The organism is Roseomonas sp. USHLN139 (assembly GCF_037145735.1).
Lineage (GTDB): Bacteria > Pseudomonadota > Alphaproteobacteria > Acetobacterales > Acetobacteraceae > Pseudoroseomonas.
On the sequence record NZ_JBBCWY010000003.1, the window covers coordinates 221282 to 277548 of the forward strand.

Below are 56267 nucleotides of genomic sequence, written 5' to 3' on the forward strand. Positions count from 1 at the left end.
CCCTGAAATACGGCCGCAAGCTGGAGGCCGCCTTCGCCCGGCCCGATGGCGAGCATCTGCGCCGCTGGATCGACGACTGCCCGAACAGCCTCTATTCGGCGCTGACCTTCCAGGGGGGCGCCGCCTGGCGCGCCGCCCTGCTGGCCGAGCTCGGCCGCATTCCCGGCATCCGCGCCATCATCGACCCGCTCGACGATGCCGAGCTGGGCGCGCTGATGACCAATCTTGGCGGCCATGACATCGAGACGCTGACCGAGCAGTTCCGCGCCCAGGAGGCCGCCGGCGACCAGCCGACCTGCTTCATCGCCTATACGGTCAAGGGCATGGGCCTGCCCTTCGCCGGCCACAAGGACAACCATGCCGGGCTGATGACCCGCGAGCAGATGGATTCCTTCCGGATCGAGCAGAACATCCGCGAGGGCCATGAATGGGACCTGTTCGAGGGGCTGGACATCCCCGAGGCCGAGCTGCGCGACTTCCTGCAGAACGTCCCCTTCGCCCGGAAGCTGACGCCGGAGGGCCGCTGCCTCTCGGCCGAGCCGGTGCCGGTGCCCGCCACCCTGCCGGCGCCGCGGCTGGCGCCGAACCGCATGGCCTCCACCCAGTCCGGCTTCGGCGAGATGCTGGCCGAGATCGGCCGCGGCAACCGCGAGCTGGCGCCGCTCGCCAGCCGCATCGTCACCACCAGCCCGGACGTCACCGTCTCGACCAGCCTCGGCCCCTGGGTGAACCGGCGCGGCATTTTCGACCGCCACCTGAAGAACGACGTGTTCCGCGATGCCAAGCTGGCCAGCGCCCAGCGCTGGGGCATGTCGCCCAAGGGCCAGCATGTGGAACTCGGCATCGCCGAGCAGAATCTTTTCCTCGTCCTCGGCGCGCTGGGGCTGGCGGACCGGATGCATGGGGCGCGGCTGCTGCCGGTGGGGACTGTCTATGATCCCTTCGTCAACCGCGGCCTCGATGCGCTGATCTATGCCTGCTACCAGGATGCGCGCTTCCTGCTGGTCTCGACGCCCTCCGGCCTGACCCTGGCCCCCGAGGGCGGCCAGCACCAGAGCAGCAACACGCCGCTGCTCGGCATCGCCCAGGACCGGCTGGTGGCCTATGAGCCGGCGCATCTGGACGAGCTGGCCATCCTGCTGCGCCACGCCTTCCACCACATGCAGCAGCCGGATGGCTCGGCGGTCTGGCTGCGGCTGTCGACCCGCAGCATCGCCCAGCCCGAGCGGCAGCTCGACCCGGCGGCGGTGATCGAGGGCGGCTACTGGGCCGTGCCGCCGGCGGAGGGCGCCCGCATCGCCATCGCCTATCAGGGACCGGTGGCGCCCGAAGCCATGGCCGCCTTCGCGATGCTGCAGGAAGAGGAGCCCGGCGCCGGGCTGCTGGCCATCACCAGCCCCGACCGCCTGCAGGCCGGCTGGCTGGCCTCGCGCCGCACCGCGCGGCGTGGCCCCGGCGTGGCGCCCTCGGCGATCGAGCGGCTGCTGGCGCCGCTGGCCACGGACGCGGCCATCGTCTCCATCCTCGACGGCCATCCGGCGGCACATGGCTGGATCGGCGGCGTGCGCGGGCATCGCATGGTGCCGCTCGGCGTCGACCGCTTCGGCCAGGCCGGCGACATCCCCGATCTCTACCGCGAATACGGGCTGGATGCGGATGCCATCCTGGATGCCTGCGCCCAGGCGCTGCTGGGCTGAGGCAAAAACGAGACGGTTTTCCAGTTATTCAGCGTTAACACTGCTGCGGCATCACCGGGCGGCCCATGCTTGCCGCCCTGCATTTCACGCCGCCCGAAAGCCGCGCCATCGCCGCTGCCCTGGCGCCGCTGCGCCTGCCGCCGCCGCCCGAGCTGCTGGCGCGCCGCCGCCGCGGCCAGGCCGGGCTGCTGGTGGCCGCCAGCCTGGAAGGGCAGGGGGCGGCCTGCCTGGTGCTCGATCTCCATGAATTCGGGCCGGCCCTGGCCTCGGCCGATCCCGAGTCGCTGGGCGGGCTCTGCCTGGCCACGGGGCACCGGCTCCTGCTGCGCGACCTGCTGCGCGCCACCCTGGCCGCCGAGGGCGGGGCCGAGCGGGTGCTGCTGGCGCTGCGCCGGGCCGCCCGCGCCGGCGAGGCGCCGCCCTCGAAGAAACTGGCAGCCCTCCTGCCGGAAGGGCGGCTGCGCATCGCGCTGCTCGCCCTGCCCGGCCGGGGGCTGCTGAACCTGCTCGCCTGAGGGCGCGGCGCCGCCGGTCAGACGGCCGCCGGCGCCTGGCCGGCGCGCGCGTGGAAGAAGGCCGAGAGGCGGCGCATCGCCTCCTCGGCCAGCGGCACGTCGATGGCGAAGCAGAGTCGCAGCTGCCCCTGGCCGGCCGGGCCGAAGGCGGTGCCGGGCGCCAGCCCGACCTTGGCCTCGCGCAGGATGCGCACCGCGAGCGCCTTGGCATCCGCCTCGCCCTCGACGCCGAACATCACGTAGAAGCTGCCCTCCGGCGGCTGCACCTTCACCCCCGGCAGCGCGGCCAGCCCTTCCGAGAAGATCCGCCGGCTCTCGCGGCAGCGCGCCACCATGGTGCGGATGAAGTCGTCGCCCTGTTCCAGCGCGGCCACGCAGGCGTGCTGGATGAAGGTCGGGATCGAGGTGGTGTTGTACTGGCTGAGATTGTCGAAGACCGGCGCCAGCCCCTCGGGGAAGACCAGCCAGCCGGCGCGCCAGCCGGTCATCGCCCAGTTCTTGGAAAAAGTGTTGGAGATCAGGAGCTTGTCCTGGGCGTCACAGACTTCCAGGAAGGAGGGGGCGATGGCGTTGCCATAGGTGAAGTGGTTGTAGACCTCGTCGGAGAGGATCCACAGCCCGTGCTGGCGGGCGAGGTCGCGCAGCGCCACCATCTCGGCCTTGCTCATCACCCAGCCGGTCGGGTTGGAGGGCGAGTTGATGGCGATCACCCGGGTCTTCGGCGTGATCGCCGCCTCGATATCGGCGAGATCCAGGCGGAAGGCGCCGGGGCGGTCCTGGCGCAGCGCCACGGGGACCGGGGTGCCACCCAGCACCTTCACCGTCTCGGCCAGGTTCGGCCAGTGTGGCGCCGGGAAGATCACCTCGTCGCCCGGGCTGAGCACCGCCTGCAGCCCCTGCATGATGGCGTTCATGCCGCCGGTGGTGATGGTGAAGCGGCTGGCCGGCACCTCCACCCCCCAGTGGCGGCGGTGGTAGTCGGACAGCGCCTGGCGCAGCGCCGGCAGGCCCAGCGCATAGGTGTAGCGGGTGTGGCCGGCGCGCATCGCGGCGGCGGCGGCCTCGACCACGAAGGGCGGCGTCGGCAGGTCGCCCTCGCCGATCCACAGCTTGATCACCGCCGGGTCCTCGCGCGCCAGGTCGGCGATCTCGGCGATCTGGTTGACCCCGAGGGCGCGGATGCGCTCGTCCAGGGTGTCGAAGGGGGCGAGGGGCAGGGGGGTGGCGGTGATGGCGGTGCTCATGGCAGGACCTTCGGGCGTCGTTCCGCCTGTGTGGAGGGGCGCGCGGCCGAGCGCAAGCGGGGCGCGGAAGGTGGCGGCATTGCGGTCCACCCTTTCATTGCCGGCCCCCTTGCGCTAAACGCGCCGGCTTATGGAAGCGCCGGGACTGCGTTCGCGGGCGTGGTGGAACTGGCAGACACGCTGGATTTAGGTTCCAGTGGCGCAAGCCGTGGGGGTTCAAATCCCTCCGCCCGCACCACCGGCCGTCCGGCACGAGACTGATTCTTCAGGAGCATGGTGTGGCGATGCAGGTGACCGAGCTGGCAGCCGAGGGGCTGAAGCGGGGCTTTACCGTGGTGGTTCCGGCGGCGGACATCGCCGCGGCGCGCGATCAGCGTCTGGCGTCGCTGGCGAAGGAGATCCGGCTGCCGGGCTTCCGCCCCGGCAAGGTGCCGGCCGCGGTGGTCAAGCAGCGCTACGGCGCCTCGATCATGGGCGAGGTGCTCGAGGAGCAGGTGCAGTCCATCACCAAGACCGTGGTCGATGAGCGCGGCCTGCGCCCGGCCACGCAGCCGAAGATCGAGCTGGTGAAGTTCGAGGATGGCAGCGACCTCGAGTTCAAGATCGAGCTGGAGCAGCTGCCCGAGATCCCGCTGCCCGACTTCTCGGCGATCGAGCTGGAGAAGCCGGTCGCCAAGGTCGGTGACGACGAGGTGATGAAGGCGCTGGAGGGCATCGCGTCCCGCAACCGCGCCATGGAGGACGTCACCGAGGACCGCGCCGCGGCCGAGGGCGACGTGGTCGTCACCGACTTCACCGGCCGCCTCGTGGTCGATGGCGTGGTCGGCGAGGCCTTCCAGGGCGGCACCGGCACCGACATGCCGGTCGAGATCGGCGGCGCCGGCTTCATCCCCGGCTTCGCCGAGGGCCTGGTCGGCATCAAGGTCGGTGAGACCCGCCATGTCGACGTGACCTTCCCGGCCGAGTACGGCGCCGCCGAGCTGGCCGGCAAGCCGGCCCAGTTCGAGCTGACCGCCAAGAAGCTGCAGACCCCGGTCGCCGCCTCGGTGGACGAGGACTTCGCCAAGAAGCTCGGCCTGGAGAGCCTGGACGAGCTGAAGAAGCGGATCGCCGAGTCCCTGCAGGGCGAGTACGACCAGCTGTCGCGGCTGAACGTCAAGCGCAAGCTGCTCGACGCCCTGGCCGCGCAGGCCAGCTTCGAGGTGCCCCCCTCGATGGTCGAGAGCGAGTTCGCCCAGATCTGGCAGCGCGTCGAGGCCGACCTGAAGGCCGGCCGCCTGGATGACGAGGACAAGGGCAAGGACGAGGAGACGCTGAAGGGCGACTACCGCGCCATTGCCGAGCGTCGCATTCGCCTGGGCCTGCTGCTGTCGGAGATCGGCCGCAGCAACAACATCCAGGTGACCAACGAGGAACTGACCCAGGCGATGCGGACCGAGGCCAGCCGCTATCCGGGTCAGGAGCGCCAGGTCCTCGACTTCTTCCAGAAGAACCCGCAGGCAATCGACAACCTGCGCGCGCCGATCTTCGAGGAGAAGGTGGTCGACTTCATGCTCGAGCTGGCCAAGGTCAGCGAGAAGGAAGTCCCGGCCGGCGATCTCTCGGCCGAGCCCGCGGCCTGACCTCTCTCCCCCTGGCTTCGGCCGGGGGGGATGCCATCGCGGCGCGGCGGGGTTGGTCCCGCCCGCCGGAGGGAAGCCGGCCCCGGACTCGCGCCGGGACCGGCTGCCGGAAAGGCCCAGAAGGGCGCGCCACGGTCCGCCCGGAACAGCCCGGCGCCCGGCGCCGGGCAGGGAAGGCGCTTCTGCCGGGGGGTTTGCCCCCGCATTGTCGCGCCCCCCTCTTTCGCGCCGCCGCCGGCTGCCCCATGTTAATCCCGAAGCGTTAGGGTGACGGCGGCAGGCCGGTGCCGGAAGGCCGTGGGCAAAGGGCCCGCGGCGGATCCGGCCCCCCTGCCACCGCGAGAGGATGCACAATGCGGGACCGCGATCCGGTCGAACTGTACAACAACCTCGTCCCCATGGTGATCGAGCAGACCGCCCGGGGCGAGCGGGCCTTCGATATCTATTCGCGCCTGCTGAAGGAGCGGATCATCTTCCTGACGGGTCCGGTCTACGACCAGATGTCGTCGCTGATCTGCGCCCAGCTGCTGTTCCTGGAGAGCGAGAATCCGAACAAGGATATCGCCTTCTACATCAACAGCCCGGGCGGCGTGGTCTCGGCCGGCCTCGCGATGTACGACACGATGCAGTACATCCGCGCCCCGGTCAGCACGGTCTGCCTCGGCATGGCCGCCTCGATGGGCAGCCTGCTGCTGACCGCGGGCGAGAAGGGCAAGCGGTTCGCCCTGCCGAACAGCCGGATCATGGTGCACCAGCCCTCCGGCGGCGCCCAGGGCCAGGCGACCGATATCGAGATCCAGGCGCGCGAGATCCTGTCGCTGCGCAAGCGGCTGAACCAGATCTACGTGAAGCATACCGGCCAGCCGATCGAGGAGATCGAGAAGAAGCTGGAGCGGGACAGCTACATGTCCGCCGAGGAGGCGCGGGATTTCGGGCTGATCGACCAGGTGGTCGAGGAGCGCCCGGCCACCCCCGCCGAGCTGGCCAAGGGGTGAGGCCGGCGGAAGCCCTGCGCCGGGCGAGAAACCCGGCCGGGCTTCCACGGTCTGCCCGCCTGGCGGGAGCGGGGCTGGCGCGGGCCGCCCTGTTTCCGTTCCACTTCCCCCCGGATGACAGGGGGGCTACAGTCCCGCAAGATCGCCCGGCCCTTCGCCGGGGGGTCCAGGAGCGCGCATGAGCAAGTCCGGCGACTCAAAGAACACCCTGTATTGCTCGTTCTGCGGCAAGTCGCAGCACGAGGTACGCAAACTCATCGCCGGCCCGACGGTCTTCATCTGCGACGAGTGCGTCGAGCTCTGCATGGATATCATCCGTGAGGAGCACAAGACGCATCTGGTGAAGTCGCGCGACGGGGTGCCGACCCCGCGCGAGATCTGCAAGGTGCTGGATGACTACGTGATCGGGCAGGAGCACGCCAAGAAGGTGCTCTCCGTCGCGGTGCACAATCATTACAAGCGCCTGGCCCATGGCGCGAAGACCGGCGAAGTCGAGATCGCCAAGTCGAACATCATGCTGGTCGGCCCCACCGGCTCGGGCAAGACGCTGCTGGCGCAGACCCTGGCGCGCATCCTCGACGTGCCCTTCACCATGGCCGACGCGACGACGCTGACCGAGGCCGGCTATGTAGGCGAGGATGTCGAGAACATCATCCTCAAGCTGCTGCAGGCGGCCGACTACAATGTCGAGCGGGCGCAGCGCGGCATCGTCTATATCGACGAGGTCGACAAGATCAGCCGCAAGTCCGACAACCCCTCCATCACCCGTGATGTGAGCGGCGAGGGCGTGCAGCAGGCCCTGCTGAAGATCATGGAGGGCACCGTCGCCTCGGTGCCGCCGCAGGGCGGGCGCAAGCATCCGCAGCAGGAATTCCTGCAGGTCGACACCTCGAACATCCTCTTCATCGTCGGCGGCGCCTTCGCCGGGCTGGAGAAGATCATCGCCGGCCGCGGCAAGGGCTCGGGCATCGGCTACGGCGCCGAGGTGCGCGGCCCCGACGAGCGGCGCACCGGCCAGATCCTGCGCGAGGTGGAGCCCGAGGACCTGCTGAAGTTCGGCCTGATCCCGGAATTCATCGGCCGTCTGCCGGTCATCGCCACGCTCGACGATCTGGACGAGAAGGCGCTGATCGAGATCCTGACCAAGCCGAAGAACGCCCTGGTCAAGCAGTACCAGCGCCTGTTCGAGATGGAGGCCACCAAGCTGACCTTCACCGAGGACGCGATGCGCTCGGTCGCCGCCCGCGCCATCCAGCGCAAGACCGGCGCCCGTGGCCTGCGCTCGATCATGGAGGGCATCCTGCTCGGCACCATGTTCGATCTGCCGGGTCTGGAAGATGTCGAGGAAGTGGTGGTGAACAAGGAGGTGGCCGAAGGCCGTGCCGCCCCGCTGTTCATCTATGGTGAACGGGCGGCGGAGCAGTCTTCCGCGTGAGCCGTACCCGGCAGCGGTGTCCGGGGGGTCCGTCGGCTTTCGCCGCGCGGCTTGCCCCGGCCCCTTGCCGGCCCCATTTCATGGGAATGACGCCCGTGGTGCGGAGCCGTGCCGATGACCGGGCGGACCTGCACCGACTGTCCTGAGTGAGGTCCCCAATGGCGGAACAGAAACCCGAATTGACGAGCGGTGAGCTGCTGCCGGTGTTGCCGCTGCGCGACATCGTCGTCTTCCCGCACATGATCGTGCCGCTCTTCGTCGGCCGCGAGAAAAGCGTCCGCGCCCTGGAAGCGGTGATGCGGGAGGACAAGCAGATCCTGCTGGTCGCCCAGCGCAATGCCGCCCAGGACGACCCCGGCTCCGCCGATCTCTACGATGTGGGCACCGTCTCCACCGTGCTGCAGCTGCTGAAGCTGCCGGACGGCACCGTCAAGGTGCTGGTCGAAGGGGGCAAGCGCGCCCGCGTGCTCGGCTTCAAGGAGACCGACCAGTATTTCGAGGCCTATACGGCCGCCCTCGACGAGGAGCAGCCCGAGGCGCCCGAGATCGAGGCGCTGGCCCGCACGGTCGTGTCCCAGTTCGAGCAGTATATCAAGCTCAACAAGAAGATCGCGCCCGAGGTGCTGGTCTCGATCAACCAGATCGAGGATTCGGCCAAGCTGGCCGACACCGTCGCCAGCCACCTCAACCTGAAGATCTCCGAGAAGCAGGAGCTGCTCGAGATCGCCTCCGTCGCGCAGCGGCTGGAGCGGGTCTTCGCCCATATGGAGAACGAGATCGGCGTTCTTCAGGTGGAGAAGCGCATCCGCAACCGCGTCAAGCGGCAGATGGAGAAGACCCAGCGCGAGTACTATCTGAACGAGCAGCTGAAGGCGATCCAGAAGGAGCTGGGCGAGGGCGAGGACGGCAAGGACGAGTCCGCCGAGCTCGAGGCCAAGATCAAGGCTACCAAGCTCTCCCCCGAGGCGCGCGACAAGGCGATGGCGGAGCTGAAGAAGCTGCGCTCGATGTCGCCGATGAGCGCCGAGGCGACGGTGGTGCGCAACTACCTCGACTGGATCCTGTCGATCCCCTGGAAGAAGAAGTCGAAGGTCCGCAACGACCTGGCCAAGGCCGAGGCGGTGCTGGACGCCGACCACTACGGCCTCGACAAGATCAAGGAGCGGATCCTCGAATACCTGGCGGTGCAGTCGCGCAGCCCGAAGATCCGCGGCCCGATCCTCTGCCTGGTCGGCCCGCCGGGCGTCGGCAAGACCTCGCTGGGCAAGTCGATCGCCAAGGCGACCAACCGCAACTTCGTGCGCATGAGCCTCGGCGGCGTGCGCGACGAGGCGGAGGTGCGCGGCCACCGGCGGACCTATATCGGCTCGATGCCGGGCAAGGTCATCCAGGGGATGAAGAAGGCCAAGACCTCCAACCCGCTCTTCCTGCTGGACGAGATCGACAAGCTCGGTGCCGACTGGCGCGGCGATCCGTCGAGCGCCCTGCTCGAGGTGCTGGATCCGGAGCAGAACGCGACCTTCGCCGACCACTATCTGGAGGTCGATTACGACCTCTCGGACGTGATGTTCGTGACGACCGCCAACAGCCTGCGCATGCCGCAGCCGCTGCTGGACCGCATGGAGATCATCCGCATCCCCGGCTATACCGAGGATGAGAAGGTGCAGATCTGCCGCCGCCACCTGATCCCCAAGGTCACTGAGGCCAACGGGCTGAAGGACGGCGAGTGGAGCGTCACCGACGACGCGCTGCTCGACCTGGTGCGCTACTACACGCGCGAGGCCGGCGTCCGGAACCTGGAGCGCGAGGTCGGCGGCCTGGCCCGCAAGGCGGTCAAGGAGATCGTCTCGAAGAAGGCCAAGAAGGTCGCGATCAACCGCAAGAACCTGGACAAGTATGCCGGGGTGAAGAAGTTCACCTATGGCGAGACCGAGTCCGAGGACATGGTGGGCGTGGTCACCGGCCTGGCCTGGACCGAGGTCGGCGGCGAGATCCTGACGATCGAATCCGTCATGGTCCCGGGCAAGGGCAAGGTGCAGACCACCGGCAAGCTCGGCGACGTGATGCAGGAGAGCGTCTCGGCGGCGCTGTCCTATGTCCGCTCGCGGGCGATCAGCTTCGGCATCAAGCCGACGACCTTCGACCGCCGCGACATCCATGTGCACGTCCCGGAAGGGGCGACGCCCAAGGACGGCCCCTCGGCCGGCATCGCCATGGCGACATCGATCGTCTCGATCCTGACCGGCATCCCGGTGCGCAAGGATGTCGCCATGACCGGCGAGATCACCCTGCGCGGTCGCGTGCTGCCGATCGGCGGATTGAAGGAAAAACTGCTGGCGGCGCTGCGGGCCGGCATCAAGACGGTCTTCATCCCGAAGGACAATGAGAAGGACCTGGCCGAGATCCCCGACAACGTGAAGAAGGGGCTGACCATCAACCCCGTGGCGCATGTCGACGAGGTGATCAACAAGGCACTGGTCCGTCCGCCCGAGGCGATCGACTGGAGCGAGCCGGAGGAGCCTGCGCCGCAGGCCGCCGACGGCAAGGCCACCGCGCCGGCCAGCCTGCCGCATTGAGCGATCCGGCCGGGCCTTGAGCCCATGCCGGTGAAGAAAGGGCCAGGAATTATCCTGGCCCTTTTTTTATGCGCCGCGCAGCGGTTTTCCGGCGGCGGCCCGGGGTCGGACGTTGCGGATATGCACCAAGCGGTTGAGACTGAGGGCGCCGGGGGAGGCGACCCCGCGCCGCCGCCGGCCCGCCGAATTTTGCCGGACGGCGCGATGCGGTAGTCTTGGCCAGGGGGATGATACCTGCGGGGACGATACCCACCGGCGAGGCCCGGCCAGAAGGCGGGCGACGCCATCCAGAGTCAGTGATCGAGAGAGTCGGGGGACAGGACCACGTGAACAAGCAGGATCTCGTCGCGGTCGTCGCAGAGACCGGCGAGCTCTCCAAGGCCAAGGCCGGCGAGGTGCTCGATGCGGTGTTCGATGCCATCAGCGAGTCGTTGAAGAACAAGCAGGAGGTGCGGCTGGTCGGCTTCGGCACCTTCTCCACCTCGCGCCGCAAGGCCGGCAAGGGCCGCAATCCGCGCACCGGGGAGGAGATCGAGATCGCCGCCTCCGCCACCGTGCGCTTCAAGGCCGGCAAGGCGCTGAAGGACGGGCTGGATTGACCGGGCTGGATTGACTGTGTGGGGCGGCGTCGCCGCCCCTGATGGGCCGATCGGCGCGGGGTCCCGGATAAGAGCCAGGACACCGCGCCGCCCGATCCGGCCTCTGGAAGGCGCCGGCCCGGCGGCAGAAGCCGCTGGCCGGTACCCCCCGCGGCCCCGCTTGGCCTGCGGTGGTTTTTCCCGCTAAACAGCGGCGACGCTGAGGGCGCTTAGCTCAGCGGTAGAGCGCCTCGTTTACACCGAGGATGCCGGCGGTTCGAATCCGTCAGCGCCCATTCCCTGATGATGGTCGTGACAGGCGGGAGAAGCGGGATGCTTCTCCGGGCGATGTCGTGCGCCCTGTCGCCGCGGGTCCTGCGCGTCTCCTCCTTTGCCGGGCGCCTGGCCCCGCCTTCCCGGGCCGGGACTCGGGGCCGTCAGGCCGCTCCGGGAGCGAAGCCACGGCTCAGCCATTTCTCTGTCATATCAATCCCCGAAAAGGTGATTTTGGGTCGTTGACAGCAGGGGCGCCGGGCCGTATTTCCCCCTCCACGACGGAAGCGGGTGTAGCTCAGTTGGTTAGAGCGCCGGCCTGTCACGCCGGAGGTCGCGGGTTCGAGCCCCGTCACTCGCGCCAGTCGTAACGCAAAAACGCCGCCCTGGATTTTCCAGGGCGGCGTTTTTGTCTTGGCGGCTATCCATCTTTCAATGTTCCGCAAGGGGCTGGGGGCTATGGCGATCCGGGCGCTTGGGAGGTAATGTCCGCCCAGCGTTGCGCTGCGGCATGCCCCGCGGCGTGACTGGCCGTGTGCTCCCCTGTGCACGGCCCTGTTGGGCCCCGGGCCCGAGGACGGACGCACCATGACCCAGCCCCTGCTGGCGAACTATTTCCCGATCCTGGTCTTCCTGGCCATTGCCGGCGGCATCGCCATTGCGATGGTGGGCGGCAGCGTGCTGGCGGCCCGGCAGAAGCCCTATGCGGAGAAGGTCTCCGCCTATGAATGCGGCTTCGAGCCTTTCGACGACACCCGCCGCCGCTTCGATGTGCGATTCTACCTGGTCGCCATCCTGTTCATCATCTTCGACCTCGAGGTCGCCTTCCTCTTCCCCTGGGCCGTCTCGCTTGGGCAGATCGGCTGGCTGGGCTTCCTGTCGATGATGGCGTTCCTGGGCGTGCTGACCGTCGGCTTCATCTACGAGTGGCGCAAAGGCGCCCTGGACTGGGAGTGACCGGCTCATGAGCGCGAGCAATCAGCTGGCCTGGAACCAGCAGGCCTTGCCGCCGGGGGCTGAGCAGGACGCCGTGCTCAACGGCGTCTCCGGCGAGATCGAGGAGAAGGGCTTTGTCGTCGCCAACCTGGACAAGGTGGTGAACTGGGCCCGGACCGGCAGCCTCTGGCCGATGACCTTCGGCCTGGCCTGCTGCGCGGTGCCGATGATCCACGCCTATATGCCCCGCTACGACCTCGACCGCTTCGGCGTCATCCCGCGCGGCTCGCCGCGCCAGTCGGATGTGATGATCGTCGCCGGCACGCTGACCAACAAGATGGCCCCGGCGCTGCGCAAGGTCTACGACCAGATGGCCGAGCCGCGCTGGGTCATCTCGATGGGCAGCTGCGCCAATGGCGGCGGCTACTACCACTACAGCTACAGCGTGGTGCGCGGCTGCGACCGCGTGGTGCCGGTCGATGTCTATGTGCCCGGCTGCCCGCCGACGGCCGAGGCGCTGGTCTATGGCATCCTGCAGCTGCAGAAGAAGATCCGCCGGACGGGGAGCATCCTGCGTGGCTGAGAACGAAACCGCCGTCGCCCCGGCCGAGCCGCCGCCGCCGCCGACGCCCGAGCAGGCGCTGCTGGCCGCCGTCCTCGCCTCCCTGCCCGGGGGCGTGGCGCTGGAAAGCCAGATCGCCCGCGGCGCCGAGGTGGAGATCCGCATCCGCCGCGAGGCGCTGCACGCGACCATGATGATGCTGCGCGACGATCCGCGCTTCGCCTTCGAGCTCTGCATCGATGTCTGCGGCGTCGACTGGCCGACGCGGGCCGAGCGCTTCGACGTGGTCTATCACCTGCTGTCGATGGCGCATAACCACCGCATCCGGGTGATCGTCGCGACCGATGCGGCGACGCCGGTGGCCAGCATCTGCGACATCTGGCCCTCCGCCACCTGGTTCGAGCGCGAGACCTGGGACATGTACGGCGTGGTCTTCGACGGCCAGCCGGACCTGCGCCGGATCCTCACGGATTACGGCTTCGAAGGCCATCCGCTGCGCAAGGACTTCCCGCTCACCGGCTTCGTCGAGGTCCGCTACGACCCCGAGCGCCAGGCCGTGGTCTATGAGCCGGTGAAGCTCACCCAGGACTTCCGCAATTTCGATTTCCTCTCGCCCTGGGAAGGCATGACGACGCTGCCCGGCGACGAGAAGGTGCATCTCAACCGGATCACCCGCGAATGAGCCTCAGCACCGACGACACCCCGGCCTCGGGCGGCACCCGCACCGTCGAGATCGACAGCCACACCATCAATTTCGGCCCGCAGCATCCGGCGGCGCATGGCGTGCTGCGCCTGATCCTGGAGATGCAGGGCGAGGTGGTGGAGCGTGCCGACCCGCATATCGGCCTGCTGCATCGCGGCACCGAGAAGCTGATCGAGCACAAGACCTATCTGCAGGCGCTGCCCTATTTCGACCGCCTCGACTACGTGGCGCCGATGGCGCAGGAGCATTGCTTCGCGCTGGCCGTGGAGAAGCTGCTGGGCATCGAGGCGCCGATCCGCGCCCAGTATATCCGCGTGCTCTTCGCCGAGATCAGCCGCGTCCTGAACCACATCCTGAACATCACCACCTATGCGCTGGATGTGGGCGCGACGACGCCGAGCCTCTGGGGCTTCGAGCAGCGCGAGGTGCTGCTGGAATTCTATGACGCCACCTCGGGCTCGCATTACCACGCCAACTACTTCCGCCCCGGCGGGGTGGCGAAGGACCTGCCGGCCGGGCTGACCGAGCGGATCAGCGCCTGGGCCGAGCAGTTCCCGACCTTCGTCGACGACATCGAGCGGCTGCTGACCGGCAACCGCATCTTCAAGCAGCGCACCGTCGACATCGGCATCATGACCGCCGAGGAAGCGATGGCCTGGGGCTTCACCGGGCCGTGCATCCGCGCCTCGGGCTGCGCCTGGGATCTGCGCCGCAGTCAGCCCTACGAGATCTACGACCAGCTCGATTTCGAGATCCCGGTGGGCAGCCATGGCGACTGCTACGAGCGCTACCTGGTGCGCATCGCCGAGATGCGTGAGAGCCACAAGATCATCAAGCAGTGCCTGGCGCAGATGCCGGGCGGCCCGATCAAGGTGGCGGACAGCAAGATCGCGCCGCCGAAGCGGGCCGAGATGAAGCGCTCGATGGAAGCGCTGATCCACCACTTCAAGCTGTATTCCGAGGGCTATCACGTGCCCGAGGGGTCGACCTACACCGCCGTCGAGGCGCCGAAGGGCGAGTTCGGCGTCTTCCTGGTCGCCGACGGCACCAACAAGCCCTATCGCTGCAAGATTCGCGCGCCCGGCTTCGCGCATCTGCAGGCGATGGAGAAACTGTCCAAGGGCCACATGCTGGCCGACGCCGTCTCTGTCATCGGCAGCCTGGACATCGTCTTCGGAGAGATCGACCGGTGAGCGCCCCGCATTCCCATTCTCACCAGGCCCATCAGCACGAGGAGCCGGCGAGCTTCGCCTTCGACGCCGACAGCGAGGCGCAGATCGCCAAGATCCTGGCGCGCTATCCCGAGGGCAAGCAGGCCAGCGGCGTGATCCCGCTGCTCTATGTGGCGCAGAAGCAGATGGGCCGGCTGACCGGCAGCGCCTGGGTGCCGCGCATCGCCATGGACACCATCGCGGAGCGGCTCGGCATGGCGCCGATCCGCGTCTATGAGGTGGCCACCTTCTACTTCATGTTCAACACCAAGCCGATCGGCCGCTTCCACCTGCAGGTCTGCGGCACGACGCCCTGCTGGCTGCGCGGCTCGGACGAGGTGCTGCGCGCCTGCAAGGAGCACGGCCACCTCAAGGGCTATGGCGACACCAGCGAGGACGGCCTCTTCACCATGACCGAGGTGGAGTGCCTGGGCGGCTGCGTCAACGCGCCGATCCTGCAGGTGGATGACGACTACTACGAGGACATGGACTACGAGACGACGGTCCAGCTGCTCGAGGCGCTGAAGCGCGGCGAGCGGCCGGTGCCGGGCAGCATGAAGGGCCGCCAGGGCAGCGCGCCGATCGGCGGGCCGGAGACCGTGCTCGACATCCCGATGGATGACGCCGCCCGGACCCTGGGGAAGGAGTGAGACCATGGCGCTGAGCGACAAGGACCGCATCTTCACCAACCTCTACGGCCTGCATCCGTGGAACCTGAAGGATGCCCGGCGCCGCGGCAGCTGGGACGGCACCGCGGCGATCATCGCCAAGGGCCGTGACTGGATCATCGAGGAGATGAAGCAGTCCGGCCTGCGCGGCCGCGGCGGCGCCGGCTTCCCGACCGGCATGAAGTGGTCCTTCATGCCGAAGTCGAACCCGGACGGGCGCCCCTCCTACCTGGTCGTCAATGGCGACGAGTCGGAGCCGGGCACCTGCAAGGACCGCGACATCATCCGCAACGATCCGCACCTGCTGATCGAGGGCTGCCTCTATGCCGGCGTCGGCATGGGCGCGCATGCGGGCTACATCTATGTCCGCGGCGAGTACTACAACGAGATCCAGGTCCTGCAGGCCGCGATCGACGAGTGCTATGAGGCAGGCCTGCTCGGCAAGAACGCCGCCGGTTCGGGCTGGGATTTCGACCTCTACGTGCATCGCGGCGCCGGCGCCTATATCTGCGGCGAGGAGACGGCGCTGATCGAGAGCCTCGAGGGCAAGAAGGGGATGCCGCGGCTGAAGCCGCCTTTCCCGGCCGCCGTCGGCCTCTATGGCTGCCCGACCACCGTGAACAACGTGGAGACCATCGCCGTCGTTCCCGCCATCCTGAAGCGCGGTGCCAGCTGGTTCTCCAGCTTCGGCCGCCCGAAGAATGTCGGGACGAAAATCTTCTGCATCCAGGGCCATGTGAACAAGCCCTGCAACGTGGAAGCCGAGATGAGCATCCCGATGCGGGAGCTGATCGACCGCTATGCTGGCGGCGTGCGCGGCGGCTGGGACAATCTGCTGGCGGTGATCCCCGGCGGCTCGTCCACCCCGCTGCTGCCCAAGCATATCTGCGACGACGTGCTGATGGATTTCGACGCGCTGCGCGAGCACAAGTCGGGCCTGGGCACCGCCGGCGTGATCGTCATGGACAAGTCCACCGACATCATCAAGGCGATCGCGCGCCTCGCGCATTTCTACAAGCATGAGAGCTGCGGCCAGTGCACCCCCTGCCGCGAGGGCATGGGCTGGCAGAAGCGCCTGATGGACCGCATGGTCGAGGGCCGCGCCGAGCTCGCCGAGATCGACGTGCTGGAAAGCGTCACGCGGCAGATCGAGGGCCACACCATCTGCGCGCTGGCCGATGGCGGCGTCTGGCCGGTGCAGGGCCTGATCCGGCACTTCCGGCCGCTGATGGAAGAGCGCATCCGGGACTATCACGCCAGGAAACACAGCGGCGCGATGCCGCTGGCGGCGGAGTAAGCGAGCATGGCCAAGGTCACAGTCGACGGGATCGAGATCGAGGTCCCGAACGGCGCCACCGTGCTGCAGGCCTGCGAGGCCGCTGGCAAGGAAATCCCGCGCTTCTGCTACCATGAGCGCCTGTCGGTCGCCGGCAATTGCCGCATGTGCCTGGTCGAGGTGGAGAAGGCGCCGAAGCCGGTGGCTTCCTGCGCCTATCCGGTCGCCGATGGCATGAAGGTCTTCACCGACTCTGCGATGGTGCGCAACGCCCGTCGCAACGTCATGGAATTCCTGCTGATCAACCACCCGCTCGACTGCCCGATCTGCGACCAGGGCGGCGAGTGCGACCTGCAGGACCAGGCGACCGCCTATGGCGGGCAGGGCGGCCGTTACCGCGAGCAGAAGCGCGCGGTGAAGGACAAGTATATGGGTCCGCTGGTCAAGACGATCATGACCCGCTGCATCCAGTGCACCCGCTGCATCCGCTTCGCCACCGAGGTCGCCGGCGTCCCCGAGCTGGGCGCGACGGGCCGCGGCGAGGACATGCAGATCGGCACCTATGTCGAGAAGGCGCTGTCCACCGAGCTCTCGGGCAACCTGATCGACATCTGCCCGGTCGGCGCGCTGACCAGCCGCCCCTATGCCTTCGTCGCGCGGCCCTGGGAGCTGCGCAAGACCGACAGCATCGACGTCCTCGACGCGGTGGGCGCTGCCATCCGCATCGACACGCGGGGCCCGGAAGTGGTGCGCATCCTGCCGCGCACCAATGAGGACGTGAACGAGGAGTGGATGGCCGATCGCGGCCGCTTCTCCTTCGACGGGTTGAAGCGGAAGCGGCTGGACCGCCCGTGGATCCGGGTGGACGGCAAGCTGCGCCCGGCCAGCTGGGAAGAGGCCTTCGCGGCCATCGCCGACCGCTTCCAGGGCCTGAAGCCCGAGCGCGTCGGCGCCGTCGCCGGCGACCTGGTCGATGCCGAGAGCGCCTTCGCGCTGCGCGAGCTGATGGCGGGCCTCGGCTCGGCCAATCTCGACTGCCGGCAGGACGGCGCGGCGATCGACGCCTCGCGCCGCGACTTCTACCTGTTCAACAGCGGCATCGCCGGCATCGACGAGGCCGATGCGCTGCTGATCATCGGCAGCAACCCGCGCCAGGAAGCGCCGGTGCTCAACGCGCGCATCCGCAAGCGCTGGGCCTCGGGCGCGCTGAAGGTCGGTTATGTCGGGCCGCAGGGTCTGAACCTGACCTACAAGGCGCAGCATCTGGGTGAGGGGCCTGCCGCGCTGGCAGCCCTGCAGGCCGGTGAGGGCTTCGCCGAGGTGCTGAAGGGCGCCTCCAAGCCGATGATCATCCTGGGCCGTGCGGCGATCGCGCGGGCCGATGGCGCGGCGGTGCTGGCCGCGGCCTGGGCGCTGGCCGAGTCCGTCGGCGCGCTGACCCCGGAATGGCACGGCTTCAACCTGCTGCACCTGTTCGGCGGCCAGGTCGGCGCGCTGGATGCCGGCTTCCTGCCGGGTCCGGGGGGCAAGGACCTGCCGGCGATGCTGTCGGGCGGCATGGACGCGCTCTGGCTGCTCGGCGCCGACGGCTTCGACCCGGCGCTGATCCCGGCCGGGACCTTCGTGGTCTATCAAGGCCATCACGGCGACCGCGCGGCCAGCCGCGCCGACGTGATCCTGCCGGGCGCCGCCTATCCGGAGAAGGAAGGCACCTACGTCAACACCGAGGGCCGCGCCCAGCGCGGCCGCCTGGCGCTGCACCCGCCGGGCGAGGCGCGGGAGGACTGGCGCATCGTCCGCGCCGCCGGCGCCGCCCTCGGCGTGCCGCTGGCCTTCGACACGCTGGACGCGCTGCGCGCCCGGCTGGTCGCCGCCAACCCGGTCTTCGGCATGATCGATGGCCGCGTCGCCGGCGGCTGCCTGGACACCACCGGCCCGGCGGCCGGCGGCGCCCCGCTCGGTCATGACAATTTCACCCTGCCGGTCACCGATTACTGGCAGGCGGATGCGATCAGCCGCGCCTCGGAGACGATGGCCGAGTGCAGCCGCATCTACAACGACGCCTCGCCCAAGCTGGCGGCGGAGTAACGGGCCATGGACGCTTTCCTCGCTTCCCCGATCGGGATCCTGGCCATCACCGTGGCGCAGACCCTGGCGCTGCTGGTGCCGCTGCTGATCGGCGTCGCCTACATGACCTATGCCGAGCGCAAGGTGATGGCGGCGATGCAGATGCGCGTCGGCCCGAATGTGGTCGGCCCCTTCGGCCTGCTGCAGCCCTTCGCCGACGCGCTGAAGATGCTGCTGAAGGAGACCATCATCCCGGCCGGCGCCAGCCGGGCGCTGTTCATCCTGGGCCCGATGCTGACCCTGGTGCTGGCGCTGATCGCCTGGGCGGTGATCCCGGTGAATGACGGCTGGGCGATCGCCGACATCAATGTCGGCGTGCTCTATTTGCTGGCGATCTCCTCGCTCGGCGTCTACGGCATCGTCATCGCCGGCTGGGCCTCGAACTCGAAATACGCCTTCCTGGGCGCGCTGCGCTCGGCGGCGCAGATGGTCTCCTATGAAGTCTCGATGGGCCTGGTCATCGTCACGGTGCTGCTCTGCGTGGGCAGCCTGAACCTGACGGAGATCGTGCGGGCGCAGAGCACGGTGTGGTTCGCCATCCCGCTCTTCCCGATGTTCATCATCTTCTTCATCTCGACCCTGGCGGAGACCAACCGTCCGCCCTTCGACCTGGCGGAAGGCGAGTCGGAACTGGTGGCGGGCTTCATGGTGGAATATTCCTCCATGACCTACGCGCTGTTCTTCCTCGGCGAATACGCCAACATGATCCTGATGTCGGCAATGACCACCATCCTGTTCCTGGGTGGCTGGCTGCCGCCGATGGACATCGCGCCCTTCAACTGGGTGCCGGGGCCGATCTGGTTCATCCTGAAGATCTGCCTCTGCCTGTTCACCTTCGTCTGGGTGCGCGCGACCTTCCCGCGCTACCGTTACGACCAGCTGATGCGGCTGGGCTGGAAGATCTTCCTGCCCTTCAGCCTGGGCTGGCTGATCCTGACGGCCTTCGTGCTGAAGATCATGGGCTGGCTGCCGGCATGACCTGGTCCAACCCCCTGCTGGTCATGATGACGGACCTTGTCCAAATGGAGAGCGCGGGCTACCCCCGCGCCGCGAGGTGAGTGATGGCAAGTCTTGACCGGATGGCGCGCAGCCTGCTGCTGGCCGAGCTGGCCTCGGGCATGGCGCTGACGCTGAAGTATTTCTTCAAGCCGAAGAGCACCATCAGCTACCCCTTCGAGAAGACGGCGCTGTCGCCGCGCTTCAAGGGCGAGCATGCGCTGCGCCGCTACGCCAATGGCGAGGAACGCTGCATCGCCTGCAAGCTCTGCGAGGCGGTCTGCCCGGCGCTGGCCATCACCATCGAGGCCGAGCCGCGCGAGGACGGCTCGCGCCGCACCACGCGCTACGACATCGACATGACGAAGTGCATCTATTGCGGCCTGTGCGAGGAAGCCTGCCCGGTGGATGCCATCGTCGAGGGGCCGAATTTCGAGTTCGCGACCGAGACCCGGGCGGAGCTGATCTATGACAAGGATCGGCTGCTCTCGAATGGCGACCGGTGGGAGCCGGAAATCGCCAAGCGCCTCGAGCTCGACGCGCCCTACCGCTGAGTTCTGCGGCGGGGGTGGGTCCGGTCGTGCCATCCCCGCGGCTTTCCTTCACGGCCCCGTCCTCCTGCCAGGACGGCTTTCTCGGAACGGTGCCATGATGCTGCATCTGCACGCGGGCGGGCTGCGATGATCGCCGCACTCGCCTTCTATGTCTTCGCGGCCATCTTGATCGCTTCCGCGGTCATGGTCGTGACCAGCCGCAACCCCGTGCACAGCGTGCTGTTCCTGATCCTGGCGTTCTTCAACGCCTCGGCGCTGTTCCTGCTCGCAGGGGCCGAGTTCCTGGCGATGATCCTGGTCATCGTCTATGTGGGCGCGGTCGCGGTCCTGTTCCTGTTCATCGTCATGATGCTGGACATCGACTTCAGCCGGCTGCGGGAAGGCTTCCAGCGCTACGCGCCGATCGGCGCGGTGATCGGGGCGATCCTCTTCCTCGAGCTGCTCTTCGTCTTCGGCTCCTGGCAGTTCGCGCCGGAGGCCAACAGCCTGCGCATGAACGCGGCGCCGGAGAGCGGGATCAGCAACACGGCCGCTCTGGGCCAGCTGATCTACACGGATTACATCTTCCTGTTCCAGCTGGCCGGGCTGATCCTGCTGGTCGCCATGATCGGCGCCATCGTGCTGACGCTGCGCGACAAGCCGGCGAACAGCCGCCGCCAGGACATCGCGACCCAGGTCGCCCGCGGCGAGGCGGTGACGCTGACCTCGGTGCCCTCGCGCAAGGGCCTGGCCGAGCTCGGCATCGTCCGCCGGCCGCTGCCGGCGCCGCCCAAGCCCAAGGCGATCCATGGCCACGGCCATGGTCACGACGATCATGGGCACGGGCCTGGGCACGGGCATGACGACCACGGCCATGGTGGCCATGGCCATGACGACAAGCATGGCGGGGGGCATCACTGATGCTGACCATCGGCCTCGGCCACTACCTGACGGTCAGCGCGATCCTCTTCGTGCTGGGCATCTTCGGCATCTTCATGAACCGCAAGAATGTCATCGTCATCCTGATGTCGCTGGAGCTCATCCTGCTCTCGGTGAACCTGAACATGGTGGCCTTCTCCTCGGCCCTGCAGGACCTCACCGGGCAGATCTTCGCGCTCTTCGTGCTGACCGTCGCGGCCGCGGAAGCCGCCATCGGCCTGGCCATCCTCGTCATCTACTTCCGCAACCGCGGCAGCATCGAGGTGGAGGACGTCTCCACCCTGAAGGGTTAGCCCAATGTTCGTCGGTGCTGTCTTCCTGCCGCTGCTGGGTTCGATCATCGCCGGTCTTTTCGGCCGGCTGATCGGCGACCGCGCGGCGCAATGGGCGACCGTGATCTGCATGGCGCTGGCCGCCTTCTGCGGATTGTCCTCCTTCGCCCAGGTGGCCTGGGGCCATGCCCCGGCCACGGTCGATATCGTGACCTGGCTGGATGTCGGCGGGCTGCAGTTCTCCTGGGCGCTGCGCTACGACACGCTGTCGGTCGTCATGGTCGGCATGGTCACGCTCGCCTCGACCATGATCCACCTCTACAGCGTGGGCTACATGTCGCATGACGCGACGATCCCGCGCTTCTTCAGCTACCTGTCGCTCTTCACCTTCATGATGCTCATGCTGGTGACCGCCGATAACCTGGTCCAGCTGTTCTTCGGCTGGGAAGGCATCGGCCTCGCGAGCTACCTGCTGATCGGCTACTGGTACGAGAAGGAAAGCGCCAACCGCGCGGCGATGAAGGCCTTCATCGTCAACCGCGTCGGCGACCTGTTCTTCATGCTCGGCATGGCGCTGACCTTCTGGACCTTCGGCTCCGTCGAGTTCGCGACCATCTTCCAGGGCATCGAGGCCGCCCAGCAGGTGACCTTCGCCGGCTATCCGGCGCTCGAGGTGATCGCGCTGCTGCTGTTCCTGGGCGCCATGGGCAAGTCGGCGCAGATCGGCCTGCACACCTGGCTGCCGGACGCGATGGAAGGCCCGACGCCGGTCTCCGCGCTGATCCATGCGGCGACGCTGGTGACGGCGGGCGTGTTCCTGATGGCGCGCATGTCGCCGGTCATCGAATACGCGCCGAACGTGCTGGGCTTCATCACCGTGATCGGCGCCACCACGGCGCTGTTCGCCGCCTCCGTCGGCATGGTGCAGAACGACATCAAGCGGGTCATCGCCTATTCGACCTGCTCGCAGCTCGGCTACATGTTCTTCGCCATCGGCGTCGGCGCCTATCAGGCGGCGGTGTTCCACCTGTTCACGCATGCCTTCTTCAAGGCGCTGCTGTTCCTCTCGGCCGGCTCGGTGATCCACGCCATGTCGGACGAGCAGGACATCCGCAAGATGGGCGGGATCTGGAAGAAGATCCCGATCACCTACGCGATGTTCTGGATCGGCAGCCTGGCGCTGGCCGGCGTGCCCTTCTTCGCCGGCTACTACTCGAAGGACTTCGTCCTCGAGGCGGCCTTCGCCGGCCATGGCTGGACCGCCAAGTATGCCTTCGTCTGCGGCATCCTGGCCGCCTTCCTGACCGCCTTCTACTCCTGGCGGCTGATCATCATGACCTTCCACGGCACGCCGCGGGCCGACCATCACACGATGGAGCACGTGCATGAGAGCCCGGCGGTCATGCTGATCCCGCTCTTCGTGCTGGCGCTGGGCGCGCTGTTCACCGGCGCCTATTTCGCCGAGGATTTCGTCGGCCATCACTGGCAGGCCTTCTGGAACGGCTCGATCGTCAACGCGCCGCACAACCACATCATGCACGACGCGCATGAGGTGCCGGGCTGGGTGCCGGTGGCGCCGACCATCGTCGGCGCGCTGGGCATCGCGCTCGCCTATCTCTGCTACATGTTCGTCCCCTCCATCCCGGGGAAGGTGGCGGCGGCCGTGCCCGGCCTGTACCGCTTCCTGCTGAACAAGTGGTATTTCGACGAGCTCTATGACCGGATCTTCGTCCAGCCCGCGCGTCGCCTGGCGCAGGTGCTGTGGAAGACCGGCGACGTGAAGATCATCGACGGCATGCCGAACGGCGCCGCCCGGCTGACGGTCCAGGCCTCCGGCCGGATGGTGCGGCTGCAGTCGGGGCGGGTGGCGAACTACGCCTTCGCGATGATCATCGGGCTCGTCCTCTTCGTCAGCATCTTCCTGTTTGGGGTCGGTCGATGAACGCCGCGGGTTTCCCCCTGCTCTCGCTGCTCACCTTCCTGCCGCTGCTGGGCGCGGGCATCCTGCTCTTCGTCCGCGGCGACGAGCAGGCGGTGGCGGCCAATGCGCGCTGGACGGCGCTCTGGACCAGCCTGATCACCTTCGGCCTGTCGCTGATCCTGTGGTTCCAGTTCGACAAGACGACCGCGGACTTCCAGTTCGTCGAGCGGCTGGACTGGATGCCGGAATTCGGCCTGGGCTATCACATGGGGGTGGACGGCATTTCCGTCCTCTTCGTGCTGCTGTCGACCGCGCTGACGCCGCTCTGCATCCTCTCCTCCTGGGAGGCGATCCAGAGCCGGGTGCGCGAGTACATGATCGCCTTCCTGGTGCTCGAGACGATGATGATCGGCATGTTCAGCTCGCTGGACATGGTGATGTTCTACATCTTCTTCGAGGGCGTCCTGATCCCGATGTTCCTGATCATCGGCGTCTGGGGCGGGGCGCGCCGGGTCTATGCGGCCTACAAGCTGTTCCTCTACACGCTGCTCGGCTCGCTGCTGATGCTGCTGGCGCTGCTGGCGCTCTGGTATGCCGCCGGCACCACCTACATCCCGGCGCTGTTCGAGCTGCGCATCGCGCCGCATGTCCAGGTCTGGCTGTTCCTGGCCTTCTTCGCCTCCTTCGCGGTGAAGGTGCCGATGTGGCCGGTGCACACCTGGCTGCCGGACGCGCATGTCGAGGCGCCGACGGCGGGCTCGGTCATCCTGGCCGGCGTGCTGCTGAAGATGGGCGCCTATGGCTTCCTGCGCTTCTCGCTGCCGCTGCTGCCGCAGGCGGTGGAGTGGTTCGCGCCGCTGATCTTCGCGCTCTCCGTCATCGCCGTGGTCTATACCTCGCTGGTGGCGCTGGCCCAGGAGGACATGAAGAAGCTGATCGCCTATTCCTCGGTCGCCCATATGGGCATCGTGACGATCGGCATCTTCACCATGAACCACCAGGGCATCTCGGGCGCGATCTTCCAGATGCTGAGCCATGGCGTGGTCTCGGGCGCGCTGTTCCTCTGCGTCGGCGTGCTCTACGACCGCGTCCATAGCCGCGAGATCCTGCGCTATGGCGGCGTCGCCAAGATCATGCCGGTCTATGCCGCGGTGTTCATGCTGTTCACCATGGGCTCGGTGGCACTCCCCGGCACCGCCGGCTTCCCCGGCGAGTTCCTGGTGATCGTCGGCGCCTGGCATGCCAACCCCTGGGTCGCCTTCGGCGCGGCGCTGGGGATGATCCTGGGCGCTGCCTACATGCTGTGGCTGTACCGTCGGGTGATCTTCTCGCGCATCACGCGGGATGACCTGCGGGTGCTGCTCGACCTCAGCCCGCGCGAGGTGGTCACCTTCGCGCCGCTGATCGTGCTGACGCTGTGGATGGGCCTCTATCCCTCGTCCTTCTTCTCCTTCTTCGAGGTCAGCGTCGCGGCGCTCGTCTCGCGGCATGAAGCCGCGATGGCGCTGCCGCGCCTGGCCGGGATGTGACCGGCATGAACTGGACCCTCATCCTCCCCGAGCTGGCGCTGGCGCTGGTCGGGCTGGTCGCCATGGTCGCCGGCGTGCTGCCGAAGCGCGACACCACCTTCGGCGTCAGCATGGGCGTGCTGGGCGGGCTGCTGCTGGCCGGTGTGCTGGTGCTGGCGCAGCCCGAGGGCAATGCCTTCGGCGGCCAGTATGTCGCCGACGCCTTCACCCGCTTCATGAAGCTGCTGGTGGTCGCGGGCGCGGCGCTGGGCCTGCTGCTGGCGATCGACTGGAACGCCAAGGAAGGCCTGTCGAAGTTCGAGTTCCCGCTGCTGGTGCTGTTCAGCACCATCGGCATGATGGTGATGGTCTCGGCCAACGACCTGATCGCCCTCTATATGGGCATCGAGCTGCTGTCGCTCTCGCTCTATGTCATCGCCGCCTTCAACCGTGACAGCGAGCGGTCCTCGGAAGCCGGCCTCAAGTACTTCGTGCTGGGCGCGCTGGCCTCGGGCCTGCTGCTCTACGGGTCCAGCCTGATCTACGGCTTCTCCGGCACCACCAATTTCGACCGGATCGCCGATGCGATCTCCTCGGCCGAGGGTGCGCCCTTTGGCCTGGTGGTCGGCCTGGTCTTCGTGCTGGCGGCGCTGGCCTTTAAGGTCTCGGCCGTGCCCTTCCACATGTGGACGCCCGACGTCTATGAGGGCGCGCCGACCCCGGTGACCGCCTTCTTCGCCTCGGCGCCGAAGGTCGCGGCGATCGCGCTGCTGGTCCGCGTGGCCGCCGGCCCCTTTGGCGACCTGGTGGCGCAGTGGCAGCAGGTGATCGTGCTCTGCTCGCTGGGCTCGATGATCCTGGGCGCCCTGGCGGCGATCGGCCAGAAGAACATCAAGCGGCTGATGGCCTATTCGTCGATCGGCCATGTCGGCTATGCGCTGATGGGTCTGGCGGTGGGCAGCGAGCTCGGCGTTCGCGGCCTGCTGCTCTACATGGCGATCTATCTCTTCACCAATGTCGGCGCCTTCGCGGTGCTGATCGCCATGCGCCGCAAGGGCCGGGCGCTGGAGGGGATCGACGACCTGGCCGGGCTGGGCAAGACCGATCCGGCGATGGCGCTGGCCATGACGCTGTTCATGCTGTCCATGGCGGGCATCCCGCCCTTGGCCGGCTTCTTCGGCAAGCTCTACGTCTTCCTGGCGGCGGTGCAGGGTGGGTTCTGGACGCTGGCGGTGGTCGGCGTGCTGAGCTCCGCGGTCTCGGCCTACTACTATCTGCGCGTCATCAAGGTGATGTTCTTCGACAGTGGCGAGGCGCTGGACCGGCGTCCCGCGAGCCTGTCGATGGTGCTGGCCGGCACCGGGTTGTTCACCACCTTCTTCTTCCTGTTCCCCGCGCCGTTCATGGCTGCGGCGCAGGCGGCGGTCGCGGCCCTGCTGGGCTGACTTTCTTTCTCGACAGAAAGAAGATGGGGGGTCCGGGGGGAATTCTTTCCCCCCGGCCTTTTGCTTTTAGGGCTGATGGATGACCTGGCGCCTGAGTGTCCACGAGGAATTGCCGAGCACGCAGGACACCGTCCTGGCGGCGGCGGCGGCTGGCGAGCCCGACGGCCTGGCCGTGCTGGCCCTGGCGCAGACTGCCGGCCGCGGCACCCAGGGCCGTCCCTGGCGATCGCCGCGGGGCAATCTCTTCCTGTCCGTCCTGCTGCGCCCGCCCGGCGCCGCGCGGGAACTGCCGCAATGGTCGCTGCTGGTGGCGGTGGCCCTGGCCGAGGCCGTGTCTCACTATCTGCCGGAGGCGGGCCTGCTCCGGCTGAAATGGCCGAATGACCTGCTGCTGGGCGGCGCCAAGGCGGCCGGCATCCTGACCCAGGCGGCGCCGGACGGGGCAGGGGGCATCGCCTGGCTGACCTTCGGCATCGGCGTCAACCTGGCCGAGGCGCCGCCGCTGCCCGACCGTCCGACCGCCAGCCTGGCCGGGCAGGGGATCTCCCCGCCGAGGCCGGTGGACTTCGCCTGGACGCTGCTGGGCGCGCTGGACCGCTGGCGCGACGCCCAGGCGGCGGAAGGCTTTGCCCCCATCCGGGCGGCCTGGATGGCGCGCGGCCCGGCGCTCGGCACGCCGCTGACCGTGCGCCAGACGGGTGAGGCGCTGCAGGGCAGCTATGCCGGCCTCGCCGAGGATGGCCGATTGCTGCTATGCGGCGAGGCAGGGCGCATCGCCGTATCCTCTGGCGAGATCAACGGCTAGACCCGCCGCTTCCACCTTCCCGACCCGCCAGGACCAGGCTCCGCATGCTGCTCGCCATCGATGCCGGCAACACCAATGTCGTCTTCGCCATCCATGACGGCACCGAGTGGCGCGGCCGCTGGCGGATCCGCACCGACGCGGCGCGGACCAGCGACGAATATGCCGTCTGGCTGCTGGCGCTGCTCGGCCATGTCGGGCTGACAGCGGGGCAGATCGAGCGCTGCGTGCTGGGCACGGTGGTGCCGGCGGCGCTCTACAACCTGCGCCGGCTGTGCCGCGAATGGTTCGATTGCGAGCCGCTGGTGGCGCGGGCCCCGCTCGACTGGGGCTTCCCGATCCGGGTCGAGCAGCCGGAGGAGGTGGGCGCCGACCGGCTGCTGAATGCGCTGGCGGCGCACCATCATTACCGCGGCCCACTGATCGTCATCGATTTTGGCACCGCCACCACCTTCGACGTGGTGGATGAGGATGGCGGGTATCGCGGCGGCGTGATCGCCCCGGGGATCAACCTGTCGATCGAGGCGCTGCACAAGGCGGCGGCCCGGCTGCCGCGCATCGGCATCGGCCGTCCGCAATCCGTGATCGGCACGGCCACCGTTCCGGCGATGCAATCCGGCATCTTCTGGGGCTATGTGGGTCTGGTGGAAGGTATCGTTGCCCGAATCCGCGCCGAGCACGGGGGCGCGTTGAAAGTGATCGGCACCGGCGGGCTGGCCCCGCTGTTCGCCGAGGGCACGCCGGTGCTGGAAATCACCGATCCCGACATCACGCTGGAAGGGCTCCGCCTGTTGGCGGAACGCAATCCCGTCCCCATTTTCCAGCGTACGAGTTTGCCTGACGCGCTCCGCCCGGAGGGTGATTGAGCATGCGAAGGCCAAGGAATCTGCCCCGAGGGGCAATGACGACCCATCAAAATTCCCTGTCAAACGACTATCCATTGGCGAGTATCGATGCAATTTCATCAAGAAGACCTGGCCTTCATCCCGCTCGGCGGGACGGGGGAGATCGGACTCAACCTCAATGTCTATCGCTGCGACGGCAAGCTGCTGGCGGTTGACTGCGGCCTGGGCTTCGGCGGCGCCGAGCAGCCCGAGGCCGAGGTCATGGTGCCCGATCCCGCCTGGCTCGCCGACCGCAAGGACAAGCTGCTCGGCCTGGTGATCACCCATGCGCATGAGGACCATATCGGCGCCGTCGCGCCGCTCTGGCCGCAGCTGCGCTGCCCGATCTATTGCAGCCCCTTCACCGCCTCGGTGCTGCGCCGCAAGCTGGGCGAGGCCGGGCTGCTCGGCCAGGTGAAGCTGGTCACCATCCCGCTCGGCGGCCGCTTCGAGCTCGGCCCCTTCGCGCTGCAGTTCATCCGCGTCACCCATTCGGTGCCGGAGCCGCAGTCGATCGCCATCCGCACCCGCCACGGCACCGTGCTGCACACCGGCGACTGGAAGCTGGACCCCGACCCGCTGGTCGGCGAGCCGGCCGATGAGGAGGCCTTCGCCGCGCTCGGCCGCGAAGGCGTGCTCGCCATGGTCTGCGACAGCACCAATGCCCTGGTGGAAGGCCATTCCGGCAGCGAGGCCGAGGTCCGGCGCAACATGACGGCGCTGATCCGCCAGTTGAAGGGCCGTGTCGCCGTCACCTGCTTCGCCACCAACATCGCCCGCATCGAGAGCATCGCGCTGGCCGCCCAGGCCGCCGGCCGGCAGGTGGCGCTGTTCGGCCGCAGCCTGCGCAATGCCGAGGCCTCGGCGCGCGAATGCGGCTATCTGCAGCAGGTGCAGCCGTTCCTGCATGAGGACGACGCCGACGACGTCCCCGATGACCAGCTGCTGATCGTCTGCACCGGCAGCCAGGGCGAGCCGCGCTCGGCCATGGCCAAGATCGCCGCCGACACGCATCCGCGCATCTCGCTGGGCGAGGGCGACACGGTGATCTTCTCCTCGCGCATGATCCCGGGCAATGAGCGTGCCATCCTGCGCATGCAGGACGAGCTGGCCCGCGGCGGCTGCAAGGTGATGACCGCCGACGACCACATGGTGCACGTCTCCGGCCATCCGGCGCGCGACGAGCTGAAGAAGCTCTACAGCCTGGTCAAGCCGCGCTTCGCCGTGCCGGTGCATGGCGAGTGGCGCCACCTGCAGGAACACGCCGCCCTGGCCCGCGAGATGGGCTCGACCCCGGTGCTGGTGGAGGATGGCGACGTGCTCCGCCTGGCTTCGCACGGCAGCAACGAGGCGCCCGACGTGGTGGAAGGCGTCCCCACCGGCCAGCTGGTGCTGGATGGCGACCGCCTGCTGCCGCTGGAAGGCGGCGTGCTCGGCGCCCGCCGGCGGATGCTGTTCAACGGCGTGGTGGTGGCCTCGCTGGCGGTGGACCGCCAGGGCCGCGTGCTGGGCACCCCGCAGGTTTCGGCCCCCGGCCTGTTCGACATGGCCGATGCCGAGCCCGGGCAGATCGCTGACGAACTGGCCCGCGTGGTGGGCGACCTGCCCCCGGCGCTGAAGCAGGAAGACGACCTGCTGCGCGACGCCGCGCGCACGGCGCTGCGCAAGGCGCTGGGGCGGCGGCTGCGGAAGCGGCCGAGCGTGGAAATCCATCTGCTGCGGGTTTGACGGCAGGGAAGACAGGGGAAAGGCCAGGGGAATGAATTCCCCTGGACCCCTTCTTCTTTCTGTCAGACTGCCGTGTCCACGAGGCGACGGGACGCGCTGTTCTTGTAGGCGGCGTCCCGCCGTGAGGCCGGTGCGACGGTTCCGTTGCCGTGCAGGTCGTTGAACGGCCGGTGAGCAGAAAAAAGATGGGCGCAAACCTGTAGGTTTGCGGGGGGAATTCATTCCCCCAACCTTCTCCCTAGGCTGCCTGAATCCTCCCCTGGCGCGCGCGCAGCACCGGCAGGCGCCGCGCCAGGCGATGGGCGGGCTTTTCCACCAGCGCATGGGCGGCGGCGGCGACCGGCAGGGAGATCCCCACCGCCAGAGCGGCGATGGCCTCGGGCGAGGCCTGGCCGAACAGCGCATGGGTCAGCGCCAGCAGCACCGGCAGGTGGATCAAATAGAGGCTGAAGGACACCTTCCCCAGCCAGAGCAGCGCCGGGTGGCGCAGCGCCGTGGCGAAGCGGCCGCCGCGCTGGGCCAGCAGGATCAGCAGCACCGAGCCGGCGATGACGCCGTAGTCATGGGCGACCATGGCCATCACCGCGATGGCGGCGCCGGCGGCGATGGCCTGGATGCGGTCGAGGCGGGGCAGGGGCCGCAGGGCGAGCGCCGCACCGGCGGCGAAGGCGGGCAGGAAGCCGGCGCTGGCGGCGAAGGTCTCGGCCAGGCTGCCGCCCAGCGAGACCTGGCCTTCGGGCATGCCGGCCAGGCGGGCGATGGCGGCGCCGAGCAGGGCGATGGCCAGCAGCAGCTCCGGCCGCCGGCGCAGCAGCAGGGCGAAGGGCAGCAGCAGGGCGATGCGCCATTCATGCACCAGCGACCACAGCACCGGGTTCAGCTGGAAGCCGTCGCCATAGCGCAGCAGCAGGGCCTGGGAGGCGATGTCCGACCAGGTCCAGGGCGTGCTCCAACTGGCGCCGCGCAGGATATGCGGCTGGCCGAGCGGCAGCAGCCCCTGCCAGGTCAGCGATTGCAGCGCCGCCGAGAACAGCACCGCCGCCAGCACCGGCAGGCCCAGGCGGATGGCGCGCTGGGCGGCGTAATGCCCCCAGCCGAGCGGCGACAGCACGCTGCCGGGGCTGCGCGCCTCCTGCCGCAGCAGCGCGCGGGTCAGGACGAAGCCGCTGAGGACGAAGAAGAAGATAACGGCCTGGCGGCCCATGGCGATGGGGCGCAGCGGGGTTTCCGTCAGCGCCCAGTCCAGCCAGGGCGGCGTGCCGTCCAGCGTCAGCCAGGCGTGGTGCAGGACGACGATCAGCGCGGCGATGCCGCGCAGCGAGTCGAGCTCGACGAGGCGGGAAGGAGAGGCAGCCGTCATGGTCTCCCGGTATCCGGACGGGCGCTGCCGGAAACCGGCGCAGGGGCGGTGCCGGGGCAGGGCCAGTGGGGCGCCTTTCCCGAGGGGCGGGCGCGGGCGGGCCGCGCGGGCGCGACCAGGGACGGCAAGGCAACCAGGAGCGCCGCCGCGGGTTGCGCGGCGCTCAGCCGCTCGTGATCGCGCGCCTCGGCCGGGCCACGCTCTGGCCGGAACAAGGGGAAGCGCCTAAGTCCCTGCGCAGGCCGTGGCGGCAGGGGACGGGGGCGATGAACTGGTTCACGGGTTTGATGGTCTATTTCCTGGTCTGGTGGACGGTGCTCTTCGCCATCCTGCCGATCGGGGTGCGGCCGGATGTGGAAGGCGAGGCGACCGGCGGCTGGCGTGGCGCGCCGCGGGCCCCGCAGCTGGGGCGCAAGGCGCTGCTCACCACGCTGGTGGCGACCGTGGTGTTCCTCGGGATCTATGCCGTGGTGCAGAGCGACTGGCTGAGCTTTCGCGACGGCTGGCTGGCAATGCCCAGAAATTAAGCTGTTTGACCGACCTTGCGGCGATTTCTGCACGGAATCGCGCAGAGAGGGCGCCGAAGCCCATTTTTTCGGCGAATCCGGGATGTTTTTGCGTTGCAGCGTAGGGGGCGGCCGGGCACCATCATCGACAGGAAGAGAGCTGGTTCTCTTCCTGCCGTGTGACTGGCGTTTCCTCCCTAAACTCGGGCCGCACCCTTTACGGGAGCGGCCCTTTTTTCTTGGCTTTCCGCCAGCTTAATGGTTTCGGTCCCGGTGCGACAAGGGCCATGTGCCGTGTTGTCGCCGATTTCCGCATGAAAATTGCGCTTTCCGGCCTTCGGGCGCATTTTTGCTGCGCTGCACGCGGATGGCCTGGGGGGCGGCGGCGGGCGGCGGCGCGCCCCTTGGCGCACCCCCTGGCACAAAGCCCCGCGCCCCTCTACCTTCCGCCCGCCGTTTCTGACCGGAGCACCTCCCTTGCGCCTCTCCCGCGCCTTCCTGCCGACGCTCAAAGAAGTTCCCGCCGAGGCCGCCATCGCCTCGCACAAGCTGATGCTGCGGGCGGGGATGATCCGCCAGACCAGCGCCGGCATCTATGCCTGGCTGCCGCTGGGCCTGCGCGTGCTGCAGAAGGTGGCGCAGATCGTCCGCGAAGAGCAGGACGCCGCCGGCGCCCAGGAGATCCTGATGCCGACCATCCAGAGCGCCGAGCTCTGGAAGCAGTCCGGCCGCTACGACGACTACGGCAAGGAGATGCTGCGCATCACCGACCGGCATGAGCGCGAGATGCTGTTCGGCCCGACCAACGAGGAGATGATCACCGACATCTTCAAGGGCTATGCCAAGTCGTATCGCGACCTGCCGCGCAACCTCTACCACATCCAGTGGAAGTTCCGGGACGAGATCCGTCCGCGCTTCGGCGTGATGCGCGGCCGCGAATTCCTGATGAAGGATGCCTATTCCTTCGATCTGGACGCGGAAGCGGCGCGGCTCTCCTACAAGAAGATGTTCGTCGCCTATCTGCGCACCTTCGCGCGGATGGGGCTGAAGGCCATCCCGATGCGCGCCGACACCGGCCCGATCGGCGGCGACCTCAGCCACGAGTTCATCATCCTGGCCGAGACCGGCGAGAGCCAGGTCTATCTGCACAAGGACCTGCTGGATTTCGACGTGCTGGCGCAGACGCCGGATTACGAGGGCGACCTGAACCCGACGGTCGACTTCTGGACCAGCCGCTACGCCGCCACCGACGAGATGCATGACGAGGCCGCCTGGAACGCGCTCGGCGCCGAGTCCCAGGTCTCCGCCCGCGGCATCGAGGTCGGCCACATCTTCTTCTTCGGCACCAAGTACAGCGCGGCGATGGGGCTGCAGGTCGCCGGCCCCGACGGCCAGCCGGTGACGCCGCAGATGGGCAGCTACGGCATCGGCGTCTCCCGCCTGCTGGGCGCCATCATCGAGGCCAACCACGACGAGGCCGGCATCAAGTGGCCGGAGGCGGTGGCCCCCTTCCGCTGCGCCATCCTCAACCTGAAGCCGGGCGATCTCGGCTGCGACACGCTCTGCGAGAAGCTCTATGCCTCGCTGCCGGGCGATGCCGTGCTGGACGACCGCGGCGAGCGCGCCGGGGTGAAGTTCGCCGATGCCGACCTGGCCGGCTATCCCTGGCAGGCCATCATCGGCCCGCGCGGGGCGGCCAATGGCGTCATCGAGCTGAAGCGCCGCGCCACGGGCGAGCGCGAGGAGGTCTCGCTCGAGGTCGCCCTCGCCAAGATCCTCGGGCGCTGAGCCGACCATGTTCGGTGCCTTCGAGCGGAAGGTCGCGTTCCGCTACCTGCGGGCGCGCAAGGGCGAACGCTTCGTCTCGGTGATCGCGACCTTCTCGCTGGTGGGCATCGCGCTGGGCGTCGCCACGCTGATCATCGTGATGAGCGTGATGAACGGCTTCCGCCAGGAGCTGCTGGGCCGCATCCTCGGCCTGAACGGCCATCTGGCGGTCAGCGCCCCCGGCCCCGGCGGCGTGCGCGACTACGACCAGATCGCCGCCAGCATCCGGCAGCTGGCCGGCGTCGCCAGCGCCACGCCGCTGGTCGAGGGCCAGGTGCTGCTGACCAGCGAGGCGGGGGGTGCGACCGGCGGCATCGCCCGCGGCATCAAGCCCGAGGATCTGCGCGCCCGGCCGCTGCTGGCCGGCAATATCCGCGCCGGCAGCCTGGACCGCTTCGAGGGCGACGACGCCATCCTGATCGGCACCCGCCTGGCGCAGAAGCTGGGCATCGGGGTGGGCGGCAAGATCACGGTGGTCTCGCCGCAGGGGCGCAACACGGTGATCGGCACGGTGCCGCGGCTGCGCGCCTATACGGTGGTGGCGCTCTTCGAAGCCGGCATGAACGAATACGACAGTTCCTACGTGTTCCTGCCGCTGCCGGCCGCGCAGGTCTATTTCCAGATGAAGGAATCGGTCTCGCAGATCGAGGTTTTTGTTCATAACCCGGACAATGTTCGCGCCGTGACGCGGGAGATTCTGAACGCGCCGCTGCCTTTCCCCGTCCGGGTGCTGGACTGGCAGAACGCCAACTCTTCTTTCTTTGCCGCGGTGCAGGTCGAGCGGAACGTGATGTTCCTGATCCTGACCCTGATCATCGTGGTGGCGGCCTTCAACATCGTCTCCTCGCTGATCATGCTGGTGAAGGACAAGGGCCGCGACATCGCCATCCTGCGCACCATGGGCGCCACGCGCGGCGCGGTGATGCGCATCTTCCTGATCTGTGGCACCTCGATCGGCGTGCTGGGCACCGCCATCGGCTTCGCGCTCGGCCTGGTCTTCTGCCTGAACATCGAGAGCATCCGCCAGGCGCTGCAGTCGCTGACCGGCACCCAGCTGTTCAGCCCGGAGGTCTATTTCCTGACCAGGCTGCCAGCCGTGGTGAACCCGCATGAGGTGGTGCAGGTGGTGCTGATGGGCCTCGGCCTGTCGCTGCTGGCCACCCTCTACCCCTCCTGGCGGGCGGCGAAGACCGATCCGGTGGAAGCGCTGCGCAATGAGTGAAATCCGCCTGCGCCTGGACAATGTCCAGCGCCACTTCCGCACCGAGGCCGGCGAGCTGCCGGTCCTGACCGGCGCCGAGCTGACCATTGCCGCCGGCGAGATCGTGGCCCTGGTCGCGCCCTCGGGCACCGGTAAGTCGACGCTGCTGCACCTGGCCGGCCTGCTGGAGCGGCCGGATTCCGGCGAGGTGCATGTCGGTGGCCAGCCCACCGTCGGGCTGAAGGACGAGGCCCGCAGCGCGCTGCGCGGCCGCGCCATCGGCTTCGTCTATCAGTTCCACCATCTGCTGCCGGAATTCACCGCGCTCGAGAACATCGTGCTGCCGCAGATGGCGGTCGGCGCGGCCGAGAAGCCGGCGGCCGAGCGCGCCCGCGCGCTGCTGGCCCGCTTCGGCCTGTCCGGGCGCGAGGGCCATCGTCCGGGGCGCCTCTCGGGCGGCGAGCAGCAGCGCGTCGCCATCGCCCGGGCGCTGGCCAACAAGCCCGGCCTGCTGCTGGCCGACGAGCCCACCGGCAACCTCGACGTCGCCACCTCCGACAAGGTTTTTTCGGAATTGCTGGAGGCGGTGCGGGGCGCCGGGGTGGGGGCGCTGATCGCCACCCACAACCCCGATCTGGCGCGGCGGATGGACCGGGTGGTGACGCTGCGGGACGGGCGGGTGGTGCCCGCCTGAGCGCGGAACCTGCACGCGACACCGGAGCGTGCTAGACTAAAAAGATGACCGACAGCTTCGTTCACCTGCACGTCCATTCCGCCTATTCCCTGGCCGAGGGGGCGATCAAGGCGGAGAAGCTGGCGGACCTCGCCAAGGCGGACGGCATGCCGGCGGTGGCGCTGACCGACACCGCCAACATGTTCGGCGCCCTGGAATTTGCCAAGGCCTGCGCCGGCAAGGGCGTGCAGCCGATCATGGGCTGCCAGCTTTTCCTCTCCCGCGGCGCCGCCGACGACCGGCCCGAGGTGCTGCGGCTGGCCCCCGACCCGGTGGTCGCCCTGGCGATGAACGCTGAGGGGCTGGAGAACGTCCAGCGCCTGTCGTCCCAGGGCTTCCTGCGCGACGACCCCTCCGGCAAGCCGACCGTCACGCTGGAGCTGCTGCAGCAGCACGCTTCCGGCGTCTTCCTGCTCACGGGTGGCACGCACGGTCCGCTGGGGCGGCTGCTGGTGGAAGGCCGCCGCGACGCGGCCATGAAGCTGCTGGACGCCCTGAAGGAAAGCTATGGCGACCGGCTGGCGGTGGAGCTGACCCGGCACGGGCTCGACATCGAGCGCGGGCTGGACCCGGCGCTGGTGGCGCTGGCCGACGGCGCGGCGCTGCCGATCGTCGCCGCCAACGATATCTACTTCGCCAAATCGGCGATGTACGAGGCGCATGACGCGCTGCTCTGCATCGCCGAGGGCCGCACGCTGGCCGAGACCGACCGCCGCCGCCTGACGCCCGAGCACTACTTCAAGCCGGCCGCGGCGATGCGCAAGCTCTTCGCCGACCTGCCGGAGGCCTGCGACAACACGCTGGCCATCGCCCGCCGCTGCGCCGTCATGGCCGAGTCCCGCAAGCCCGAGCTGCCGATCTGCCCCAAGGTGCAGCCCGGCATGACCGAGGCCGAGACCGTCCGCGACATGGCCGCGCGCGGGCTGGAGGACCGGCTGCAGGCCCAGGGCACGCCGGAGGAGGCCCGCCCGGTCTATCGCGAGCGGCTGGAATTCGAGCTCAACGTCATCGAGAAGATGGGCTTCTCGGGCTATTTCCTGATCGTCGCCGACTTCATCCAATGGGCCAAGGCGCAGGGCATTCCGGTCGGGCCGGGCCGCGGCTCGGGCGCCGGCTCGGTCGCCGCCTGGGCGCTGCTGATCACCGACCTCGACCCGCTGCGCTTCGGCCTGCTCTTCGAGCGCTTCCTCAATCCCGAGCGCGTCTCGATGCCGGATTTCGACATCGACTTCTGCCAGGACCGCCGCGACGAGGTGATCCGCTACGTCCGCCGCGAATATGGCGAGGACCGGGTGGCGCAGATCATCACCTTCGGCCGCCTGCAGGCCAAGGCGGTGGTGCGCGATGTCGGCCGCGTCATGGGCATGCCCTATGGCCAGGTGAACAAGATCGCCGAGCTGATCCCCTTCAACCCGGCCAAGCCGGTCACCCTGCAGCAGGCGCTCGACGGCGAGCCGCGGCTGCAGGAGATGCGCGAGAGCGACGAGACCGTCGACCGGCTGATGGAGACGGCCCTGGTCCTCGAGGGCCTCTACCGCAACGCCTCGACCCATGCCGCCGGCGTGGTGATCGGCCGCAAGCCGCTGATCGATATTGTCGCCCTCTACCGCGACCCGCGGTCCGATATGCTCGTGACGCAGTACTCCATGAAGTATGTGGAGAATGCGACGCTCGTAAAATTCGACTTCCTCGGTTTGAAGACCCTGACCGTGCTGCAGCGCGCGGTCGAGATCCTGGCCGGGCAGGGGGTCACCATCGACCTGCCCAGCCTGCCGCTCGACGACCGCAGGACCTATGAGATGCTGGCCCGCGGCGATTCCGCCGGGGTGTTCCAGTTCGAAGGCCAGGGGATGCGGGACTGCCTGCGCATGATGCGCCCCGACCGCTTCGAGGACCTGATCGCCGCCGTCTCGCTCTACCGCCCCGGCCCGATGGCCAATATCCCGGCCTATTGCGCCCGCAAGCATGGCGAGAAGTGGGAGCCGGTGCATCCGGCGATGAAGCACCTGGTCGAGGAGACCTATGGCATCCTGGTCTACCAGGAGCAGGTCATGCAGATCAGCCAGGACGTCGCCGGCTATTCCCTCGGCGGCGCCGACCTGCTGCGCCGCGCCATGGGCAAGAAGATCCGCTCCGAGATGGAGGCCCAGCGCAAGATCTTCGTCGACGGCGCGGTGAAGAACGGCGTGCCGGAAGGCAAGGCCGGCGAGATCTTCGACATGATGGAGAAGTTCGCGGAATACGGCTTCAACAAGTCGCATGCCGCCGCCTATGCGCTGGTCGCCTATCACACGGCCTATCTGAAGGCGAACCATCCGGTGGCCTTCCTGGCCGCCTCGATGACGCTCGACCTCGACAAGACCGAGAAGCTGGCCAACCACATGCAGGAGGCCTCGCGCCTCGGCATCAAGGTGCTGCCGCCCGACATCAACCGCTCCGCCGCCGACTTCAAGGTGGATGCGCTGGAGGATGGCACGCCGGCGATCCGCTTCGCCCTGGCCGCGGTCAAGCGCGTCGGCATGCAGGCGATGAAGGATCTGGTGGCGGCGCGCGACAAGGCCGGGCCCTTTGTCTCGGTCGCCGAATTCGCCGGCCGGGTCGATCCAAAGCAGCTCAACAAGATGCAGCTGGAGAACCTGGCCCGCGCCGGTGCCTTCGACAGCCTGGAGCCGAACCGGGCGAAGATGACGCTCTCGGCCGAGGTGATCCTGCGCCGCGCCCAGGCCGCGGCGGAGGAGCGGACCTCCAGCCAGTTCGGCCTGTTCGGCGGCGGCGATGCCCGGCCCGAGCCGCTGCGCATGCCCAATGTCGCCGACTGGCCGGAGCTCGAGCGCCTGACCCAGGAGGCCGAGGCGGTAGGCTTCCACCTCTCCGCCCATCCGCTCGACACCTATAAGGACGTGCTGAAGAAGCTGCGGGTCACGCCGATCGCCCAGATGCAGGCCAAGGCCGAATCCGGCGCCGGGGTCCTGCGCCTGGCCGGCACCGTGGTGAACAGCAAGGAGCGCACCACCCGCACCGGCAGCCGCATGGCCTGGCTGCGCATCTCGGATGCCAGCGGCAGCACCGAGGTCACCCTGTTCTCCGAGATCCTGCTGCGCGCCCGCCCGCTGCTGACCGAGGGCAATGCCGTGCTGGTCACCTGCGAGGCGCGGATGGAAGGCGAGACCCTGCGCCTGACCGCGCAGGGCCTGGAAGGCCTGGACAAGGCGGCCAGCGGCGTCGGCCAGATGCTGCGGCTGTGGATCGACGACCCCGCCGCCATCGACCCGGTGCGCGACATGCTGACCCGCGAAGGCCCGGGCCGCGGCCGCGTCATCCTGATCCCCCGGCTGGGCGAGAGCCAGGAGCTCGAGGTGGTGCTGCCGGGCGCCTGGAACGTCTCGCCGCGGCTGGCCCAGGCGATCAAGGTGGTGCCGGGGGTGTCGACGGTGGAGGCGGGCTGACCCGAAGGCAGGAAAGGCCAGGGGAAGGAATTCCCCTGGACCCCTTCTTCTTTCTGGTCACCGGCCGTTTGGGGGGGCAGCGCTTCGCCGGCCACCACACCAGGGCCTGGCGGCGGGACGCGGCGCTCAGTCCTCGTCCGCCAACACGGCCCACCGCTCATGGTCCCGCCACAGCCCGCCGATGCGGAGATAGCGCGGCGAGAGCCCCTCCAGGCGGAAGCCCAGCCTTTGCACCAGGGCGCGGGAGGCGGCGTTGTCCGGCTGGATGTTCGCCTCCAGCCGGTGCAGGCCGAGCGGGCCGAAGGCATGGGCGATGGTCAGGCGCAGCGCCTCGGTCATCAGCCCCTGCCGGGCGAAGCGGGCCATGCCGTAATAGCCGAGATAGGCCGACTGGAAGGCGCCGCCGACGATCTGGTTCAGGTTGACCACGCCGGCGATGCCGCCGGAACGGGCTTCCACCGCGACCAGCCCCAGATTCGGCCCGGTCAGCTGGCGCTGGAACCAGGCGTCGAAGCCGGGCCGGTCGGTGAAGGGCTCGACCCAGGGGGCGTGGTGGGCGCGGCTTTCGCGGTTGGCCGTGATCAGGGCCTCGGCGTCGCTGGCTTGGGCGGGGCGGAGCGTCAGGCGGGTCATGGCGCGCCACAGTCTGCCGGGCCGCGGCGCGCCGGCAAAGGGGGCAGGCATTCCTTGCCAGCCGGGGCCTCGGCCTCTATATCGGCCGCGCCGGCCCGGGACGTCCCCCGAGCCGGCAAATCCGCACGCGGTGCGCCCTTCGGTCCCGGCAGGGATCAGGGTCCGGTCCCCTGGCTTCAGGGGTCAGCGCCGCGGAGGCTCAACCGGACGTGTTTATCGAAGGAAGGACCGCCAGCATGGCGATGCCCGAAGTTTCCCTGCGTCAGCTGCTCGAGGCCGGTGTCCATTTCGGCCACCACACCCGCCGCTGGAACCCGCGGATGGCGCCGTACATCTTCGGCGTGCGCAACCAGGTGCACATCCTCGACCTGCAGCAGACCGTGCCGATGCTGGACCGCGCGCTGCGCACCGTCCGTGACGTCGTCGCCGGCGGCGGCCGCGTGCTCTTCGTCGGCACCAAGAAGGCGGCGGCCGAGTATGTGGCGGAAGCCGCGACCCGCTGCGGCCAGTACTACGTGAACCACCGTTGGCTCGGCGGCATGCTGACCAACTGGAAGACCATCACGGGCTCGATCAAGCGCCTGAAGCAGATGGACGAGCAGCTGGGCGGCAACACCGCCGGCCTGACCAAGAAGGAAGTCCTGATGCTCACGCGCGAGCGTGAGAAGCTGGACCGCGCCCTGGGCGGCATCCGCGAGATGGGCGGCCTGCCCGACATCATCTTCGTCATCGACGTGGTGAAGGAGAAGCTGGCGATCGAGGAGGCCAACAAGCTCGGCATCCCGGTGGTCGCCGTGGTCGACTCCAACGCCGATCCCGAGGGCGTGGCCTTCCCGATCCCGGGCAATGACGACGCGATCCGCGCCATCAACCTCTACTGCGACCTGATCGCCGGCGCCGTGTTCGACGGCATCAGCGCCGAGCTGCAGGCCTCGGGCGTCGACCTGGGCGCCTCCGAGGAGCTGGCCGAGGAACTGCCGGTGGTCGAGGGCGTTGAGGGCAATGCGGTTGCCGAGGCCGAGGCCGCCGTCGGCGGTGCCGACGCCCCGGTGGCGCCGCAGGCCTGATTGCCGAGCTGAGACAGGACAGGAGCAGATCCATGGTTGAGGTGACCGCCGCGATGGTCCGCGACCTGCGCGACAAGACCGGCGCGGGCATGATGGACGTCAAGAAGGCGCTCGTTGAGAACAACGGCGACGCCGAGGCTGCGATCGACTGGCTGCGCAAGAAGGGCCTCGCCGCCGCCGCCAAGAAGTCCGGCCGCGTCGCCGCCGAGGGCCTGATCGGCACCGCCACCGGCCCGCAGGTCGGCGGCATGGTGGAGATCAACGCCGAGACCGATTTCGTTGCCCGCAACGACCTGTTCCAGAACTTCGTCGCGGAAGTGGCGGGCCTGGTTCTCTCGGTCGGCGACGATGTCGAGACGCTGAAGGCGGCGACCTATCCGGGCACCACCCACTCGGTGCAGGACGAGCTGACCCGCCTGATCGCCACGATCGGCGAGAACATGACGATCCGCCGCGCCAAGCGGCTGCAGGTCCCGTCCGGCGTGGTCGCGACCTATGTCCACTCGGCCGTCAAGCCGGGCCTGGGCAAGATCGGCGTGCTCGCCGCCCTCGAGGCGCCCTCGGAGATCGAGGCGCTCGAGATCCTGGGCCGCCAGATCGGCATGCATGTCGCCGCCGCCCGTCCGGACGCGCTCGACACCTCCGCCGTCGATCCGTCGGCGCTGGAGCGTGAGAAGGCCGTGCTGACCGAGCAGGCGCGCGCCTCCGGCAAGCCGGACGCCATCATCGAGAAGATGGTCGAGGGCCGCGTCCGCAAGTACTACGAGGAAGTGGTGCTGCTGGAGCAGGTCTGGGTGCATGACGGCGAGAGCCGCGTGAAGGCCGTCGTCCAGAAGGCCGGCGCCAAGCTGACGGGCTTCGCCCGCTTCCAGCTGGGCGAGGGCATCGAGAAGCAGACCAGCGACTTCGCCGCCGAAGTCGCCGCCGCCGCCGGCACGGTCTGATCCGCGTCGCGGGCTGCAGGGAAGGGGGTGCTGGCGCAGGCCGGCGCCCCCATCTTTCTGCCCGCCTTCTTCCGGCTTCCGGAAGCCCTGTCCGGGGACGCCGCCCGCGCCGCCATGCTGCGGCGCAAACGGCGTCGCCCCCGGTTTTCTGATCCGGCCGGTGCGGCCCGACGCCGCGACCGCGCTTGCTGCCCCCTCGGCCCGTGCCTATCGTGCCGCGCCCCTTCCTCGCCTCCTGCCGCCGGAGCCCGCATCATGACCGCCCCGATCTACAAGCGCGTGCTGCTCAAGCTGTCCGGCGAGGCGCTGATGGGCAATCGCGACTACGGGCTGGACAATGCGACCGTCCGCGCCATCGCCGAGGACATCAAGGGCGTCGTCTCGCTGGGCGTCGAGGTCTGCGTCGTGGTGGGCGGCGGCAACATCTTCCGCGGCGTCGCCGGCGCCTCCTCCGGCATGGACCGCGCCCAGGCCGACAGCATGGGCATGCTGGCCACCGTGATGAACGCGCTGGCGATGCAGAGCGCGCTGGAGCGGGCCGGCGTGCCGACCCGGGTGCAGTCCGCCATCCCGATGAGCAGCGTCTGCGAGCCCTTCATCCGCCGCCGCGCCGAGCGGCACATGGAGAAGGGCCGGGTCGTGGTCTTCGCCGCCGGCTCGGGCAATCCCTTCTTCACCACGGACACCGCCGCCGCGCTGCGCGCCGCCGAGATGAAGTGCGACGCCCTGTTCAAGGGCACCCAGGTGGATGGCGTCTATTCCGCCGACCCGCGCAAGAACCCGAATGCCGAGCGTTACACGACGCTCACCTATCTCGACATGCTGGCGCGCGACCTGGCGGTGATGGACGCCGCCGCGATCAGCCTGGCACGCGAGAACAAGCTGCCGATCATCGTCTTCAATATCCACGAGACGGGCGCCTTCACCGCCGTGATGCAGGGCGAGGGCCGCTTCACCACCGTCGTGGACCTCTGAGCCCATCCTACCGAGCCTAGCCGAGAAGGAAGCCGCGCCATGGCCGCACCTGCCGATCTGAACACGCTGAAGCAGGACATCGCCCGCCGCATGGAGTCGGGCCTTGAAGTCCTGAAGAAGGAATTCGTCGGCCTGCGCACCGGCCGCGCCTCGCCGGCGCTGCTGGAGCCGATCCGCGTCGAGGTCTATGGCGCCAACCAGCCGCTGGCGCAGGTCGCCAATATCTCGGTCGGTGGCCCCAGCATGCTGCAGGTGCAGGTCTGGGACCGCCAGGCCGCCAAGGCCGTGGAGATCGCCATCCGCGATTCCGGCCTCGGCCTGAACCCGCAGACCGAGGGCCAGACGATCCGCGTGCCGCTGCCGCCGCTGACCCAGGAGCGCCGCAACGAGCTGGCCAAGCAGGCGGCGAAGTATGCCGAAGCCGCCAAGGTGGCGGCGCGCGCCGTGCGCCGCGACGGCATGGAGCAGATCAAGGGCTGGGAGAAGAAGTCCGAGATCGGCAAGGATGACGCGGCGAAGTGGTCCGACGAGGTGCAGAAGCTGACCGACCAGACGATCAAGAAGGTCGATGAGCTGCTGGCCGAGAAGGAAAAGGACATCAAGGCGGTCTGACCGGAAGCATGAGCGCGGCGCCCCTCAACCAGCCTGCTGCCGGCGCCGCCTTCGCGGCCTCCGGGACCGCATCCCCGAGTCCGGCCGGGAGCACCGGCGACCCGGTGCATGTCGGCCTGATCATGGACGGCAACCGCCGCTGGGCGCGCAACCGCGCCCTGCCGCGGGCGCTCGGCCACAAGGCGGGGGTGGAGGCGGTGCGCCGCGCCGTCCAGGCCTGCGCCGATGCCGGCATCGGCTGGCTGACGCTCTTCGCCTTCTCCTCCGAGAACTGGCAGCGCTCGGCCGACGAGGTGCGCGACCTCACCGGCCTGCTGCGCCTCTATCTGCGGCACGAGGTCAACACGCTGGCCAAGAACGGCGTGCGGCTGCGCGTCATCGGCGAGCGCGAGCGCTTCGGCCGCGAGACCATGGCCGCCATCGCCGAGGCCGAGGCGGCCACCGCCCACAACACGCGGCTCAACCTGACCGTCGCGCTGTCCTATGGCGCGCGGGCCGAGATCGCCGCCGCCACGCGCGCCATCGCCGCCGAGGTCGCCGCCGGCACCCTCGATCCCGCGGCCGTCGACGAGGCGGCCATTGCTGCCCGGCTGTCCACCGCCGGCATGCCGGACCCCGACCTGATCATCCGCACCTCGGGCGAGCAGCGGCTGTCCAACTTCCTGCTCTGGCAGGCGGCCTATGCCGAGTTCGTCTTCCTCGACGTGCTCTGGCCGGATTTCGAGGCGGCGCATCTGGACCAGGCGCTGACCGAGTACCGGCGCCGGGCGCGGCGCTTCGGCGTCGGCGCGGGCTGAGCCATGGGCCTGCCGCCGCCCGTCATGCCCGAGCCGCCGGCCGGTTCCGCCGCCGCCGAACCCGCGCGCCGCTGGCGCGACCTGCGCAAGCGCGCGCTCTCCGCCGCCGTGCTGGGGCCGGGCGCGCTGCTCTGCATCTGGCTCGGGGCCGCGGCCTGGACCGCGCTGATGACCGTCGCCATCGCCCTGCTGACCTGGGAATGGGTGCGGATGTGCGGGCTGCGCAGCCGCGCCTGGCCGGGCATCGCGGTGCCCGCCGTGGTCGGCCTGGCCTGCGCCGCCGCCGTGCTGGGCCAGCCGGTCGTGGGCCTCGGCCTGCTGTTCGCCGGCTTCGCGGCGACCTGGATCGCCGCCCCGCGGCTGCGCCGCCGCGGCGGCCCGCCGCCGCCGGCCAGCTGGCTGGCCCTGGGCGTCCTCTATATCGGCCTGGCCGGCATCGCCCTGATCGAGTTGCGGCACGACAATGACGCCGGCCGCGGCAATGTCTTCTTCCTGATCTTCGTCGTCTGGGCCTCGGATATCGGCGCCTATATCGTCGGCCGGCTGGTCGGCGGGCCGAAGCTGGCGCCCTCGATCTCGCCGGGCAAGACGCGCTCCGGCGCGGTGGGCGGGCTGCTCAGCTCGATGCTGGTCGGCTGGCTGGCCGCCGACTGGCTGGTGCCGGGCAATCCGGCGGTGCTGAAGGTGCTGGCCGTCGCCGCCCTGCTCGGCATCGCGACGCAGCTCGGCGACCTGCTGGAGAGCGCGGTGAAGCGGCATTTCGGCGTCAAGGATTCCTCCATGCTGATCCCCGGCCATGGCGGCGTGCTCGACCGGCTGGACGGGCTGCTGGCCGCCGCCCCGGTCGCGGCGCTGCTGGCCTTCGCCGTCGGCTATGGCGTGCCCCTGTGGCGGTGAAGCAGGCGGCGGTGAAGCAGGCGGCGGTGAACGGTTCTCCGCGCCGGGTCACCATCCTCGGCAGCACCGGCTCGGTCGGCCGCAGCACGGTCGCCCTGCTGGATGCCGCGGCCCCTGGCGAGTTCTCGGTCGTCGCCCTGGTCGCCGGCCAGGATGCCGCGGGCCTGGCCGAGCAGGCGCTGCGCCTGCGCCCCGAGATCGCCGTGGTCGGCACCGAGAGCGCCCTGCCAGAGCTGCGGGCACGGCTGGAGGGCAGCGGCATCGCCTGCGCCGCCGGCCGCGCCGCTGTGCTGGAAGCCTCTGCCAGGCCGGCCGACTGGACCATGGCCGCCATCGTGGGGGCGGCCGGGCTGCAGCCGGTGCTCGCCGCGCTGGCCCGGGGCGGCACGCTGGCCCTGGCCAACAAGGAGGCGCTGGTCTGCGCCGGCGAGATCGTGCTGGCGGCGGCGCGGGCAGGGGGGGCGACCCTGCTGCCGGTGGATTCCGAGCACAACGCGCTGTTCCAGGCCTTCGACGCCCGCGAGGCCGGCGCGGTGGAGAAGATCATCCTGACCGCCTCGGGCGGGCCGTTCCGCGAGGCCAGCCTGGAGACCATGGCGTGCGCTACGCCGGAGCAGGCGGTGCGCCACCCGGTCTGGTCGATGGGCGCCAAGATCTCGATCGACAGCGCCACCATGATGAACAAGGGGCTGGAGCTGATCGAGGCCGCCCGCCTCTTCCCGATCCCCGAGCCGCGCATCGAGGTGCTGGTGCATCCGCAATCGGCGGTGCACGGGCTGGTGCAGTACAGCGACGGCTCGCTGCTGGCGCAGCTCGGCACGCCGGACATGCGGACCCCGATCGCCCATGCCCTGGCCTGGCCGCGGCGCATGGCGGTGGACCTGCCGCGGCTCGACCTGGCGGCGCTGGCGCGGCTGGATTTCTTCGCCCCCGATACGAAGCGTTTCCCGGCGCTGCGCCTGGCGCGCGAGGCCTTGCGGGCCGGGGGCGGGGCCCCCACCATCCTGAACGCGGCCAATGAGGCGGCGGTCGGCCTGTTCCTCGAACGGCGCCTGGGCTTCCTCGACATCGCCGCCGTGGTGGAGGAGAGCCTGGCCGCCCTCGGCGCGCCGGCCACCACCAGCCTGGAGGATGTCCTGGCCCTGGATGCGGCGGCGCGGCAGGATGCGGCAGCCCGCGCGGCGCGTCGCGCCGCTTGATACCTGGGAGCGCGGCCCGCCGCGCCGCCTGACTGAGTTGGACGGATCGGGCGGCCCGACCCGCCGCTTGCCCAAGCCCCGACGGCCCCGTGGCCGCGGGCAGGAGACGCGACCTTGGACTCCCTGCTGCATTTCGTGAACGACACCTTCCGCTCGGCCCTGGCCTTCGTGGTGGTGCTCGGCGTGCTGGTCTTCATCCATGAGATGGGCCACTACCTGGCCGCCCGCTGGCGCGGCGTGCATGTCGAGGTCTTCTCGATCGGCTTCGGCAAGCCGATCCGCAGCTGGACCGACAAGCGCGGCTGCCAGTGGCGGCTCTCCTGGCTGCCGCTCGGCGGCTATGTGAAGCTGCACGGGCATGAGGGGCCGGACGACGCGACGCCGGAGCAGCGCGCCGCCTGGCGCGAGGGCGAGACCTTCCACGCCAAGCCGGTGCGCGACCGCGCCATCGTCATCGCGGCCGGGCCGGCCGCCAATTTCCTGCTCGCCATCGTGCTGTTCGGCCTGCTCTACGCGACCGTCGGCCAGCCGGTGCCGACCACCAATGTCGGCCAGGTCACCATCGGCTCGGCCGCCGACCGCGCCGGCCTGCGCGCCGGCGACCGCATCCTCAGCCTGGATGGCCAGCCGGTCGAGCGCTTCGACCAGGTGCAGGCGCATATCCAGCCGCGCGGCGGCCAGCCGGTCGAGATCCGCCTGAGCCGCGACGGCGCCGAAAGCAGCGTCACCGCGACGCCGGACTCGCGCGAGGTCAATGGCCAGACCGTCGGCCTGCTCGGCATCGCCGGCGGCGCGCCGGAATTCCGCCGCATGGACCCGGTCTCCGGCCTGGTCGCCGGCGTGGTGCAGACCTGGGACGTGACCGCGCAGACGGTGGTGGCGCTGGGCCAGATGATCACCGGCAAGCGCGGGCTGGACGAGCTCGGCGGGCCGCTGCGCATCGCCCAGATCTCGGGCCAGGTGGCGCAGCTCGGCATCGCCAGCATGGTCTCCTTCGTCGCCGTGCTGTCGATCAATCTCGGGCTGATGAACCTCTTCCCGATCCCGATGCTGGATGGCGGCCACCTGGTCTTCCACGCGGTGGAGGCGATCCGCGGCAAGCCGGCCAAGCCGCGCACCATCGAGTACAGCTTCCGCGCCGGCTTCGCCCTGCTGATGGTGATCTTCGTCTTCGCGACCTTCAACGACCTCGGCGCCTCGGCGCTGGGGCGCTGGGTGGCCGGCCTGATCGGCTGAGCCGCCGACTCGGCCTCGGCGGGCCTTCTGGGCCCGTTTCCTTGACGTTTGGTGCAGGAAGCGCCCGCCGGCAGAGCTGAACCGGGCCCTTTTCAAGGGGGTGGCGGGCTTGCTTTTTACCCGCTAGTCTCCGGCCGCCCGGGACGCTCTGTTTCCGGCGGACCAACGCTTCGGCCCCCAACCACCGGCCCCGGATCCGATCCTTTGCACGCTACCCGCGCCATCCTGCTCGCCGCCACCTGCCTCGTGCCCGTCCTGCTGCCGCCCGACGCGTCGGCGCAGACGCGCAACCCGCCACGGCGCGGGGCGCCCGCGGCAACCGCCGCCGCGACCGGCATGGTCCGGGCGATCGACGTGCAGGGCAACCAGCGCATCGAGGCGGACACCATCCGCTCCTACATGCTGCTGCAGCCGGGCGACGCCTTCGACATCGACCGGCAGGACCGCAGCCTGCGCACGCTGTTCGCGACCGGCCTGTTCCGCGACGTCCAGGTCACCCGCCAGGGCGACCGGCTGGTGGTGAAGGTGCAGGAGAACCCGATCGTCAGCCGGGTGGCCTTCGAGGGCAACAGCAAGCTCTCCGACGACACGCTGCGGCCGGAGCTGACGCTGCGCCCGCGCGCCGTCTTCACCCCGGCGACCGCCCAGGCCGACCGCCAGAAGCTGCTCGAGCTCTATGCCCGCCGCGGCCGCTTCGCCGCGCGCGTCGAGCCGAAGATCATCGAGCTCGACCAGAACCGCGTCGACGTGGTCTTTGAGATCACCGAGGGCGATGCCGCGCTGATCAGCCGCATCAATTTCGTCGGCAACGAGGCCTTTTCCGACAGCCGGCTGAAGGAGATCGTCTCCTCGCGCGAGGCCGCCTGGTACCGCCCGTTCAGCTCGTCCGACACCTATGAGCCGGAGCGGCTGAACTTCGACCGCGAGCTGCTGCGCCGCTACTACCAGCGCCAGGGCTATGCCGATGTCGAGGTGACCGGCTCCACCGCCGAGCTGGCCCCCGACCGCAGCGGCTTCTTCGTCACCTATACGGTGAAGGAAGGCCCGCGCTATCGCCTCGGCAAGGTCGAGATCACCTCGGCGCTGCGCAACGTCTCGGCCGAGCGGCTGCAGCGCGTCATGACCATCCAGCCGGGCGACGTCTATGACGGCGACGCGATCGAGCGGATGGAGCAGACGCTGATCGACGAGGGCAACCTCGCCGGCGCGCCCTTCGTCGAGATCGAGCCGAAGATCACCCGCAACCGCGACACCAACACGATCGACCTGGTCTTCGCGGCGACCGAGGGCACCCGGCTCTATGTCGACCGCATCGACGTCACCGGCAACACGCGCACCCAGGACCGCGTGATCCGCCGCGAGATGCGGCTGGCCGAGGGCGATGCCTTCAACGCCGCCGCCGTCCGCCGCTCGCGCCAGCGCATCCGCGACCTCGGCTACTTCAACGACGTGCAGATCACCCAGCAGCCGGGCCCGACGCCCGACCGGGTGACGCTGAACACCAATGTCTCCGAGCGCGCCACCGGCGAGATCTCGATCGGCGGCGGCTATTCGACGGATGCCGGCGCGCTGGCCGATCTCGGCCTGCGCGAGCGCAACATCCTCGGCACCGGCGTCGATGCCCGCGCCAACACGACGATCGCGCAGCGCCGCAGCCAGATCGACCTCTCGGTCACCGACCCGTCCTTCTTGGACCGCAACCTGTCGGTCGGCGCCGACGTCTTCTACGTGGTCCGCGACCTGACGGATTATTCCGGCTACGAGGAGCGCCGCGTCGGCTTCAGCCTGCGCGCCGGCTACGAGTTCAACGAGCGGCTGCGGCAGAGCTGGGCCTATACCCTGTCCCGCCGCAACGTCTTCAACGTGAACGACGACGCCTCGATCTACATCCGCGAGCAGAAGGGCGTGACGCTGCTGTCGCAGATCGGCCAGACGCTGACCTACGACACCCGCGACTCCCGCCTCGACCCGCATGAAGGCTACGTGCTGCGCTTCGGCACCGACCTGGCCGGCCTCGGCGGCGACGTCTCCTATGTCCGCACCCGCCTCGACGGCAGCTACTTCATTCCCTTCGAGCGGCTGCTGGGCGATCCGGACTACGTGCTGGCCCTCTCGGCCGGCGTCGCCCACATGTTCAACTACGGCGGCAAGCAGGAGCGGATCATCGACCGCTTCTTCCTGGGCGGCGAGAACCTGCGCGGCTTCGCGGTCGCCGGCGTCGGCCCGCGCGACACCTCGACCGACGACGCGCTGGGCGGCCGCACCATGTGGACCCAGAGCACCGAGATGCGCTTCCCGCTGCCGGTGCCCTCCGAGCTCGGCCTGCTCGGCCGTGCCTTCGTCGATGTCGGCTCGCTCAGCGGCGGCAGCACCGGCGCGAATATCGTCGATGACTCGGCGCCCCGCGTCGGCGCCGGCATCGGCATCTCCTGGCGCAGCCCCTTCGGCCTGATCAACGTCGATCTGGCGCAGGCCGTGGTGAAGAAGTCCTACGACGAAACGCAGGTCTTCCGCTTCGGCTTCGGCACGCGCTTCTGAGCCTATCCTACGGAGTTCCCAATATGGCGCGTCGCGCACCGGCTGCGCTTGCAGCGATCCTGATGTCGTCCACCCTCCTGGTGGGCGGCCAGGCGCTGGCGCAGCAGCAACAGCAGTGGTTCGTCCCCAACCAGCCGCAGCAATCCTCGCCGCCCGCGCAGCGCCCGGCCCAGGCGCCGCGCCAGCAGCCGGCGCAGCGCCCGGTGCAGGCCAACCCGGCGCCGCTGCCGCCCGGCGAGCCGCCGCCGGCCGCCGTCATCGGCATCGTCGACGTGCCCGAGGTGCAGCGCAACTCGACCGCCTTCAACGCGGTGCGCGAAGAGATCGAGAAGCGCCGGCAGAAGCTGAACGACGATCTGCAGCGCGAGCAGGGCCGCTGGCGCGAGGAGCAGCAGCAGCTGGCCAACCAGCGCGCGACGCTGTCGCCGGAGGAGCTGCGCACCAAGGAGCGTGACCTGCAGGAGCGGGTGACCGACGCGCAGCGCATCTTCCGCGACCGCAGCCGCAACATCGAGCAGGCGGCGCAGGCCAGCCTGCAGGAGATCGAGCGCGCGCTCGCCCTGGTGATCCGCCAGGTCTCGGCCAGCCGCAAGGTCAACCTGGTGCTGCCGCGCCCGGTGGTGATCTTCAACGAGCCGGCCTTCGACCTGACCGAGGAGGTCTCGACCCAGCTCAACAAGGTGCTGAAGGCCGTGGCCGTGGCGCCCGAGGAAGCGACCCCCGCGGCCGCCCCGGCGGCGCGTCCGGCGCAGGGTGGCGGCCAGGGCCAGCAGGCGCCGCGGCGGAACTGACCGCCATGGCGGATCCGCGCTTCCACCCGGTCGCCGCCCCGCAGCCGCTGGCGGCCGTGGCCGCGGCGGCCGGGGCGCGGCTCGAGGAGGCGGTGGCGGCGCGGCTGTTCCGCGGCGTCGCGCCGCTGGCCGAGGCGGGCGGCGAGGAAGTCGCCTTCCTCGACGGCCGCAAGCACCTCGACATGCTGCGCGCCAGCCGTGCCGGCGCCGTGCTGCTCACCGCCGAGCTGGCGCCCGCCGTGCCGGAGGGCTGCGTCGCCCTGGTGGTGGCCTCGCCGCAGCTGGCCTTCGCCCGCGTCGCCGGCCTGTTCCACCCGCCCGCCAGCCCGGTGCCCGGCATCCACCCGACCGCCGTCATCGGCGAGGGGGTGACGCTGGGCGAGGGCTGCGAGATCGGCCCGCATGCGGTGATCGGCGACGGCGCCAGCCTTGGCGCCCGCTGCCGGGTCGGCGCGCAGGCGGTGATCGGTCCGGGCGTGGTGTTCGGCGACGACTGCCGCATCCATGCGCAGGCCAGCGCCATCTGCTGCCTGGCCGGGCACCGGGTCACCCTGCATCACGGCGCCCGCATCGGCCAGGAGGGCTTCGGCTTCGCGCCGACCCCGGAGGGCCGTTTCGTCACCATCCCGCAGCTCGGCCGGGTGATCCTGGGTGACGAGGTGGAGGTGGGGGCCAATGCCTGCGTCGACCGCGGCGCGCTCGGCGACACCGTGCTGGGCCCCGGCACGCGGCTCGACAACCTCGTGCAGATCGGCCACAACGTGGTCACCGGGCGGGGCTGCGTGATCGTGGCCCAGGTGGGGATTTCCGGCTCCACCCGGCTCGGCGATTACGTGACCATCGCCGGGCAGGCCGGGCTGACCGGGCATCTGAGCATCGGCAGCAAGGCCCGCATCGGCGCCCAGGCCGGCGTGCAGGGCGATGTGGCCCCGGGCCAGGATGTCACGGGCTCCCCTGCCATGCCGGTGAAGGATGCGCTGCGCGCCGCGCTCTATCTGCGCAAGCTTGGCGCCCGCAAGCCCGTGGCCAAGGGCGGCCGCGGCGAGGATTAGACGACGCCCGGGCGAGGCGGGACGATCCTGGCGCCACCCCGCCAGGCCCCGATCTCCGGGCCGGACTGCGAACACGAGCATGGCGCCGACCGCGCGCCCAGGACAGACGGACTGACGGCATGGACCAGCAAGAGCAGCCTTCCACCGAGGCGGCGCCGAAGCAGAATCTGGACAGCATCGACATCGCCCGCATCATGCGCGCGATCCCGCACCGCTACCCGATGCTGCTGGTCGACCGCATGGTCGATATCGTGCTGGGCGAGAGCGCCATCGGCATCAAGAACGTCACGGTCAACGAGAACTTCTTCCAGGGCCACTTCCCGGCGCATCCGGTGATGCCGGGCGTGCTGATCATCGAGGCGATGGCGCAGACCGCGGCGGTGCTGGTGGTCGAGACCCTGGGGCCGAGCGCGCATGGCAAGATCGTCTATTTCATGAGCATCGAGAACGCCAAGTTCCGCCGGCCCGTCGTCCCCGGCGACCAGCTGCGGATTCACATCAACAAGGACCGTCAGCGCGGCAATGTCTGGAAGTTCAACGCGGTGGCCCGGGTCGACGGCGTCGCGGTGGCCGAGGCCAGCTATGCCGCGATGATCATGGACCGCTGAGCGGATGCTCGAACGCGTGAACGAGACAGAACAGCCCGCCGCCACCCGCCAGATCGATCCCAGCGCCCAGATCCACCCGACCGCGATCGTGGCCGAGGGCGCCAGCATCGGCGCCGGCTGCCGCATCGGCCCCTATTGCATGATCGGCGCCGACGCGGTGCTGGGGCGCGACGTGGTACTGGTGTCGCATGTGGTGGTCGATGGCCATGCCAGCATCGGCGATGCCGTGCAGGTCAGCCCCTTCGCCACCATCGGCATGGCGCCGCAGGACCTGAAGTACAAGGGCCAGCCGACCCGCGTGGTCGTCGGCCCCCGCACCCAGATCCGCGAGCATGCGACGGTCCACCGCGGCAGCGTCGGCGGCCATGGCGTGACCACGGTCGGCGCCGACTGCCTGCTGATGGTCAATGCCCATGTCGGGCATGACAGCACGCTGGACCACCATGTGATCCTGGCCAACAACGTCATGCTCGGCGGCCATGTGCAGATCGCCGACACGGTGTTCGTCGGCGGCGGCGCCGCCATCCACCAGTTCGTCCGCATCGGCCGCCAGGTCGTGGTCGGCGGCATGAGCGGCGTCGAGGCCGATATCATCCCCTTCGGCGCCGTCATGGGAAACCGCGCGCGGCTGACCGGGCTGAACCTGATCGGGCTGAAGCGCCGCGGCTTCCCGCGGCCGCAGATCAACATCCTGCGCGCCAGCTTCCGCAGCCTGTTCCGCCATGCCGGCGAGCTGCGCGACCGCATGCAGGTGGTCGAGGCCGAGCACGGCCAGGACCCGGTGGTGCAGGAGATCCTGGGCTTCATGCGCGCCGACAGCCATCGCGGCCTGTGCCGCGCCCGCCGCGTCACGGTCGAGGATGACGACGCGACCGAGGGCTGAGGCCGTGACGGAGGCCACCGGCGCGCCGCTCGGCCTGATCGTCGGCGGCGGGATGATGCCGCAGCGCGCCGCCGCCGCCGCGGCCGCTGCCGGGCGCCGCCCGCATGTCGTGGTGCTGGAGGGCTTCGGCAATCCGGCCGATTACGCCGCCTATCCGCAGATCACCTGCCGGCTCGGCGCCGGCGGGCGGATGCTGGACTGGCTGCGCGCCGCCGGCTGCCGCGAGCTGGTCCTCGCCGGCCAGGTGAAGCGCCCCAGCTTCCTGGCGCTGCGCCCCGATGCGGGGGCGGCGAAGCTGCTGCCGCGCATCGGCATGAAGGCCTTCGGCGGCGATGATTCGCTGCTGACGGCGGTGATCCGCGTCCTCCGCGAGGAGGGCTTCGAGCCGCTGCCGGCCCAGGCCCTGCTGGCCGAGCTGCTGCAGCCGACCGCCGGCCAGCTCGGCCGCCACGCCCCCGATGCCGAAGCCGTCCGCGACATCCGCCGCGGCGTCGCCGTGGTGCGCGCGCTGGGCGCCGTCGATGTCGGCCAGGGCGCCATCGTGCAGCAGGGGCTGGTGCTGGCGGTCGAGGCGATCGAGGGCACCGACGCCATGCTGGCCCGTGCCGGCGCCCTGCACCGCGAGGGGCCGGGCGGCGTGCTGGTGAAGATCCTGAAGCCCGGCCAGGACCGTCGCGTCGACCTGCCCACCATCGGCCCGGCCACCATCGCCGCCGCCGCCGCCGCCGGGCTGCGCGGCCTTGCCATCGAGGCCAACGGCACCATCATCGTGGACCGCGCGGAGACCATCGCGGCGGCCGATGCGGCGGGACTGTTCCTGCTGGCGATCGACGTGCAGGCTCCGACCTGGAACGAACCCCTCTGAGGAATTCTCCCCCATGAGCAGCTTCCTGCACACCATGCTCCGCGTCGGCGACCTGGAGCGCAGCGTTTCCTTCTACACCAACCTGCTGGGCATGAAGGAACTGCGCCGCAACGACGTGCCCGACGGCAAGTACACCCTGGTCTTCGTGGGCTACGCCCCGGAGAGCACCGGCGCCGGCGTGATCGAGCTGACCTATAACTACGGCGTCGAGAAGTACGAGCTGGGCAATGCCTTCGGCCATCTGGCGATCGGCGTGCCGGACATCTATGCCACCTGCGACGCGCTGCGCGCCGCCGGTGCCAAGATCACCCGCGAGCCGGGCCCGGTGAAGTTCGGCACCACGGTCATCGCCTTCGTCGAGGACCCCGACGGCTACAAGATCGAGCTGATCGAGCGGAAGTCGGCCGAGGCCGGCACCAAGGGTTAATCTTCAACGCTGCCGCCGTCGCCTGGCGACAGCGGGTGAAACGGCCAGAACGAAGCGCGACCTTCCGGGTCGCGCTTTTTTTCGTTCACTCCCGCGCCGCCGCCGCCCCGGCCAGCGATTCCTCGATCAGCGCCCGGGCGGTGTGGCAGAGCAGCCCGTCCGGCGCGCGCAGCGATTCCAGCACGCCCTCCAGCTCCAGACCGGGCAGCGGCAGCAGCGGGCCGCCGCCGCCGTCGAGCGACCGGTAGGCGTGGAAATGCCGGCTCTGGCGCTGCAGCTCGGGGGGATCGGCCTCGCCGAAGGCCAGGGCGAAGGGCTTGCGGGCCACCGGCAGGCGCTGCGGCGAGAGCACCTCGACCTCCAGCGGGTTCAGCGCCAGCCCTTCCTCCAGCCCGGCCAGGTCGTAGCAGCCGCCGAGGCCGAGGCCTGCGGTGACCCGCGGATGCTCCAGCAGCATCGCCGCCAGATGCGCCCCCGAGCCCCAGCCGCAGAGCAGCACCGGCCCGGCCACGCCATGCCGCGGGCCCTGATCGGCCAACCAGTCCAGCGCGCGGTGCATCTGCCGCACGATGCGGGTCAGGCTGGCCGCCGGCGCCGGGCTGTGGCCGGGCAGCGCGGCGGCCCAGCCATGCGCCAGCAGCCCCTGCGCCACGGCGCCCGCGCCCAGCCGGCTGCCCTGCCAGTGGTCGCCCGGCAGCAGCACCAGCACCGGCGCGTCGGGCGCCAGGGCCGGGTAGAGGTCCCAGCGGCATTCGGCGGCGGCGGCATAGGCCAGATCCAGCTTGCCCGGCCGCGCCGCGCGCAGCGCCGCGGAATCGGCCTGGCGCTGCGCGGCGCGCTCGGCCGGGGAGGCGGGCTGGCCGAGGGCGCGGACGGCGCTGCGCGGGCTGCGCGGCGGCAGCGGCGGGACCGCGATCATCGCGGGCCGCCGGCCTGGCAGGCCGGCCCGGGGACCGCGCGCGCCCGCGCCCGCCGGGCGGCAGCCCCTGTCCGCTGCAGCGGGCGGCGCGGCCTCAGGCGGGGACGGCGATGCGACATGGCGGGACCTCCCGGGAATGATGGGCCTCGCATTGCAAACGCCATGCCGGGAAGGCCGCCGCCCGCGGCCGATCCGCCGGGGGGCGTGGCAGAAACGCGACGCCCGCGCGCCATCTGACGTTGCAGGGCGCGGCCCGCTCTTCGCCTGTCCCGTTCCGGCCTGTATAGATGAAGAATTCCTGGCGATCCGGAAGGCCATCGGTGGCAGAATGCCCATCCGGCAGGCGCTCCGCCGGCTGGATGCCCAGTCACCTGATCGCCAGCCCGGTATCCGGGGGGCCGTTCAGGGGAAGTCCGCCGTTCCACGCCGTGACCGCCGCCGGGGGGGAGCGGCAAGGCGATGGCAGGTTTCCGCTCCGCCGCGCTTTCTGCCAGAATCACGCCGACCGAGACTCCGTTTCAGCCACGAAGACCCAGCCAGGACCGTCACCACAGCCGATGTCAGCGCCCGCCCTCAATCCCCGCCTTGAGCCATTCCGGCTGCGGGGCGCGAATTTCAACCTGCTGGTGCTCCGGCTGCTGGACCCGCGCGCGGAGGTGATCGTGCCCGCGATCGCCGACCAGTTCCGCCGCGCGCCCGGCTTCCTGCGCTTCGCACCGCTGGTGATCGGGCTGGACGACCTGAACGTCGCGCCGCACGAGATCGATTTCATCACCCTGGTGAACGAGCTGCGCGCCATCGAGATCATGCCGATCGGCACCGTCGGCGGCTCGCCCGAGCTGCGCGCCGCGGCGCAGGGGGCCGGCCTGCCGCCGGTCCGCGCCGCCGGCGGCAAGGACGAGCCGGTGGAGATGGCCCCGGCCCCGGCCCAGCCCGCCGCCGCCGCGCCGGAGCCGCCGCTGCCGCCGGGCTCGATGCGGCCGACCATGGTGGTCGACCATGCGGTGCGCGCCGGGCAGCGGATCTGGGCCCAGGGCGCCGACCTGATCGTCAACGGCACGGTCAATCCCGGGGCGGAGGTGATTGCGGACGGCAACCTGCACGTCTATGGCGCGCTCCGGGGCCGTGCCATCGCCGGTGGCGCCGACAACATGGAGGCGCGGGTCTTCGCGCTGAACTTCGATCCGGAGCTGGTCTCGATCGCGGGCTACTACGCGGTGCGGGAAGGGCTGACGGATGCCCCGATCGGCAAGCCGGTGCAGGTGCGGCTGATCGGCGAGAACATGCGATTCGACCGGTTGGGCT

At 69.6% G+C, this 56267-nt stretch carries 49 protein-coding genes and 3 tRNA genes (2 of these 52 running past the window's edge); 48 read left to right on the forward strand and 4 right to left on the reverse strand.

What is annotated here, in order from left to right:
- Together WFI16_RS11515 and WFI16_RS11520 are read left to right on the forward strand one after the other, a co-directional pair.
- Window positions 1–1697: the 3' portion of a 1-deoxy-D-xylulose-5-phosphate synthase N-terminal domain-containing protein gene (locus tag WFI16_RS11515; RefSeq protein ID WP_419897984.1), read on the forward strand. 706 nt of this gene lie to the left of the window's left edge; 1697 of the gene's 2403 nt are visible here — the last part of the coding sequence; the start codon falls outside the window, past its left edge; its stop codon occupies window positions 1695–1697.
- A gap of 65 nt (window positions 1698–1762) precedes the next feature.
- Window positions 1763–2212 carry a hypothetical protein gene (locus WFI16_RS11520; protein WP_419897985.1) on the forward strand — a complete coding sequence of 150 codons (450 nt, stop codon included), beginning with the start codon at window positions 1763–1765 and terminating at the stop codon, window positions 2210–2212.
- A gap of 17 nt (window positions 2213–2229) precedes the next feature.
- Here WFI16_RS11520 and WFI16_RS11525 read toward each other — a convergent pair whose 3' ends face one another.
- Window positions 2230–3456 (reverse strand): pyridoxal phosphate-dependent aminotransferase, encoded by a 1227-nt coding sequence (locus WFI16_RS11525; protein WP_419897986.1) that lies wholly within the window; start codon window positions 3454–3456, stop codon window positions 2230–2232.
- Between the two features lie 153 nt (window positions 3457–3609).
- Between WFI16_RS11525 and WFI16_RS11530 the strand changes: the two genes are divergently transcribed.
- From WFI16_RS11530 to WFI16_RS11650, 25 genes are all read left to right on the forward strand, one after another.
- Window positions 3610–3694 (forward strand) — tRNA-Leu (locus tag WFI16_RS11530).
- 46 nt (window positions 3695–3740) lie between these two features.
- A complete protein-coding gene (tig, locus tag WFI16_RS11535; RefSeq protein WP_419897987.1) occupies window positions 3741–5078 on the forward strand; it encodes a trigger factor in 1338 nt (445 codons plus the stop codon).
- Between the two features lie 353 nt (window positions 5079–5431).
- On the forward strand, window positions 5432–6073 hold the full coding sequence (gene clpP, locus WFI16_RS11540) for an ATP-dependent Clp endopeptidase proteolytic subunit ClpP (protein WP_076956203.1): 642 nt from the start codon (window positions 5432–5434) through the stop codon (window positions 6071–6073).
- A gap of 178 nt (window positions 6074–6251) precedes the next feature.
- Window positions 6252–7508, forward strand: coding sequence for an ATP-dependent Clp protease ATP-binding subunit ClpX (clpX, locus tag WFI16_RS11545; protein ID WP_419897988.1), 1257 nt, complete (start codon window positions 6252–6254; stop codon window positions 7506–7508).
- Between the two features lie 158 nt (window positions 7509–7666).
- Window positions 7667–10084, forward strand: a complete 2418-nt coding sequence (gene lon / locus WFI16_RS11550) for an endopeptidase La (RefSeq protein WP_419897989.1) — start codon at window positions 7667–7669, stop codon at window positions 10082–10084.
- A gap of 227 nt (window positions 10085–10311) precedes the next feature.
- A complete protein-coding gene (locus WFI16_RS11555) occupies window positions 10312–10683 on the forward strand; it encodes an HU family DNA-binding protein (RefSeq protein ID WP_419897990.1) in 372 nt (123 codons plus the stop codon).
- A gap of 203 nt (window positions 10684–10886) precedes the next feature.
- Window positions 10887–10958: transfer RNA gene (locus WFI16_RS11560), tRNA-Val, on the forward strand.
- Between the two features lie 264 nt (window positions 10959–11222).
- Window positions 11223–11299 (forward strand) — tRNA-Asp (locus WFI16_RS11565).
- Window positions 11300–11523: 224 nt separating this feature from the next.
- A complete protein-coding gene (locus WFI16_RS11570; protein ID WP_076956207.1) occupies window positions 11524–11892 on the forward strand; it encodes an NADH-quinone oxidoreductase subunit A in 369 nt (122 codons plus the stop codon).
- Window positions 11893–11899: 7 nt separating this feature from the next.
- A complete protein-coding gene (locus WFI16_RS11575; RefSeq protein ID WP_419897991.1) occupies window positions 11900–12454 on the forward strand; it encodes a NuoB/complex I 20 kDa subunit family protein in 555 nt (184 codons plus the stop codon).
- Window positions 12447–13115 carry an NADH-quinone oxidoreductase subunit C gene (locus WFI16_RS11580; protein WP_442970671.1) on the forward strand — a complete coding sequence of 223 codons (669 nt, stop codon included), beginning with the start codon at window positions 12447–12449 and terminating at the stop codon, window positions 13113–13115. Before WFI16_RS11575 ends, WFI16_RS11580 begins: the two co-directional genes overlap by 8 nt.
- Window positions 13112–14329: an NADH-quinone oxidoreductase subunit D gene (locus tag WFI16_RS11585; protein ID WP_419897992.1), complete on the forward strand. Its 1218-nt coding sequence runs from the start codon at window positions 13112–13114 to the stop codon at window positions 14327–14329. Before WFI16_RS11580 ends, WFI16_RS11585 begins: the two co-directional genes overlap by 4 nt.
- Window positions 14326–14997, forward strand: coding sequence for a complex I 24 kDa subunit family protein (locus tag WFI16_RS11590; protein WP_419897993.1), 672 nt, complete (start codon window positions 14326–14328; stop codon window positions 14995–14997). The genes WFI16_RS11585 and WFI16_RS11590 overlap by 4 nt, the downstream gene beginning before the upstream one ends.
- Before the next feature lie 4 nt (window positions 14998–15001).
- Entirely contained in the window at window positions 15002–16312 is a 1311-nt protein-coding gene (gene nuoF, locus WFI16_RS11595; RefSeq protein ID WP_419897994.1) for an NADH-quinone oxidoreductase subunit NuoF, read from the forward strand.
- 6 nt (window positions 16313–16318) lie between these two features.
- Window positions 16319–18379 carry an NADH-quinone oxidoreductase subunit NuoG gene (nuoG, locus tag WFI16_RS11600; RefSeq protein ID WP_419897995.1) on the forward strand — a complete coding sequence of 687 codons (2061 nt, stop codon included), beginning with the start codon at window positions 16319–16321 and terminating at the stop codon, window positions 18377–18379.
- Window positions 18380–18385: 6 nt separating this feature from the next.
- Window positions 18386–19396 carry an NADH-quinone oxidoreductase subunit NuoH gene (gene nuoH, locus WFI16_RS11605; RefSeq protein WP_419897996.1) on the forward strand — a complete coding sequence of 337 codons (1011 nt, stop codon included), beginning with the start codon at window positions 18386–18388 and terminating at the stop codon, window positions 19394–19396.
- Between the two features lie 83 nt (window positions 19397–19479).
- Window positions 19480–19968, forward strand: a complete 489-nt coding sequence (gene nuoI / locus WFI16_RS11610; protein WP_419897997.1) for an NADH-quinone oxidoreductase subunit NuoI — start codon at window positions 19480–19482, stop codon at window positions 19966–19968.
- Between the two features lie 126 nt (window positions 19969–20094).
- Entirely contained in the window at window positions 20095–20868 is a 774-nt protein-coding gene (locus WFI16_RS11615; RefSeq protein ID WP_419897998.1) for an NADH-quinone oxidoreductase subunit J, read from the forward strand.
- On the forward strand, window positions 20868–21179 hold the full coding sequence (gene nuoK, locus WFI16_RS11620; RefSeq protein ID WP_207553489.1) for an NADH-quinone oxidoreductase subunit NuoK: 312 nt from the start codon (window positions 20868–20870) through the stop codon (window positions 21177–21179). The genes WFI16_RS11615 and nuoK overlap by 1 nt, the downstream gene beginning before the upstream one ends.
- Before the next feature lie 4 nt (window positions 21180–21183).
- Window positions 21184–23100 (forward strand): NADH-quinone oxidoreductase subunit L, encoded by a 1917-nt coding sequence (nuoL, locus tag WFI16_RS11625; RefSeq protein ID WP_419897999.1) that lies wholly within the window; start codon window positions 21184–21186, stop codon window positions 23098–23100.
- Window positions 23097–24608, forward strand: coding sequence for an NADH-quinone oxidoreductase subunit M (locus WFI16_RS11630; protein WP_419898000.1), 1512 nt, complete (start codon window positions 23097–23099; stop codon window positions 24606–24608). Before nuoL ends, WFI16_RS11630 begins: the two co-directional genes overlap by 4 nt.
- Window positions 24609–24613: 5 nt before the next feature.
- Window positions 24614–26032 (forward strand): NADH-quinone oxidoreductase subunit NuoN, encoded by a 1419-nt coding sequence (gene nuoN, locus WFI16_RS11635; RefSeq protein ID WP_419898001.1) that lies wholly within the window; start codon window positions 24614–24616, stop codon window positions 26030–26032.
- A gap of 79 nt (window positions 26033–26111) precedes the next feature.
- Window positions 26112–26837 carry a biotin--[acetyl-CoA-carboxylase] ligase gene (locus WFI16_RS11640; RefSeq protein ID WP_419898002.1) on the forward strand — a complete coding sequence of 242 codons (726 nt, stop codon included), beginning with the start codon at window positions 26112–26114 and terminating at the stop codon, window positions 26835–26837.
- A 44-nt stretch (window positions 26838–26881) separates the two neighbouring features.
- The gene (locus tag WFI16_RS11645) at window positions 26882–27700 is read left to right on the forward strand and encodes a type III pantothenate kinase (protein ID WP_419898003.1); all 819 of its coding nucleotides are present in this window, start codon (window positions 26882–26884) and stop codon (window positions 27698–27700) included.
- An 87-nt stretch (window positions 27701–27787) separates the two neighbouring features.
- Complete coding sequence (locus WFI16_RS11650) at window positions 27788–29446, forward strand: ribonuclease J (RefSeq protein ID WP_419898004.1); 1659 nt, start codon at window positions 27788–27790, stop codon at window positions 29444–29446.
- A gap of 238 nt (window positions 29447–29684) precedes the next feature.
- Here the strand turns inward: WFI16_RS11650 and WFI16_RS11655 are convergent, their stop codons facing one another.
- On the reverse strand, window positions 29685–30806 hold the full coding sequence (locus WFI16_RS11655; RefSeq protein ID WP_419898005.1) for an acyltransferase family protein: 1122 nt from the start codon (window positions 30804–30806) through the stop codon (window positions 29685–29687).
- A gap of 266 nt (window positions 30807–31072) precedes the next feature.
- Here WFI16_RS11655 and WFI16_RS11660 point away from each other — a divergent pair, with 266 nt between their 5' ends.
- The 5 genes from WFI16_RS11660 (at window position 31073) to dnaE (ending at window position 38519) form a co-directional block, all read left to right on the forward strand.
- The gene (locus tag WFI16_RS11660; RefSeq protein ID WP_419898006.1) at window positions 31073–31333 is read left to right on the forward strand and encodes a DUF1467 family protein; all 261 of its coding nucleotides are present in this window, start codon (window positions 31073–31075) and stop codon (window positions 31331–31333) included.
- Between the two features lie 456 nt (window positions 31334–31789).
- A complete protein-coding gene (gene proS, locus WFI16_RS11665; protein WP_419898007.1) occupies window positions 31790–33100 on the forward strand; it encodes a proline--tRNA ligase in 1311 nt (436 codons plus the stop codon).
- A gap of 7 nt (window positions 33101–33107) precedes the next feature.
- The gene (locus tag WFI16_RS11670) at window positions 33108–34361 is read left to right on the forward strand and encodes a lipoprotein-releasing ABC transporter permease subunit (RefSeq protein ID WP_419898008.1); all 1254 of its coding nucleotides are present in this window, start codon (window positions 33108–33110) and stop codon (window positions 34359–34361) included.
- Window positions 34354–35034: an ABC transporter ATP-binding protein gene (locus tag WFI16_RS11675; protein WP_419898009.1), complete on the forward strand. Its 681-nt coding sequence runs from the start codon at window positions 34354–34356 to the stop codon at window positions 35032–35034. Before WFI16_RS11670 ends, WFI16_RS11675 begins: the two co-directional genes overlap by 8 nt.
- A gap of 44 nt (window positions 35035–35078) precedes the next feature.
- The gene (dnaE, locus tag WFI16_RS11680) at window positions 35079–38519 is read left to right on the forward strand and encodes a DNA polymerase III subunit alpha (RefSeq protein WP_419898010.1); all 3441 of its coding nucleotides are present in this window, start codon (window positions 35079–35081) and stop codon (window positions 38517–38519) included.
- Window positions 38520–38645: 126 nt separating this feature from the next.
- On the opposite strand, the gene WFI16_RS11685 is transcribed toward dnaE, so the two are convergent.
- The gene (locus WFI16_RS11685) at window positions 38646–39152 is read right to left on the reverse strand and encodes a GNAT family N-acetyltransferase (RefSeq protein WP_419898011.1); all 507 of its coding nucleotides are present in this window, start codon (window positions 39150–39152) and stop codon (window positions 38646–38648) included.
- Window positions 39153–39388: 236 nt separating this feature from the next.
- Between WFI16_RS11685 and rpsB the strand changes: the two genes are divergently transcribed.
- From rpsB to gloA, 15 genes are all read left to right on the forward strand, one after another.
- Complete coding sequence (gene rpsB, locus WFI16_RS11690; protein WP_419898012.1) at window positions 39389–40219, forward strand: 30S ribosomal protein S2; 831 nt, start codon at window positions 39389–39391, stop codon at window positions 40217–40219.
- A 32-nt stretch (window positions 40220–40251) separates the two neighbouring features.
- Complete coding sequence (gene tsf, locus WFI16_RS11695) at window positions 40252–41163, forward strand: translation elongation factor Ts (RefSeq protein WP_419898013.1); 912 nt, start codon at window positions 40252–40254, stop codon at window positions 41161–41163.
- Window positions 41164–41418: 255 nt separating this feature from the next.
- The gene (gene pyrH, locus WFI16_RS11700; protein WP_419898014.1) at window positions 41419–42138 is read left to right on the forward strand and encodes a UMP kinase; all 720 of its coding nucleotides are present in this window, start codon (window positions 41419–41421) and stop codon (window positions 42136–42138) included.
- 39 nt (window positions 42139–42177) lie between these two features.
- The gene (frr, locus tag WFI16_RS11705; RefSeq protein WP_419898015.1) at window positions 42178–42750 is read left to right on the forward strand and encodes a ribosome recycling factor; all 573 of its coding nucleotides are present in this window, start codon (window positions 42178–42180) and stop codon (window positions 42748–42750) included.
- 8 nt (window positions 42751–42758) lie between these two features.
- Window positions 42759–43547 (forward strand): polyprenyl diphosphate synthase, encoded by a 789-nt coding sequence (uppS, locus tag WFI16_RS11710; RefSeq protein WP_419898016.1) that lies wholly within the window; start codon window positions 42759–42761, stop codon window positions 43545–43547.
- A gap of 3 nt (window positions 43548–43550) precedes the next feature.
- The gene (locus tag WFI16_RS11715; protein ID WP_419898017.1) at window positions 43551–44444 is read left to right on the forward strand and encodes a phosphatidate cytidylyltransferase; all 894 of its coding nucleotides are present in this window, start codon (window positions 43551–43553) and stop codon (window positions 44442–44444) included.
- A complete protein-coding gene (dxr, locus tag WFI16_RS11720) occupies window positions 44435–45643 on the forward strand; it encodes a 1-deoxy-D-xylulose-5-phosphate reductoisomerase (protein ID WP_419898018.1) in 1209 nt (402 codons plus the stop codon). Before WFI16_RS11715 ends, dxr begins: the two co-directional genes overlap by 10 nt.
- A gap of 135 nt (window positions 45644–45778) precedes the next feature.
- Window positions 45779–46879: an RIP metalloprotease RseP gene (rseP, locus tag WFI16_RS11725; protein ID WP_419898201.1), complete on the forward strand. Its 1101-nt coding sequence runs from the start codon at window positions 45779–45781 to the stop codon at window positions 46877–46879.
- 204 nt (window positions 46880–47083) lie between these two features.
- Complete coding sequence (gene bamA, locus WFI16_RS11730) at window positions 47084–49417, forward strand: outer membrane protein assembly factor BamA (protein ID WP_419898019.1); 2334 nt, start codon at window positions 47084–47086, stop codon at window positions 49415–49417.
- Window positions 49418–49479: 62 nt separating this feature from the next.
- Window positions 49480–50208, forward strand: coding sequence for an OmpH family outer membrane protein (locus WFI16_RS11735; RefSeq protein WP_419898020.1), 729 nt, complete (start codon window positions 49480–49482; stop codon window positions 50206–50208).
- A gap of 5 nt (window positions 50209–50213) precedes the next feature.
- The gene (gene lpxD, locus WFI16_RS11740; RefSeq protein WP_419898021.1) at window positions 50214–51260 is read left to right on the forward strand and encodes a UDP-3-O-(3-hydroxymyristoyl)glucosamine N-acyltransferase; all 1047 of its coding nucleotides are present in this window, start codon (window positions 50214–50216) and stop codon (window positions 51258–51260) included.
- Window positions 51261–51379: 119 nt separating this feature from the next.
- Window positions 51380–51868 carry a 3-hydroxyacyl-ACP dehydratase FabZ gene (gene fabZ, locus WFI16_RS11745; RefSeq protein WP_419898022.1) on the forward strand — a complete coding sequence of 163 codons (489 nt, stop codon included), beginning with the start codon at window positions 51380–51382 and terminating at the stop codon, window positions 51866–51868.
- Between the two features lie 4 nt (window positions 51869–51872).
- Entirely contained in the window at window positions 51873–52751 is an 879-nt protein-coding gene (lpxA, locus tag WFI16_RS11750; protein ID WP_419898023.1) for an acyl-ACP--UDP-N-acetylglucosamine O-acyltransferase, read from the forward strand.
- Window positions 52729–53616, forward strand: a complete 888-nt coding sequence (locus tag WFI16_RS11755) for an LpxI family protein (RefSeq protein ID WP_442970674.1) — start codon at window positions 52729–52731, stop codon at window positions 53614–53616. The genes lpxA and WFI16_RS11755 overlap by 23 nt, the downstream gene beginning before the upstream one ends.
- A 13-nt stretch (window positions 53617–53629) precedes the next feature.
- Window positions 53630–54043 carry a lactoylglutathione lyase gene (gloA, locus tag WFI16_RS11760; RefSeq protein WP_419898025.1) on the forward strand — a complete coding sequence of 138 codons (414 nt, stop codon included), beginning with the start codon at window positions 53630–53632 and terminating at the stop codon, window positions 54041–54043.
- 85 nt (window positions 54044–54128) lie between these two features.
- On the opposite strand, the gene WFI16_RS11765 is transcribed toward gloA, so the two are convergent.
- A complete protein-coding gene (locus tag WFI16_RS11765) occupies window positions 54129–54962 on the reverse strand; it encodes an alpha/beta hydrolase (protein ID WP_419898026.1) in 834 nt (277 codons plus the stop codon).
- Between the two features lie 557 nt (window positions 54963–55519).
- On the opposite strand from WFI16_RS11765, the gene minC reads away from it, so the two are divergent.
- Window positions 55520–56267 carry the 5' portion of a septum site-determining protein MinC gene (gene minC, locus WFI16_RS11770; protein WP_419898027.1) on the forward strand. Its footprint extends 2 nt past the window's final position, so the window shows 748 of its 750 coding nt (coding positions 1–748); it begins with the start codon at window positions 55520–55522; the stop codon is cut by the window's right edge — 1 of its three bases falls inside, at window position 56267.

What these genes read in the sequence shown, in the direction of transcription:
- WFI16_RS11755 (WP_442970674.1), top strand. Translation starts at nt 52,729, where the DNA reads ATGACGACGCGACCGAGGGCTGAGGCCGTGACGGAGGCCACCGGCGCG.
- gloA (WP_419898025.1), top strand. Translation starts at nt 53,630, where the DNA reads ATGAGCAGCTTCCTGCACACCATGCTCCGCGTCGGCGACCTGGAGCGC.
- WFI16_RS11640 (WP_419898002.1), top strand. Translation starts at nt 26,112, where the DNA reads ATGACCTGGCGCCTGAGTGTCCACGAGGAATTGCCGAGCACGCAGGAC.
- clpX (WP_419897988.1), top strand. Translation starts at nt 6,252, where the DNA reads ATGAGCAAGTCCGGCGACTCAAAGAACACCCTGTATTGCTCGTTCTGC.
- WFI16_RS11525 (WP_419897986.1), bottom strand. Translation starts at nt 3,456, where the DNA reads ATGAGCACCGCCATCACCGCCACCCCCCTGCCCCTCGCCCCCTTCGAC.
- rpsB (WP_419898012.1), top strand. Translation starts at nt 39,389, where the DNA reads ATGGCGATGCCCGAAGTTTCCCTGCGTCAGCTGCTCGAGGCCGGTGTC.
- WFI16_RS11735 (WP_419898020.1), top strand. Translation starts at nt 49,480, where the DNA reads ATGTCGTCCACCCTCCTGGTGGGCGGCCAGGCGCTGGCGCAGCAGCAA.
- WFI16_RS11650 (WP_419898004.1), top strand. Translation starts at nt 27,788, where the DNA reads ATGCAATTTCATCAAGAAGACCTGGCCTTCATCCCGCTCGGCGGGACG.
- uppS (WP_419898016.1), top strand. Translation starts at nt 42,759, where the DNA reads ATGAGCGCGGCGCCCCTCAACCAGCCTGCTGCCGGCGCCGCCTTCGCG.
- WFI16_RS11615 (WP_419897998.1), top strand. Translation starts at nt 20,095, where the DNA reads ATGATCGCCGCACTCGCCTTCTATGTCTTCGCGGCCATCTTGATCGCT.
- nuoF (WP_419897994.1), top strand. Translation starts at nt 15,002, where the DNA reads ATGGCGCTGAGCGACAAGGACCGCATCTTCACCAACCTCTACGGCCTG.
- WFI16_RS11685 (WP_419898011.1), bottom strand. Translation starts at nt 39,152, where the DNA reads ATGACCCGCCTGACGCTCCGCCCCGCCCAAGCCAGCGACGCCGAGGCC.
- nuoN (WP_419898001.1), top strand. Translation starts at nt 24,614, where the DNA reads ATGAACTGGACCCTCATCCTCCCCGAGCTGGCGCTGGCGCTGGTCGGG.
- WFI16_RS11630 (WP_419898000.1), top strand. Translation starts at nt 23,097, where the DNA reads ATGAACGCCGCGGGTTTCCCCCTGCTCTCGCTGCTCACCTTCCTGCCG.
- WFI16_RS11555 (WP_419897990.1), top strand. Translation starts at nt 10,312, where the DNA reads ATGATACCTGCGGGGACGATACCCACCGGCGAGGCCCGGCCAGAAGGC.
- nuoG (WP_419897995.1), top strand. Translation starts at nt 16,319, where the DNA reads ATGGCCAAGGTCACAGTCGACGGGATCGAGATCGAGGTCCCGAACGGC.
- frr (WP_419898015.1), top strand. Translation starts at nt 42,178, where the DNA reads ATGGCCGCACCTGCCGATCTGAACACGCTGAAGCAGGACATCGCCCGC.
- lpxA (WP_419898023.1), top strand. Translation starts at nt 51,873, where the DNA reads ATGCTCGAACGCGTGAACGAGACAGAACAGCCCGCCGCCACCCGCCAG.
- nuoI (WP_419897997.1), top strand. Translation starts at nt 19,480, where the DNA reads ATGGCAAGTCTTGACCGGATGGCGCGCAGCCTGCTGCTGGCCGAGCTG.
- WFI16_RS11660 (WP_419898006.1), top strand. Translation starts at nt 31,073, where the DNA reads ATGAACTGGTTCACGGGTTTGATGGTCTATTTCCTGGTCTGGTGGACG.
- WFI16_RS11765 (WP_419898026.1), bottom strand. Translation starts at nt 54,962, where the DNA reads ATGATCGCGGTCCCGCCGCTGCCGCCGCGCAGCCCGCGCAGCGCCGTC.
- clpP (WP_076956203.1), top strand. Translation starts at nt 5,432, where the DNA reads ATGCGGGACCGCGATCCGGTCGAACTGTACAACAACCTCGTCCCCATG.
- WFI16_RS11715 (WP_419898017.1), top strand. Translation starts at nt 43,551, where the DNA reads ATGGGCCTGCCGCCGCCCGTCATGCCCGAGCCGCCGGCCGGTTCCGCC.
- dnaE (WP_419898010.1), top strand. Translation starts at nt 35,079, where the DNA reads ATGACCGACAGCTTCGTTCACCTGCACGTCCATTCCGCCTATTCCCTG.
- WFI16_RS11520 (WP_419897985.1), top strand. Translation starts at nt 1,763, where the DNA reads ATGCTTGCCGCCCTGCATTTCACGCCGCCCGAAAGCCGCGCCATCGCC.
- nuoK (WP_207553489.1), top strand. Translation starts at nt 20,868, where the DNA reads ATGCTGACCATCGGCCTCGGCCACTACCTGACGGTCAGCGCGATCCTC.
- WFI16_RS11585 (WP_419897992.1), top strand. Translation starts at nt 13,112, where the DNA reads ATGAGCCTCAGCACCGACGACACCCCGGCCTCGGGCGGCACCCGCACC.
- nuoH (WP_419897996.1), top strand. Translation starts at nt 18,386, where the DNA reads ATGGACGCTTTCCTCGCTTCCCCGATCGGGATCCTGGCCATCACCGTG.
- lpxD (WP_419898021.1), top strand. Translation starts at nt 50,214, where the DNA reads ATGGCGGATCCGCGCTTCCACCCGGTCGCCGCCCCGCAGCCGCTGGCG.
- WFI16_RS11645 (WP_419898003.1), top strand. Translation starts at nt 26,882, where the DNA reads ATGCTGCTCGCCATCGATGCCGGCAACACCAATGTCGTCTTCGCCATC.
- tig (WP_419897987.1), top strand. Translation starts at nt 3,741, where the DNA reads ATGCAGGTGACCGAGCTGGCAGCCGAGGGGCTGAAGCGGGGCTTTACC.
- WFI16_RS11670 (WP_419898008.1), top strand. Translation starts at nt 33,108, where the DNA reads ATGTTCGGTGCCTTCGAGCGGAAGGTCGCGTTCCGCTACCTGCGGGCG.
- pyrH (WP_419898014.1), top strand. Translation starts at nt 41,419, where the DNA reads ATGACCGCCCCGATCTACAAGCGCGTGCTGCTCAAGCTGTCCGGCGAG.
- nuoL (WP_419897999.1), top strand. Translation starts at nt 21,184, where the DNA reads ATGTTCGTCGGTGCTGTCTTCCTGCCGCTGCTGGGTTCGATCATCGCC.
- tsf (WP_419898013.1), top strand. Translation starts at nt 40,252, where the DNA reads ATGGTTGAGGTGACCGCCGCGATGGTCCGCGACCTGCGCGACAAGACC.
- WFI16_RS11570 (WP_076956207.1), top strand. Translation starts at nt 11,524, where the DNA reads ATGACCCAGCCCCTGCTGGCGAACTATTTCCCGATCCTGGTCTTCCTG.
- lon (WP_419897989.1), top strand. Translation starts at nt 7,667, where the DNA reads ATGGCGGAACAGAAACCCGAATTGACGAGCGGTGAGCTGCTGCCGGTG.
- fabZ (WP_419898022.1), top strand. Translation starts at nt 51,380, where the DNA reads ATGGACCAGCAAGAGCAGCCTTCCACCGAGGCGGCGCCGAAGCAGAAT.
- WFI16_RS11675 (WP_419898009.1), top strand. Translation starts at nt 34,354, where the DNA reads ATGAGTGAAATCCGCCTGCGCCTGGACAATGTCCAGCGCCACTTCCGC.
- WFI16_RS11575 (WP_419897991.1), top strand. Translation starts at nt 11,900, where the DNA reads ATGAGCGCGAGCAATCAGCTGGCCTGGAACCAGCAGGCCTTGCCGCCG.
- WFI16_RS11655 (WP_419898005.1), bottom strand. Translation starts at nt 30,806, where the DNA reads ATGACGGCTGCCTCTCCTTCCCGCCTCGTCGAGCTCGACTCGCTGCGC.